General features: G+C 41.2%; 65 protein-coding genes and 1 rRNA gene (1 of these 66 cut by a window edge). 59 read left to right on the top strand and 7 right to left on the bottom strand.

Features of this window, described 5'->3' with window-relative positions; translation table 11 throughout:
* The first annotated feature begins 16 nt into the window (after positions 1-16).
* The 49 genes from rplL (at position 17) to A6754_RS00190 (ending at position 40,386) form a co-directional block, all read left to right on the top strand.
* Positions 17-382 carry a 50S ribosomal protein L7/L12 gene (gene rplL, locus A6754_RS00430; protein WP_066441601.1) on the top strand — a complete coding sequence of 122 codons (366 nt, stop codon included), beginning with the start codon at positions 17-19 and terminating at the stop codon, positions 380-382.
* A 141-nt stretch (positions 383-523) separates the two neighbouring features.
* Positions 524-1,126, top strand: coding sequence for a class I SAM-dependent methyltransferase (locus tag A6754_RS00425; protein WP_066441598.1), 603 nt, complete (start codon positions 524-526; stop codon positions 1,124-1,126).
* Between the two features lie 413 nt (positions 1,127-1,539).
* Positions 1,540-5,100 carry a DNA-directed RNA polymerase subunit beta gene (gene rpoB, locus A6754_RS00420; RefSeq protein ID WP_066441595.1) on the top strand — a complete coding sequence of 1,187 codons (3,561 nt, stop codon included), beginning with the start codon at positions 1,540-1,542 and terminating at the stop codon, positions 5,098-5,100.
* 97 nt (positions 5,101-5,197) lie between these two features.
* Entirely contained in the window at positions 5,198-8,797 is a 3,600-nt protein-coding gene (gene rpoC / locus A6754_RS00415; protein ID WP_066441592.1) for a DNA-directed RNA polymerase subunit beta', read from the top strand.
* A gap of 153 nt (positions 8,798-8,950) precedes the next feature.
* Complete coding sequence (locus tag A6754_RS00410) at positions 8,951-9,199, top strand: 50S ribosomal protein L7ae-like protein (RefSeq protein ID WP_066451217.1); 249 nt, start codon at positions 8,951-8,953, stop codon at positions 9,197-9,199.
* A gap of 104 nt (positions 9,200-9,303) precedes the next feature.
* Complete coding sequence (gene rpsL, locus A6754_RS00405) at positions 9,304-9,726, top strand: 30S ribosomal protein S12 (RefSeq protein ID WP_066441591.1); 423 nt, start codon at positions 9,304-9,306, stop codon at positions 9,724-9,726.
* A 49-nt stretch (positions 9,727-9,775) separates the two neighbouring features.
* Positions 9,776-10,246, top strand: coding sequence for a 30S ribosomal protein S7 (gene rpsG, locus A6754_RS00400; protein ID WP_066441590.1), 471 nt, complete (start codon positions 9,776-9,778; stop codon positions 10,244-10,246).
* 51 nt (positions 10,247-10,297) lie between these two features.
* Positions 10,298-12,376 (top strand): elongation factor G, encoded by a 2,079-nt coding sequence (fusA, locus tag A6754_RS00395; protein WP_066441588.1) that lies wholly within the window; start codon positions 10,298-10,300, stop codon positions 12,374-12,376.
* A 120-nt stretch (positions 12,377-12,496) separates the two neighbouring features.
* Positions 12,497-13,684 (top strand): elongation factor Tu, encoded by a 1,188-nt coding sequence (gene tuf, locus A6754_RS00390; RefSeq protein ID WP_066441586.1) that lies wholly within the window; start codon positions 12,497-12,499, stop codon positions 13,682-13,684.
* 704 nt (positions 13,685-14,388) lie between these two features.
* On the top strand, positions 14,389-14,697 hold the full coding sequence (gene rpsJ / locus A6754_RS00385; RefSeq protein ID WP_009791329.1) for a 30S ribosomal protein S10: 309 nt from the start codon (positions 14,389-14,391) through the stop codon (positions 14,695-14,697).
* Positions 14,698-14,737: 40 nt separating this feature from the next.
* Positions 14,738-15,367 carry a 50S ribosomal protein L3 gene (gene rplC / locus A6754_RS00380; RefSeq protein ID WP_066441583.1) on the top strand — a complete coding sequence of 210 codons (630 nt, stop codon included), beginning with the start codon at positions 14,738-14,740 and terminating at the stop codon, positions 15,365-15,367.
* A gap of 25 nt (positions 15,368-15,392) precedes the next feature.
* A complete protein-coding gene (gene rplD / locus A6754_RS00375) occupies positions 15,393-16,016 on the top strand; it encodes a 50S ribosomal protein L4 (protein WP_066441580.1) in 624 nt (207 codons plus the stop codon).
* Positions 16,016-16,300 carry a 50S ribosomal protein L23 gene (gene rplW / locus A6754_RS00370; RefSeq protein ID WP_066441577.1) on the top strand — a complete coding sequence of 95 codons (285 nt, stop codon included), beginning with the start codon at positions 16,016-16,018 and terminating at the stop codon, positions 16,298-16,300. The genes rplD and rplW overlap by 1 nt, the downstream gene beginning before the upstream one ends.
* 35 nt (positions 16,301-16,335) lie before the next feature.
* Complete coding sequence (gene rplB, locus A6754_RS00365; protein ID WP_066441571.1) at positions 16,336-17,166, top strand: 50S ribosomal protein L2; 831 nt, start codon at positions 16,336-16,338, stop codon at positions 17,164-17,166.
* Between the two features lie 60 nt (positions 17,167-17,226).
* Complete coding sequence (gene rpsS, locus A6754_RS00360) at positions 17,227-17,505, top strand: 30S ribosomal protein S19 (protein ID WP_066441566.1); 279 nt, start codon at positions 17,227-17,229, stop codon at positions 17,503-17,505.
* Positions 17,506-17,523: 18 nt separating this feature from the next.
* Positions 17,524-17,865 carry a 50S ribosomal protein L22 gene (gene rplV / locus A6754_RS00355; protein WP_066441564.1) on the top strand — a complete coding sequence of 114 codons (342 nt, stop codon included), beginning with the start codon at positions 17,524-17,526 and terminating at the stop codon, positions 17,863-17,865.
* A 3-nt stretch (positions 17,866-17,868) separates the two neighbouring features.
* A complete protein-coding gene (gene rpsC / locus A6754_RS00350; protein WP_066441563.1) occupies positions 17,869-18,525 on the top strand; it encodes a 30S ribosomal protein S3 in 657 nt (218 codons plus the stop codon).
* 1 nt (position 18,526) lies between these two features.
* Positions 18,527-18,961, top strand: coding sequence for a 50S ribosomal protein L16 (rplP, locus tag A6754_RS00345; protein ID WP_066441560.1), 435 nt, complete (start codon positions 18,527-18,529; stop codon positions 18,959-18,961).
* Positions 18,951-19,151 (top strand): 50S ribosomal protein L29, encoded by a 201-nt coding sequence (rpmC, locus tag A6754_RS00340; protein ID WP_009336588.1) that lies wholly within the window; start codon positions 18,951-18,953, stop codon positions 19,149-19,151. The genes rplP and rpmC overlap by 11 nt, the downstream gene beginning before the upstream one ends.
* Before the next feature lie 21 nt (positions 19,152-19,172).
* Positions 19,173-19,436 carry a 30S ribosomal protein S17 gene (rpsQ, locus tag A6754_RS00335; RefSeq protein ID WP_066441558.1) on the top strand — a complete coding sequence of 88 codons (264 nt, stop codon included), beginning with the start codon at positions 19,173-19,175 and terminating at the stop codon, positions 19,434-19,436.
* Positions 19,437-19,477: 41 nt separating this feature from the next.
* A complete protein-coding gene (rplN, locus tag A6754_RS00330) occupies positions 19,478-19,846 on the top strand; it encodes a 50S ribosomal protein L14 (RefSeq protein WP_066441555.1) in 369 nt (122 codons plus the stop codon).
* A gap of 36 nt (positions 19,847-19,882) precedes the next feature.
* Complete coding sequence (gene rplX, locus A6754_RS00325) at positions 19,883-20,194, top strand: 50S ribosomal protein L24 (RefSeq protein ID WP_066441552.1); 312 nt, start codon at positions 19,883-19,885, stop codon at positions 20,192-20,194.
* A 26-nt stretch (positions 20,195-20,220) separates the two neighbouring features.
* Positions 20,221-20,760 carry a 50S ribosomal protein L5 gene (gene rplE, locus A6754_RS00320; protein WP_066441549.1) on the top strand — a complete coding sequence of 180 codons (540 nt, stop codon included), beginning with the start codon at positions 20,221-20,223 and terminating at the stop codon, positions 20,758-20,760.
* A 25-nt stretch (positions 20,761-20,785) separates the two neighbouring features.
* On the top strand, positions 20,786-20,971 hold the full coding sequence (rpsN, locus tag A6754_RS00315) for a 30S ribosomal protein S14 (RefSeq protein WP_009499044.1): 186 nt from the start codon (positions 20,786-20,788) through the stop codon (positions 20,969-20,971).
* 29 nt (positions 20,972-21,000) lie between these two features.
* Positions 21,001-21,399 carry a 30S ribosomal protein S8 gene (gene rpsH, locus A6754_RS00310; RefSeq protein WP_066441538.1) on the top strand — a complete coding sequence of 133 codons (399 nt, stop codon included), beginning with the start codon at positions 21,001-21,003 and terminating at the stop codon, positions 21,397-21,399.
* Between the two features lie 31 nt (positions 21,400-21,430).
* Positions 21,431-21,967: a 50S ribosomal protein L6 gene (gene rplF / locus A6754_RS00305; protein ID WP_066441537.1), complete on the top strand. Its 537-nt coding sequence runs from the start codon at positions 21,431-21,433 to the stop codon at positions 21,965-21,967.
* Positions 21,968-21,999: 32 nt separating this feature from the next.
* Positions 22,000-22,362, top strand: coding sequence for a 50S ribosomal protein L18 (gene rplR, locus A6754_RS00300; RefSeq protein WP_066441536.1), 363 nt, complete (start codon positions 22,000-22,002; stop codon positions 22,360-22,362).
* 24 nt (positions 22,363-22,386) lie between these two features.
* On the top strand, positions 22,387-22,887 hold the full coding sequence (gene rpsE, locus A6754_RS00295; RefSeq protein ID WP_066441535.1) for a 30S ribosomal protein S5: 501 nt from the start codon (positions 22,387-22,389) through the stop codon (positions 22,885-22,887).
* 13 nt (positions 22,888-22,900) lie between these two features.
* The gene (rpmD, locus tag A6754_RS00290) at positions 22,901-23,083 is read left to right on the top strand and encodes a 50S ribosomal protein L30 (protein WP_066441532.1); all 183 of its coding nucleotides are present in this window, start codon (positions 22,901-22,903) and stop codon (positions 23,081-23,083) included.
* 34 nt (positions 23,084-23,117) lie between these two features.
* A complete protein-coding gene (gene rplO / locus A6754_RS00285; protein WP_066441530.1) occupies positions 23,118-23,558 on the top strand; it encodes a 50S ribosomal protein L15 in 441 nt (146 codons plus the stop codon).
* Positions 23,558-24,853 carry a preprotein translocase subunit SecY gene (gene secY / locus A6754_RS00280; protein ID WP_066441528.1) on the top strand — a complete coding sequence of 432 codons (1,296 nt, stop codon included), beginning with the start codon at positions 23,558-23,560 and terminating at the stop codon, positions 24,851-24,853. The genes rplO and secY overlap by 1 nt, the downstream gene beginning before the upstream one ends.
* 58 nt (positions 24,854-24,911) lie before the next feature.
* Positions 24,912-25,565 carry an adenylate kinase gene (locus tag A6754_RS00275; protein WP_066441526.1) on the top strand — a complete coding sequence of 218 codons (654 nt, stop codon included), beginning with the start codon at positions 24,912-24,914 and terminating at the stop codon, positions 25,563-25,565.
* Positions 25,562-26,308, top strand: coding sequence for a type I methionyl aminopeptidase (gene map, locus A6754_RS00270; RefSeq protein ID WP_066441523.1), 747 nt, complete (start codon positions 25,562-25,564; stop codon positions 26,306-26,308). Before A6754_RS00275 ends, map begins: the two co-directional genes overlap by 4 nt.
* 283 nt (positions 26,309-26,591) lie before the next feature.
* Positions 26,592-26,810: a translation initiation factor IF-1 gene (gene infA / locus A6754_RS00265; RefSeq protein ID WP_009336604.1), complete on the top strand. Its 219-nt coding sequence runs from the start codon at positions 26,592-26,594 to the stop codon at positions 26,808-26,810.
* A 35-nt stretch (positions 26,811-26,845) separates the two neighbouring features.
* On the top strand, positions 26,846-26,959 hold the full coding sequence (gene rpmJ / locus A6754_RS00260; protein WP_000868344.1) for a 50S ribosomal protein L36: 114 nt from the start codon (positions 26,846-26,848) through the stop codon (positions 26,957-26,959).
* A gap of 22 nt (positions 26,960-26,981) precedes the next feature.
* On the top strand, positions 26,982-27,347 hold the full coding sequence (gene rpsM, locus A6754_RS00255; RefSeq protein ID WP_066441520.1) for a 30S ribosomal protein S13: 366 nt from the start codon (positions 26,982-26,984) through the stop codon (positions 27,345-27,347).
* A 21-nt stretch (positions 27,348-27,368) separates the two neighbouring features.
* Positions 27,369-27,758: a 30S ribosomal protein S11 gene (gene rpsK, locus A6754_RS00250; RefSeq protein ID WP_066441517.1), complete on the top strand. Its 390-nt coding sequence runs from the start codon at positions 27,369-27,371 to the stop codon at positions 27,756-27,758.
* A 172-nt stretch (positions 27,759-27,930) separates the two neighbouring features.
* Complete coding sequence (locus A6754_RS00245; RefSeq protein ID WP_066441514.1) at positions 27,931-28,875, top strand: DNA-directed RNA polymerase subunit alpha; 945 nt, start codon at positions 27,931-27,933, stop codon at positions 28,873-28,875.
* A gap of 56 nt (positions 28,876-28,931) precedes the next feature.
* Positions 28,932-29,294 carry a 50S ribosomal protein L17 gene (gene rplQ, locus A6754_RS00240; protein WP_066441511.1) on the top strand — a complete coding sequence of 121 codons (363 nt, stop codon included), beginning with the start codon at positions 28,932-28,934 and terminating at the stop codon, positions 29,292-29,294.
* Between the two features lie 707 nt (positions 29,295-30,001).
* Positions 30,002-30,838: an energy-coupling factor ABC transporter ATP-binding protein gene (locus tag A6754_RS00235; RefSeq protein WP_066441509.1), complete on the top strand. Its 837-nt coding sequence runs from the start codon at positions 30,002-30,004 to the stop codon at positions 30,836-30,838.
* Positions 30,814-31,683 carry an energy-coupling factor ABC transporter ATP-binding protein gene (locus A6754_RS00230; RefSeq protein ID WP_066441506.1) on the top strand — a complete coding sequence of 290 codons (870 nt, stop codon included), beginning with the start codon at positions 30,814-30,816 and terminating at the stop codon, positions 31,681-31,683. Before A6754_RS00235 ends, A6754_RS00230 begins: the two co-directional genes overlap by 25 nt.
* Entirely contained in the window at positions 31,680-32,477 is a 798-nt protein-coding gene (locus tag A6754_RS00225; protein ID WP_066441503.1) for an energy-coupling factor transporter transmembrane component T family protein, read from the top strand. The genes A6754_RS00230 and A6754_RS00225 overlap by 4 nt, the downstream gene beginning before the upstream one ends.
* Positions 32,478-32,492: 15 nt before the next feature.
* Positions 32,493-33,245: a tRNA pseudouridine(38-40) synthase TruA gene (gene truA, locus A6754_RS00220; protein ID WP_066441501.1), complete on the top strand. Its 753-nt coding sequence runs from the start codon at positions 32,493-32,495 to the stop codon at positions 33,243-33,245.
* Between the two features lie 382 nt (positions 33,246-33,627).
* A complete protein-coding gene (gene rplM / locus A6754_RS00215; protein WP_066441500.1) occupies positions 33,628-34,065 on the top strand; it encodes a 50S ribosomal protein L13 in 438 nt (145 codons plus the stop codon).
* A 22-nt stretch (positions 34,066-34,087) separates the two neighbouring features.
* Positions 34,088-34,480: a 30S ribosomal protein S9 gene (gene rpsI, locus A6754_RS00210; protein ID WP_066441499.1), complete on the top strand. Its 393-nt coding sequence runs from the start codon at positions 34,088-34,090 to the stop codon at positions 34,478-34,480.
* 267 nt (positions 34,481-34,747) lie between these two features.
* Positions 34,748-36,349, top strand: coding sequence for a DcuS/MalK family sensor histidine kinase (gene dcuS / locus A6754_RS00205; RefSeq protein ID WP_066441496.1), 1,602 nt, complete (start codon positions 34,748-34,750; stop codon positions 36,347-36,349).
* Entirely contained in the window at positions 36,346-37,053 is a 708-nt protein-coding gene (locus tag A6754_RS00200; protein ID WP_066441493.1) for a response regulator, read from the top strand. The genes dcuS and A6754_RS00200 overlap by 4 nt, the downstream gene beginning before the upstream one ends.
* A 122-nt stretch (positions 37,054-37,175) precedes the next feature.
* Positions 37,176-38,519, top strand: a complete 1,344-nt coding sequence (locus tag A6754_RS00195; protein ID WP_066441490.1) for a 2-hydroxycarboxylate transporter family protein — start codon at positions 37,176-37,178, stop codon at positions 38,517-38,519.
* Between the two features lie 163 nt (positions 38,520-38,682).
* The gene (locus tag A6754_RS00190) at positions 38,683-40,386 is read left to right on the top strand and encodes an NAD-dependent malic enzyme (protein ID WP_066441487.1); all 1,704 of its coding nucleotides are present in this window, start codon (positions 38,683-38,685) and stop codon (positions 40,384-40,386) included.
* Positions 40,387-40,460: 74 nt separating this feature from the next.
* Here A6754_RS00190 and A6754_RS00185 read toward each other — a convergent pair whose 3' ends face one another.
* Both A6754_RS00185 and A6754_RS00180 read right to left on the bottom strand, forming a co-directional pair.
* Complete coding sequence (locus A6754_RS00185) at positions 40,461-41,366, bottom strand: ABC transporter ATP-binding protein (protein WP_066441483.1); 906 nt, start codon at positions 41,364-41,366, stop codon at positions 40,461-40,463.
* The gene (locus tag A6754_RS00180) at positions 41,366-42,055 is read right to left on the bottom strand and encodes an ABC transporter permease subunit (RefSeq protein WP_066441480.1); all 690 of its coding nucleotides are present in this window, start codon (positions 42,053-42,055) and stop codon (positions 41,366-41,368) included. Before A6754_RS00180 ends, A6754_RS00185 begins: the two co-directional genes overlap by 1 nt.
* Positions 42,056-42,214: 159 nt before the next feature.
* On the opposite strand from A6754_RS00180, the gene A6754_RS00175 reads away from it, so the two are divergent.
* The 4 genes from A6754_RS00175 to A6754_RS00160 all read left to right on the top strand — a co-directional run bounded on the left by A6754_RS00175 (position 42,215) and on the right by A6754_RS00160 (position 46,512).
* Positions 42,215-42,925: a response regulator transcription factor gene (locus A6754_RS00175; protein WP_066441478.1), complete on the top strand. Its 711-nt coding sequence runs from the start codon at positions 42,215-42,217 to the stop codon at positions 42,923-42,925.
* Entirely contained in the window at positions 42,912-44,660 is a 1,749-nt protein-coding gene (locus tag A6754_RS00170; RefSeq protein WP_066441476.1) for a sensor histidine kinase, read from the top strand. The genes A6754_RS00175 and A6754_RS00170 overlap by 14 nt, the downstream gene beginning before the upstream one ends.
* A 231-nt stretch (positions 44,661-44,891) precedes the next feature.
* Positions 44,892-45,857: a sugar kinase gene (locus A6754_RS00165; protein WP_066441471.1), complete on the top strand. Its 966-nt coding sequence runs from the start codon at positions 44,892-44,894 to the stop codon at positions 45,855-45,857.
* Positions 45,858-45,876: 19 nt separating this feature from the next.
* Entirely contained in the window at positions 45,877-46,512 is a 636-nt protein-coding gene (locus tag A6754_RS00160; RefSeq protein ID WP_066441466.1) for a bifunctional 2-keto-4-hydroxyglutarate aldolase/2-keto-3-deoxy-6-phosphogluconate aldolase, read from the top strand.
* A gap of 163 nt (positions 46,513-46,675) precedes the next feature.
* Here the strand turns inward: A6754_RS00160 and A6754_RS00155 are convergent, their stop codons facing one another.
* On the bottom strand, positions 46,676-47,353 hold the full coding sequence (locus A6754_RS00155; protein WP_180320180.1) for an NAD(P)H-dependent oxidoreductase: 678 nt from the start codon (positions 47,351-47,353) through the stop codon (positions 46,676-46,678).
* Between the two features lie 156 nt (positions 47,354-47,509).
* A complete protein-coding gene (locus A6754_RS00150; protein WP_066441463.1) occupies positions 47,510-48,100 on the bottom strand; it encodes a DedA family protein in 591 nt (196 codons plus the stop codon).
* Positions 48,101-48,302: 202 nt separating this feature from the next.
* Between A6754_RS00150 and A6754_RS00145 the strand changes: the two genes are divergently transcribed.
* The 3 genes from A6754_RS00145 to salA all read left to right on the top strand — a co-directional run bounded on the left by A6754_RS00145 (position 48,303) and on the right by salA (position 50,828).
* Positions 48,303-48,746 carry a YbaK family protein gene (locus tag A6754_RS00145; protein WP_066441459.1) on the top strand — a complete coding sequence of 148 codons (444 nt, stop codon included), beginning with the start codon at positions 48,303-48,305 and terminating at the stop codon, positions 48,744-48,746.
* 87 nt (positions 48,747-48,833) lie between these two features.
* Complete coding sequence (cwlD, locus tag A6754_RS00140) at positions 48,834-49,553, top strand: N-acetylmuramoyl-L-alanine amidase CwlD (RefSeq protein WP_066441457.1); 720 nt, start codon at positions 48,834-48,836, stop codon at positions 49,551-49,553.
* A 219-nt stretch (positions 49,554-49,772) separates the two neighbouring features.
* The gene (salA, locus tag A6754_RS00135) at positions 49,773-50,828 is read left to right on the top strand and encodes an iron-sulfur carrier protein/transcriptional regulator SalA (protein ID WP_066441454.1); all 1,056 of its coding nucleotides are present in this window, start codon (positions 49,773-49,775) and stop codon (positions 50,826-50,828) included.
* A 262-nt stretch (positions 50,829-51,090) separates the two neighbouring features.
* Here salA and A6754_RS00130 read toward each other — a convergent pair whose 3' ends face one another.
* Together A6754_RS00130 and gerD are read right to left on the bottom strand one after the other, a co-directional pair.
* Entirely contained in the window at positions 51,091-52,449 is a 1,359-nt protein-coding gene (locus A6754_RS00130; protein ID WP_066441451.1) for an IS1182 family transposase, read from the bottom strand.
* Positions 52,450-52,588: 139 nt separating this feature from the next.
* The gene (gene gerD / locus A6754_RS00125; protein WP_066441448.1) at positions 52,589-53,242 is read right to left on the bottom strand and encodes a spore germination lipoprotein GerD; all 654 of its coding nucleotides are present in this window, start codon (positions 53,240-53,242) and stop codon (positions 52,589-52,591) included.
* Positions 53,243-53,388: 146 nt separating this feature from the next.
* On the opposite strand from gerD, the gene A6754_RS00120 reads away from it, so the two are divergent.
* Complete coding sequence (locus A6754_RS00120; protein ID WP_066441445.1) at positions 53,389-54,039, top strand: KinB-signaling pathway activation protein; 651 nt, start codon at positions 53,389-53,391, stop codon at positions 54,037-54,039.
* A 51-nt stretch (positions 54,040-54,090) separates the two neighbouring features.
* On the opposite strand, the gene pdaB is transcribed toward A6754_RS00120, so the two are convergent.
* The gene (gene pdaB / locus A6754_RS00115; protein WP_066441442.1) at positions 54,091-54,843 is read right to left on the bottom strand and encodes a polysaccharide deacetylase family sporulation protein PdaB; all 753 of its coding nucleotides are present in this window, start codon (positions 54,841-54,843) and stop codon (positions 54,091-54,093) included.
* 135 nt (positions 54,844-54,978) lie between these two features.
* On the opposite strand from pdaB, the gene A6754_RS00110 reads away from it, so the two are divergent.
* Together A6754_RS00110 and A6754_RS00105 are read left to right on the top strand one after the other, a co-directional pair.
* The gene (locus A6754_RS00110; protein ID WP_066441440.1) at positions 54,979-55,203 is read left to right on the top strand and encodes a hypothetical protein; all 225 of its coding nucleotides are present in this window, start codon (positions 54,979-54,981) and stop codon (positions 55,201-55,203) included.
* Positions 55,204-55,496: 293 nt separating this feature from the next.
* Positions 55,497-56,938: ribosomal RNA gene (locus tag A6754_RS00105) — 16S ribosomal RNA — on the top strand (it continues 108 nt past the right edge of the window).

Below are 56,938 nucleotides of genomic sequence, written 5' to 3'. Positions count from 1 at the left end.
AGGAGGAAACATACTCATGACTAAAGAACAAATCATTGAAGCAGTTAAAAATATGACTGTTTTAGAACTTAACGACTTAGTAAAAGCAATCGAAGAAGAATTTGGTGTAACTGCTGCTGCTCCTGTAGCAATGGTTGGCGGAGCTGCTGCTGGCGGTGCTGCTGAAGAGAAAACTGAATTTGATGTAGTTCTTGCTTCTGCAGGCGATCAAAAAATCAAAGTTATCAAAGTTGTTCGTGAAATCACAGGCCTAGGTCTTAAAGAAGCGAAAGAACTTGTTGATAACACTCCTAAAGCTCTTAAAGAAGGCGTTTCTAAAGAAGAAGCTGAAGAAATCAAAGCTAAGCTTGACGAAGTTGGAGCTGGCGTAGAAGTTAAGTAATAATGTTTAAGAAGCCCGCTTTTATAGCGGGTTTTTTCTACTTTTCATTTATTTTCTTCTATAATATATGAGCAATCATGAATTTCTCCGTCCTAGATTGTATAATCATTCTTCATTTTATTCCCCGCCGGAGGTGATATTGTGTCTGAGCATTACTATTCCCAAACTCAAAAGGTAGAAAGTCAGCCGAAAACATGGCGTTATACATTGAATGGAAGGTCTTTTGTTTTTAAAACAGACAATGGTGTCTTTTCGAAAGCTGAAGTTGATTTTGGATCTAAGCTGCTGATCGAAACATTTACCGAGCCTCAAATAGAGGGCAACATTCTTGATGTTGGCTGTGGATATGGACCAATTGGTTTGTCGGTAGCTCAAAAGCTGAGTGATCGTACAGTCCACATGGTTGATGTGAATGCAAGAGCTCTTGGCCTTGCTAAGGAAAATGCTGAGTTAAACCACATTGAAAACGTCAATGTGTATGAAAGTGACCGCCTTGAAAAGGTAAAAGGCAATAAGTTTGCTGCTATTTTAACAAACCCGCCCATTCGTGCAGGAAAGAAAGTAGTACATGATATTTTTGAACAGAGTTTTGAAGTGTTACTTCCAGGAGGAGAGCTCTGGATTGTCATCCAGAAAAAGCAGGGAGCACCTTCAGCGATTGAAAAATTAAGCGAGCTTTTCCCTGAAGTAGAGACAATTGAGAAGAAGAAAGGCTATTTTATTATTAAAGCAAAAAAAGATTGACTTGACATTTTCGCTATGATAGTATTGTAAAATGCCAACATATTATATTTCTGATATAAACTAAATTAATCAACTCTTGTATAAATTTGGTTTTATTGGAAATGCTAATAAAATAATAGTCGTATTGTGGAACTGTGGTTTTATGACTAAAACCCTTTTTCTTTTTGTCTTATGAGTATCGGCTTGCTTGCGGTTCAAAAGGTGTTTTATGTATACTAAAGCATATTTTACAGCAAGTGTTTATGTATTTGAAGAATAAGTATGAACCTGATTAGTGCTTTTGTGCCTCGGTTTTCTGAAACTAAGATCCAGCGTGTAATACATAATATCGCTGGATATCATTATGTGTTTGGAGCCAATGCGGGTACCTGCGCTTTTCTAAATAAATTAGCTTGATTTGAGGGGTGAATCAGTTGACAGGTCAACTAGTTCAGTATGGACGACACCGCCAACGTAGAAGTTACGCGCGAATCAGTGAAGTTTTAGAATTACCAAATCTAATCGAAATCCAAACCTCTTCTTATCAATGGTTTCTTGATGAGGGTTTACGTGAAATGTTTCATGACATTTCTCCGATTGAAGACTTTACTGGTAATTTGTCGCTTGAATTTATTGATTACAGCCTTGGCGAACCAAAATATTCCGTTGAGGAATCGAAAGAACGAGATGTTACATACTCTGCACCACTGCGTGTAAAAGTGCGTCTTGTAAACAAAGAAACAGGCGAAGTGAAAGACCAGGATGTCTTTATGGGTGATTTCCCGTTAATGACAGAGACAGGTACGTTCGTAATTAATGGAGCGGAACGTGTCATCGTTTCCCAGCTTGTGCGTTCTCCTAGCGTATATTACAGCGGGAAGCTTGATAAAAATGGAAAGAAAGGTTTTACTGCGACAGTAATTCCGAACCGCGGCGCTTGGCTTGAGTATGAAACAGATGCCAAAGATGTCGTATACGTTAGAATAGATCGTACTCGGAAACTGCCCGTTACGGTTCTTTTGCGTGCACTTGGGTTCGGCTCTGATCAAGAGATCATTGATTTAATTGGGGATAATGAATATATCCGCAATACGCTTGAAAAAGATAACACGGAAGGTATCGATAAAGCGCTATTAGAAATTTATGAGCGTCTCCGTCCGGGTGAACCGCCAACTGTGGAAAATGCTAAAAGTCTTCTATTGTCAAGATTCTTTGATCCAAAGAGATATGATTTGGCAAATGTTGGGCGTTACAAGATTAATAAAAAGCTTCATATTAAAAATAGATTATTTGGTCAGAGATTGGCAGAAACACTTGTTGATCCAGAAACAGGCGAAATTATCGCGGAAAAAGGTGCGACTTTAGACCGTCGTACATTAGACCGTATTTTGCCTAACCTTGAAAAGAATATCGGTTTCAAATCTGTAAATCTTTTAGGCGGAGTTATTTCAGATGATGTAGAACTTCAGTCTATTAAAATTTATGCACCTAATGAAGACGGGGAAAAAGCGATTAACGTTATTGGAAATGCGTACGTTGAGGAAGCAGTGAAGAACATTTCACCTTCTGATATTATTGCGTCCATCAGTTACTTCTTTAACCTGCTGCATGGTGTAGGTGATACAGATGATATCGATCACTTAGGAAACAGACGTCTGCGTTCTGTTGGAGAATTGCTTCAAAACCAATTCCGTATTGGTTTATCCAGAATGGAACGTGTGGTTCGTGAAAGAATGTCAATCCAGGATACAAATACGATTACTCCACAGCAGTTAATCAATATTCGTCCTGTTATTGCATCTATTAAAGAGTTCTTCGGAAGCTCTCAGCTTTCTCAGTTCATGGATCAGACAAACCCATTAGCAGAATTAACACATAAACGCCGTTTATCTGCCTTAGGGCCAGGTGGTTTGACGCGTGAGCGTGCAGGCTTTGAGGTTCGTGACGTTCACTACTCTCACTACGGCCGCATGTGTCCAATTGAGACACCAGAGGGTCCGAACATCGGTTTGATCAACTCTCTTTCATCTTTTGCAAAAGTGAATCGTTTCGGCTTTATTGAAACACCTTACCGCCGTATCGATCCTGATACAGGTAAAGTGACATCCCGAATCGACTATTTAACAGCTGATGAAGAGGATAACTATGTTGTTGCACAGGCAAACGCTGTTTTAGGCGAAGATGGCTCTTTCCTTGATGAAGAAGTTGTTTCTCGTTTTAAAGGTGAGAACACAGTTGTAAGCAGAGATCGCATCGATTACATGGATGTATCTCCTAAGCAGGTTGTTTCTGCCGCAACAGCTTGTATTCCGTTCCTTGAAAACGATGACTCTAACCGTGCTCTTATGGGAGCGAACATGCAACGTCAAGCGGTTCCTCTTATGCAGCCGGAAGCTCCTCGCGTAGGAACAGGAATGGAGTATGTATCAGGGAAAGACTCTGGTGCTGCTGTGATCTGTAAGCATGAAGGTATTGTTGAGCATGTGGAAGCACGCGAAGTTTGGGTGCGCCGCATTAATGTAGTAGATGGCCAAGAAGTAAAAGGCGATCTTGATAAGTATAGAATGTTAAAATTCATCCGTTCCAACCAAGGAACTTGCTATAACCAGCGTCCAATCGTTGCTGTAGGAAACCGTGTAACAAAAGGGGAAATCCTTGCTGACGGTCCATCTATGGAACTTGGGGAATTAGCATTAGGACGAAATGTTCTAGTAGCGTTTATGACTTGGGATGGATATAACTACGAGGATGCGATCATTATGAGTGAGCGCCTTGTAAAAGATGATGTATATACTTCTATTCATATTGAAGAATATGAATCAGAATCTCGTGATACAAAGCTTGGACCTGAAGAGATTACAAGAGATATCCCTAACGTTGGGGAAGATGCTCTTCGCAACCTCGATGAACGCGGAATTATCCGTACAGGTGCAGAAGTAAAAGATGGTGATCTTCTTGTTGGGAAAGTAACTCCTAAAGGGGTAACAGAACTAACGGCAGAAGAAAGATTATTACATGCGATCTTTGGTGAGAAGGCTCGTGAAGTCCGTGATACTTCTCTTCGTGTGCCACATGGCGGCGGCGGAATTGTATTGGATGTAAAAGTATTTAATCGTGAAGATGGAGACGAATTGCCTCCAGGTGTAAACCAGCTCGTTCGCGTCTATATTGTTCAGAAGCGTAAGATTTCTGAAGGAGATAAAATGGCCGGACGTCACGGAAACAAAGGGGTTATATCCAGAATCTTACCAGAAGAGGATATGCCTTACCTTCCAGACGGAACACCTGTTGACATCATGTTAAACCCACTTGGGGTTCCATCTCGTATGAACATTGGTCAGGTGCTTGAGCTTCATCTTGGTATGGCTGCAAGAGCATTAGGCATCCACGTTGCTTCTCCAGTATTTGATGGAGCAAACGAGGAAGATGTTTGGGAAACAATTGAAGAAGCTGGTATGGCAAGAGATGCTAAAACGGTTCTTTACGATGGCCGTTCAGGTGAGCCTTTTGACAACCGTGTATCTGTAGGTGTCATGTACATGATTAAACTTGCACACATGGTTGATGACAAGCTCCATGCCCGTTCAACAGGACCTTACTCTCTAGTTACGCAGCAGCCGTTGGGCGGTAAAGCTCAATTTGGCGGACAGCGTTTCGGTGAGATGGAGGTTTGGGCACTTGAAGCTTACGGTGCAGCCTATACACTTCAGGAGATCTTAACGGTTAAATCTGATGATGTTGTAGGACGTGTTAAAACATACGAATCAATTGTTAAAGGTGAAAATGTCCCTGAGCCAGGTGTACCTGAATCGTTTAAAGTATTAATCAAAGAACTTCAAAGCTTAGGTATGGACGTGAAAATCCTATCTGGCGATGAAGAAGAAATTGAAATGAGAGACCTTGAGGACGAAGAAGAGATTCAGCAAGCTGAATCCCTTACAATTGCTCCAGATACAGCAAACGAAGAATCTGAAAAGGTTGCAGCAAAAGAATAATTAAGTATAAGGAGTGAGGGCGATCACGTCCTCCTCCATTCCATAATAATTTAGGCAAAATGGGTAAAATCCGGAGATCAAAAGGGAGGTAGGCCCCTTGCTAGATGTAAATAATTTTGAGTATATGAAAATAGGTCTAGCTTCACCTGACAAGATTCGTTCTTGGTCACATGGTGAGGTAAAAAAACCTGAAACGATTAACTATCGTACATTAAAGCCAGAAAAGGACGGTTTGTTCTGTGAACGCATTTTTGGTCCTACAAAAGACTGGGAATGTCATTGCGGAAAATACAAACGAGTTCGTTACAAAGGTGTAGTTTGTGACCGATGCGGCGTTGAAGTAACACGTGCAAAAGTCCGTCGTGAAAGAATGGGTCATATTGAGCTTGCGGCTCCTGTTTCTCATATTTGGTACTTCAAAGGGATCCCTAGCCGTATGGGGCTTGTTTTAGATATGTCACCGCGTGCATTGGAAGAGGTTATTTACTTCGCATCCTATGTAGTGACAGATTCTGGTGATACAGCGCTAGAGAAAAAGCAGCTGTTATCCGAAAAGGAATACCGTGCATACCGTGAAAAATACGGAACAAAGTTCCAAGCATCAATGGGTGCTGAATCCATCAAAAAACTTCTTTCAGATATCGACCTAAATAAAGAGGCTGATAGCCTTAAAGAAGAACTGCGTACTGCTCAAGGGCAGCGTCGTACACGTGCAATTAAAAGATTAGAAGTAATTGAAGCATTCCGTGGTTCTGGCAATGAACCTTCTTGGATGATTCTTGATGTTCTTCCTGTTATTCCTCCAGAGCTTCGCCCAATGGTACAGTTAGATGGCGGACGTTTCGCTACTTCTGACTTAAACGACCTTTACCGTCGTGTTATCAACCGTAATAATCGTTTAAAACGTTTATTAGACCTTGGTGCTCCAAGCATCATTGTTCAAAACGAAAAACGTATGCTTCAAGAAGCTGTTGATGCATTAATCGATAATGGCCGTCGCGGCAGACCAGTCACTGGACCAGGTAACCGTCCATTAAAATCATTGTCACATATGCTAAAAGGTAAGCAAGGACGTTTCCGTCAAAACCTTCTGGGTAAACGTGTTGACTACTCAGGCCGTTCCGTTATCGTTGTAGGACCGAACCTGAAAATGTATCAGTGCGGATTACCAAAAGAAATGGCATTAGAGCTATTTAAGCCTTTTGTTATGAAGGAATTGGTTGAAAAAGGTCTTGCTCATAATATTAAATCTGCAAAACGCAAAATTGAAAGAGTACAGCCGGAAGTTTGGGATGTGCTAGAAAGTGTTATTAAAGAACATCCAGTTCTTCTTAACCGTGCCCCTACTCTGCATAGACTTGGAATTCAGGCATTTGAGCCTACACTTGTAGAAGGCCGTGCAATCCGTCTGCATCCGCTCGTATGTACAGCTTATAACGCTGACTTTGACGGAGACCAAATGGCTGTTCACGTTCCGCTTTCTTCAGAAGCTCAAGCTGAGGCAAGACTTCTAATGCTAGCGGCACAAAACATCTTGAACCCGAAAGATGGAAAACCAGTTGTAACACCTTCTCAGGATATGGTACTAGGTAACTACTACTTAACTCTTGAAAGAGAAGGAGCAGTTGGAGAAGGAATGATCTTTAATGATACGAGTGAAGCGCTATTAGCATACCAAAATGGATATGTTCATCTTCACACGAGAGTAGCAGTTAATGCTTCTTCATTAAACAATCAAACCTTTACAGAAGAGCAAAACAACCAGCTATTAATTACGACAGTTGGAAAACTGATCTTTAACGAGATTTTACCTGAGACATTCCCATTCATTAATGAGCCTACAAAAACAAACTTAGAAGAAGAAACACCTAAGAAGTACTTTGTAGATCCTGGTACAGACGTACCTGCAGCAATCAAGGAAATGCCGCTTGTAGATCCGTTCAAGAAGAAAATTCTAGGTAATATTATTGCGGAAGTATTTAAACGCTTTAAGATTACGGAAACATCTAAAATGCTTGACCGCATGAAAAATCTTGGATTCCGCTACTCTACAAAAGCCGGTATTACTGTTGGTGTATCCGACATCGTAGTATTAGGTGATAAAGAGCAGATCATCCAAGAAGCACAAAACAAGGTTGATAATGTTACAAAGCAATTCAGACGTGGTTTAATTACAGAAGATGAGCGTTATGACAGAGTTATTTCCATCTGGAGTGCTGCGAAGGATGATATCCAATCAAGATTGATGAAATCCCTTGATAAATCGAACCCGATATTCATGATGAGTGATTCCGGAGCCCGTGGTAACGCGTCTAACTTTACACAGCTTGCTGGTATGCGCGGACTAATGGCCAACCCGGCTGGACGTATCATTGAACTTCCGATTAAATCAAGTTTCCGTGAAGGTCTAACAGTATTGGAATACTTCATCTCCACTCACGGTGCGCGTAAAGGTCTTGCCGATACAGCTCTTAAGACAGCTGACTCAGGTTACTTAACACGCCGTCTTGTTGATGTTGCTCAAGATGTTATCGTTCGTGATGATGATTGTGGTACTGACCGCGGTCTTGAAATTTCAGCCTTAAAGGATGGCACAGAAGTAATCGAAGCTCTTGACGAACGTTTAATTGGACGTTATGCAAGAAGAACGGTGAAGCATCCTGAAACAAAAGAAGTTATCGTCGCTGAGAATGATCTAATTACAGAAGACATCGCTGTTCAAATTATTGATGCAGGCATTGAGACTGTATGGATCCGTTCAGCATTTACTTGTAATACTCGCCACGGTGTATGTAAGAAGTGTTATGGCCGCAACCTTGCAACAGGTCAAGAGGTTGAGGTTGGGGAAGCAGTTGGTATCATTGCTGCTCAATCCATCGGTGAGCCAGGTACACAGTTAACAATGCGTACATTCCATACAGGCGGGGTTGCGGGAGACGATATCACACAAGGTCTACCGCGTATCCAGGAAATCTTTGAAGCGCGTAATCCTAAAGGTCAGGCAGTCATTTCTGAAATTGATGGTGTGATCGTAGGCATTAATGAAGGCCGCGACCGCCAGCATGAAATCGTCGTTCAAGGCGAAGTTGAATCACGCACATATAATGCGCCATATACAGCGCGTTTAAAAGTTGCTGTCAACGACCGAGTTGAACGCGGACAGGAATTAACTGAAGGTTCAATTGACCCGAAAGAGTTAATCAAAGTCAAAGATGTTACAGCAGTTCAAGAATACTTACTGCGTGAGGTACAGAAAGTTTACCGTATGCAAGGGGTTGAAATTGGGGATAAGCATATCGAAGTAATGGTACGCCAAATGCTTCGTAAAGTTCGTGTCATTGATGCGGCTGAAACAGATGTGCTTCCAGGTACATTGCTTGATATCCACCAGTTCACTGATGCAAACGAAAAAGCTCTTCTTGCAGGGAAAATTCCTGCAACCGGCCGCCCAGTATTACTTGGAATCACAAAAGCTTCACTCGAAACGGATTCATTCTTATCTGCTGCATCCTTCCAAGAAACAACAAGAGTTCTTACGGATGCTGCAATTAAAGGAAAACGTGATGAGCTGCTTGGCTTGAAGGAAAATGTTATCATCGGTAAGCTTGTACCTGCCGGAACAGGCATGCAGCGTTACCGGACAGCAGAACCTTATACTGCCAACGAAGCTGCTGAAGATGCAGTAACAGTTGAATAAATAATAGAAATGCGGTATTTGCTTTCTCGAGCAAATACCGCATTTAAATGATATTTATCTGCCCAGTTTGAAATCTTTGTTGACATTAAGTTTTAAAGATGCTAATATAGCAAAGGTGCTCCTATTAACTGGATACTTTGGAGGATATGAATGATGTCTTATGAAAAAGTATTGCAGGCAAAAAACTTTGTAGTAGGAACAAAGCAAACAGTAAAGGCTCTAAAAACAGGAACAGTCCAAGAAGTTATATTGGCTGCTGATGCTGATCGACATGTACTGGCAAAAGTAGAGAATACAGCGAAGGAATTACTTGTTCCGATTCAATATGCAGATTCGATGAAAAAGCTCGGAAAAGCATGCGGGATACAAGTTGGAGCAACTGCTGTTGCGATAATTAATTAAAAACTGTTTTTGCGGAAGACTTCTGCAAGAACTTTGTTTTTGCTTCAAAATGAACCACCTGGATGTGTGGGCTTACACGAAAAGATGAAGGGAGGAAAACAATCATGCCTACTATTAACCAATTAGTGCGCAAGCCTCGTAAAACTAAAGAGGAGAAGTCAAATTCACCTGCGCTTAACAAAGGTTACAACAGCTTCAAAAAAGTACAAACAAATGTTTCTTCACCACAAAAACGCGGTGTATGTACACGTGTTGGTACAATGACTCCAAAGAAACCGAACTCGGCGTTACGTAAATATGCACGTGTTCGTTTAACAAACGGAATTGAGGTTAACGCTTATATTCCTGGTATCGGCCACAACCTTCAAGAACACAGCGTTGTTCTTATCCGTGGAGGACGTGTAAAAGACTTACCGGGTGTACGTTACCATATCGTACGCGGTGCTTTAGATACAGCTGGTGTTAACAATCGTATGCAAGGCCGTTCTAAATACGGTGCTAAGCGTCCGAAAGCAGCTAAGAAATAATAAAACAAACAACTTAAAATACAACCCTTTCTGAAAGGAGGAAAATTAAATGCCACGTAAAGGTCCTGTAGCAAAGAGAGACGTATTGCCAGATCCGATTTACAACTCAAAGCTTATCAGCCGTTTAATCAACAAAATGATGATCGATGGTAAGAGAGGGAAAGCGCAAGCGATCCTATATTCTGCATTTGATACTATTCAAGAACGCACTGGCAAAGAGCCAATGGAAGTTTTTGATCAAGCGTTAAAAAACATCATGCCTGTACTTGAAGTTAGAGCACGCCGTGTTGGTGGAGCTAACTACCAAGTACCAGTTGAGGTGCGTCCTGACCGCCGTACGACTTTAGGTCTTCGCTGGTTAGTGAACTACTCACGACTTCGCGGTGAAAAAACAATGGAAGAGCGTTTAGCTAACGAAATCCTTGATGCAGCTAACAACACTGGTGCATCTGTTAAGAAACGTGAAGATATGCATAAAATGGCGGAAGCAAACAAAGCGTTTGCTCACTATCGCTGGTAAGATAACCTTATTAAATAAAATAACCCTTATACTAGGAAGGAGAAAGACCCAATGGCAAGAGAGTTCTCCTTAGAAAATACTCGTAATATTGGTATCATGGCTCACATTGATGCTGGTAAAACAACAACAACTGAACGTGTACTTTACTACACTGGCCGTATTCACAAAATCGGTGAAACACATGAAGGTGCTTCACAGATGGACTGGATGGAACAAGAGCAGGAGCGCGGAATTACAATTACTTCCGCTGCTACTACTGCTCAATGGAAAGGTCACCGTGTAAACATTATCGATACACCGGGACACGTAGACTTCACTGTTGAAGTTGAACGTTCACTTCGTGTACTTGATGGTGCTGTAGCAGTACTTGATGCTCAATCTGGTGTTGAGCCTCAAACTGAAACAGTTTGGCGTCAAGCAACAACATATGGTGTACCACGTGTTGTTTTCGTAAACAAAATGGATAAGCTTGGAGCTGACTTCTTATACTCTCTAGGCACATTGCATGACCGTCTGCAAGCAAATGCTGCAGCGATTCAATTACCGATTGGTGCTGAAGATCAATTCGAAGGTATCATCGACCTAATTGAAATGAAAGCTACGTTCTACGGTAATGACCTTGGTACAGATATCGAAGATCGTGAAATTCCTGCTGAATACATGGATCAAGCTGAAGAATATCGTGAAAAGTTAATTGAAGCGGTAGCTGAGCTTGATGAAGAATTAATGGAGAAATACCTTGGTGGAGAAGAAATCTCTAACGAAGAGCTAAAAGCGGTAATTCGTAAAGGTACAGTAAACGTTGAATTCTATCCTGTAATCTGTGGATCAGCTTTCAAAAACAAAGGTGTTCAAAAAATGCTTGATGCAGTAATTGATTACCTGCCATCTCCAGTAGATGTACCAGCAATCAAAGGAACTCTTCCTGATACAGATGAAGAGGTAACTCGTCCTTCTAGTGACGATGCGCCATTTGCTGCACTTGCATTTAAAGTTATGACTGACCCTTATGTTGGTAAGTTAACATTCTTCCGTGTGTATTCTGGAACACTTAATTCTGGTTCATACGTACAGAACTCTACAAAAGGTAAGCGTGAGCGCGTAGGACGTATCCTGCAAATGCACGCAAACTCTCGTGAAGAGATCTCAATCGTACATGCTGGAGATATCGCAGCAGCTGTAGGTCTAAAAGATACTACAACTGGGGATACTCTATGTGATGAAAAAGAATTAGTAATCCTTGAATCTATGGAATTCCCAGAGCCAGTTATTCAGCTTTCTATCGAGCCTAAATCTAAGGCCGACCAAGATAAGATGACAACTGCTCTACAAAAACTACAAGAAGAAGATCCAACATTCCGTGCGCATACTGACCAGGAAACTGGACAAGTTATTATCGCGGGTATGGGTGAGCTTCACTTGGATATCCTAGTTGACCGTATGCGTCGTGAATTTAAAGTGGAAGCAAACGTTGGTGCACCTCAGGTTGCATACCGTGAAACTTTCCGTACTTCTGCTCAAGTAGAAGGTAAATTCGCACGTCAATCTGGTGGACGCGGACAATTCGGACACGTTTGGATTGAATTCTCTCCAAACGAAGAAGGAAAAGGCTTTGAATTCGAAAACGGCATTGTTGGTGGGGTTGTTCCTCGTGAATACATCCCGGCAGTTCAAGCTGGACTAGAAGACTCTCTAGATAGAGGGGTTCTTGCTGGATATCCTCTTGTTGATATTAAAGCTAGATTATTCGATGGATCTTACCATGATGTTGACTCATCTGAAATGGCGTTTAAAATTGCTGCATCAATGGCACTTAAGAATGCTGCTTCAAAATGTAACCCAGTAATTCTTGAGCCGATTATGAGAATAGAAGTAATCATCCCTGAAGAATACCTTGGAGACATTATGGGTAACGTTACATCACGTCGCGGACGTGTTGAAGGTATGGATGCTCGTGGAAACGCACAAGTAGTTCGTGCAATGGTTCCACTTTCAGAAATGTTTGGTTACGCAACTTCATTGCGTTCTAGCACGCAAGGTCGCGGTGTGTTCTCAATGCACTTTGATCACTATGAAGAAGTACCAAAATCAATTTCTGAAGAAATCATCAAAAAAAATAAAGGTGAATAATTGATTTTACCTTTTCAATCAAGTATAACTACTATTGTAGGCTATTAGACTGCCGGGAGTTATCTTCCGGCCGTCATTAAAAAATACTTAACTTTTACAATCCGAAGGAGGACTTTTAAAATGGCAAAAGCTAAATTTGACCGTTCAAAACCCCATGTTAACATCGGTACTATCGGACACGTTGACCATGGTAAAACTACTTTAACAGCTGCTATCACTACTGTTCTTTCAAAAGCAGGCGGCGGTGAAGCACGCGGATATGATCAAATCGACGCAGCTCCAGAAGAGCGCGAGCGTGGAATCACAATCTCAACTGCACACGTTGAGTACGAAACTCCAAACCGTCACTATGCACACGTTGACTGCCCAGGACATGCTGACTATGTTAAAAACATGATCACTGGTGCTGCACAAATGGACGGCGGAATCCTAGTTGTTTCTGCTGCTGACGGCCCAATGCCACAAACTCGTGAGCACATTCTTCTTTCTCGTCAAGTAGGTGTACCTTACCTTGTTGTATTCATGAACAAATGTGACATGGTAGATGACGAAGAGCTTCTTGAGTTAGTAGAAATGGAAGTTCGTGACCTTCTTTCTGAATATGAGTTCCCTGGCGATGACATCCCAGTTATCAAAGGTTCTGCTCTAAGAGCTCTTGAAGGAGATGCTCAATGGGAAGAGAAAATCAACGAGCTTATGGCTGCTGTTGATGAGTATATCCCAACACCAACTCGTGACACTGACAAGCCATTCATGATGCCAGTTGAGGATGTATTCTCTATTACTGGACGTGGAACAGTTGCTACTGGACGTGTTGAGCGTGGAGTAGTTAAAGTTGGAGACGTTATCGATATCACTGGTTTCACTGAAGAGCCAAAATCAACAACTGTAACAGGTGTTGAAATGTTCCGTAAGCTTCTTGATTATGCTGAAGCTGGTGACAACATTGGTGCACTTCTACGTGGTGTTGCACGTGAAGATATCCAACGTGGACAAGTACTTGCTAAGCCAGGTACTATCAAGCCACACACAAAGTTCAAAGCAGAAGTTTACGTATTATCTAAAGAAGAGGGTGGACGTCACACTCCATTCTTCACAAACTACCGTCCTCAGTTCTACTTCCGTACAACTGATGTAACTGGTATTTGTAACCTTCCTGAAGGCGTAGAAATGGTTATGCCTGGGGATAACATCGAAATGCACGTTGAGCTAATCGCTCCAATCGCTATCGAAGAAGGTACTAAGTTCTCTATCCGTGAGGGTGGACGTACTGTAGGTGCTGGAGTAGTAGCTACAATCGTTGAATAATTAAACTAAGAGCCGGGAGAAATTCTCCTGGCTCTTTTTTTATAAAAAAAATTCATTATTCTTTTAGCTGCAGTCCCTGTACAGGAGCTGCAGCTTTTTTGTGCTTTATATGTAATCAAGCTATAGGCTAACAAACTCTATCAAATAATACTTAAGTACAACAACTATTCGATGACTTAACTATAGAAAAGTTAAAAGGATATTATCTATAAGCCAAACCCATAGAGTCACTTTTACATTTGAATGTTATGTGCAAATATCTAAAGAGAAAAATAAACAAGCACATCTCAATTCTATTCTGAATAAAAATTCCTTAATGCATCTATAACTTATATTAATAAAAGGGCAAACCCTCTTTGAAGAAGGATCTCGATCAAAGGGATATAAAGTTATGGTATTTATGCAACTATTATATAGAAGAAACACATCAATAATCTGATGTTAAAATAGAAATTGCTGTTAGTTAAAAGAACTACTTGAAATAAGGATCATAAGTAGATATAATTAAAAAAGTGCGCGAAACAGAAATGAATCAATATTTATGTTGCATTTCATTTATAGTTTCTGTATAATAGACAATGTTGGTCTTTGACTGCGATGAAGTGAAAGGTTGCTGACACACCCGGCCGCTTTGCCATGGCGAGTGTGTGGGAAATTTTCACGGAGAATGTCTATATTAAAATAGGCGAAAAGGAGGGAAAATAATGGCAAAACAAAAAATTCGTATTCGTTTAAAAGCGTATGATCACAGAATCCTTGATCAATCTGCTGAGAAAATTGTAGAAACTGCAAAACGCTCTGGTGCGGCTGTATCTGGTCCAATCCCATTGCCAACTGAAAAGTCAATCTACACAATTCTTCGTGCGGTGCATAAGTATAAAGATTCTCGTGAGCAATTCGAAATGCGTACGCATAAACGTCTAATCGACATCATTAACCCAACACCACAAACGGTTGATTCTCTAATGCGTTTAGATCTGCCATCTGGTGTGGATATCGAAATTAAGCTTTAATTTAATAAATAACTAACATATTGTAGGAGGTGTGACTGATATGACCAAAGGAATCTTAGGAAGAAAGATTGGTATGACTCAAGTATTTGCTGAAAACGGTGATCTAATCCCGGTAACAGTTGTTGAAACTGCTGGAAACGTTGTTCTTCAAAAGAAATCTGCTGAAACAGACGGATACGAAGCGATCCAAATCGGTTTCGAAGACAAACGCGAAAAGCTTTCAAACAAACCTGAAAAAGGTCACGTTGCAAAAGCAAACACTGCTCCTAAGCGCTTCGTTCGTGAATTCCGCGACGTAAACTTAGCTGAGTATGAAGTTGGTCAAGAAGTCAAAGTAGAAATTTTCGCTGAGGGCGAAACTGTTGATGTAACAGGAATCTCAAAGGGTAAAGGTTTCCAGGGTGCTATCAAACGCCACGGACAATCTCGCGGGCCAATGGCACACGGTTCACGTTACCACCGTCGTCCTGGTTCAATGGGTCCTGTAGCTCCAAACCGTGTATTCAAAGGTAAATTATTACCAGGACGCATGGGCGGCGAGCAAATCACAGTTCAAAACCTTGAAATCGTTAAAGTGGATGCAGAACGCAACCTTCTTTTAATTAAAGGAAATGTGCCAGGTCCTAGAAAAGCACTTCTTAAAATTAAAAGCGCGGTAAAAGCGAAGTAATTACACTGGAAAGGAGGAAACATAAATGCCTAAAGTAGCATTATATAACCAAAGCGGTTCTAAAGTTGGTGATATCGAACTTAACGAATCAATCTTTGGTATTGAGCCTAATAACCACGTAATGTTCGAAGCAGTAGTTATGCAAAGAGCATCATTACGTCAAGGAACTCATAAAACAAAAATTCGTTCTGAAGTAGCGGGCGGTGGACGTAAGCCATGGCGCCAAAAAGGTACTGGTCGTGCTCGTCAAGGATCTATCAGATCTCCACAATGGCGCGGAGGCGGTACTGTATTCGGTCCTGTACCACGCAGCTACAGCTATAAATTACCTAAAAAAGTTCGCCGTTTAGCAATTAAATCTGCACTTTCTTCTAAAGTATTAGATGAAAATGTACTTGTATTAGAAGGTTTAGCTTTTGAAGCTCCAAAAACAAAGGATTTCAAAGGTCTTCTAAAAGGTCTATCAGTTGATTCTAAAGCACTTATCGTAACAGCTGACCTTGATGAAAACGTAGCATTATCTGCACGTAACATTCCTGGTGTAACTGTTGTAACTGCTGCTGGAATTAGTGTGTTAGATGTTTTAAATCATGATAAATTAATCATGACGAAACAAGCGGTTGAAAAAGTAGAGGAGGTGCTTGCATAATGGATGCACGCGATATCATTAAGCGCCCCGTTATCACAGAACGTTCTACTGACATCATGGCTGAGAAAAAGTACACTTTCGAAGTTGATGTAAGAGCTAACAAAACACAAGTTAAAGACGCTGTTGAAGAAATCTTTGACGTGAAAGTTGAAAAAGTCAACATCATGAACTACAAAGGTAAATTCAAGCGTATGGGCAAATTTGGCGGATACACAAACAAACGCCGTAAAGCGATTGTTAAACTAACTGCCGACAGCAAAGAAATCGAGATTTTCGAAGCATAATATTATTGATCTAACTAGAAGAGGAGGGAAACGAAATGGCGATTAAAAAGTATAAACCTACCTCTAATGGTCGTCGCGGCATGACGGTTTCTGATTTCGCTGAAATCACAACAAATAAACCGGAAAAATCTTTACTTGCTCCTATTAAGCGTAAAGGTGGTCGTAACAACCAAGGTAAGTTGACAGTTCGTCATCAAGGTGGCGGTCATAAGCGTCAATATCGTCTAATCGATTTTAAACGCAACAAAGATGGCATTCCAGGCCGCGTTGCTACAATCGAGTATGATCCAAACCGTTCAGCAAACATTGCATTAATTAACTATGTTGATGGAGAAAAGCGTTACATCCTAGCTCCTAAGAATTTAGAAGTGGGTATGGAAGTAATGTCTGGTCCTGAAGCAGATATCAAGGTGGGTAATGCATTACCACTTTCAAATATTCCTGTGGGTTCTGTAATCCACAATATCGAATTAAAACCTGGTAAAGGCGGACAATTAGTACGTTCTGCTGGAACAAGTGCACAAGTACTTGGTAAAGAAGGCAAATACGTATTAGTACGTTTAAACTCTGGTGAGGTTCGTATGATTCTTGCTACTTGCCGTGCAACAATCGGTCAAGTTGGTAATGAGCAGCATGAGCTTATTAACATTGGTAAAGCAGGTCGTTCACGTTGGTTAGGCAAACGTCCTACAGTTCGTGGATCTGTAATGAACCCTAACGATCACCCACACGGTGGTGGTGAAGGTCGTGCGCCAATCGGACGTAAGTCTCCAATGACTCCTTGGGGCAAACCGACTCTTGGATTCAAAACTCGTAAGAAAAACAACAAATCAGATAAATTTATCGTGCGTCGCCGTAAAAAATAACGGGATTGAGCTACGGTTCCAGAACAGGGCCGTAGAACAATCACGAAGGGAGGTTCAATCATGGGTCGCAGCTTAAAAAAAGGACCTTTTGTTGACGAACATTTAATGACAAAGATCGAAAAGCTTAACGAAACCGAAAGCAAGTCTGTTACAAAAACTTGGTCTCGTCGTTCTACGATCTTCCCGCAATTCATCGGACATACTATTGCAGTATATGATGGTCGTAAACATGTGCCTGTATATATCACAGAAGACATGGTAGGACACAAGCTTGGAGAATTCGCTCCAACTCGTGCATACAAAGGCCATGGCAATGATGATAAGAAAACAAGACGTTAATGAGAGGAGGGCATTCAAATGCAAGCTAAAGCTGTTGCAAGAACAGTTCGTATTGCTCCTCGTAAAGCTCGTTTAGTCGTAGATTTAATTCGAGGAAAGCAAGTTGGTGAAGCGGTAGCGATTCTTAATCTGACTCCAAAAGCAGCTTCTCCAATCGTAGAAAAAGTATTAAAATCTGCATTGGCAAACGCTGAGCACAACTACGAAATGGACGTAAACAATTTAGTAGTAGCTCAAGCATTCGTTGACGAAGGACCAACTTTAAAACGTTTCCGTCCTCGTGCAATGGGTCGTGCAAGCGCAATTAACAAGCGCACTAGCCACATCACTATCGTTTTATCAGAAAAGAAGGAGGGATAATCAGTGGGTCAAAAAGTAAATCCAGTCGGTTTGCGTATCGGAGTTATTCGTGATTGGGAATCTAAATGGTATGCAGGCAAAGACTATGCTGATCTTTTACACGAAGACCTAAAAGTGCGTGAGTATATCACAAAGCGCTTAAAGGATGCTTCTGTTTCTAAAGTAGAAATCGAACGTGCTGCTAACCGCTTGAACATCACTGTCCACACTGCTAAGCCAGGTATGGTAATTGGTAAAGGTGGTACTGAAGTTGAAGCGCTTCGTAAGTCTCTTAACTCACTTACTGGCAAACGTGTTCACATTAACATTCTTGAAATCAAAAAAGCTGACATCGATGCGAAATTGGTTGCGGAAAACATTGCTCGTCAATTAGAAAACCGCGTATCATTCCGTCGTGCTCAAAAACAAACAATTCAACGTGCTATGCGCGCTGGCGCTAAAGGTATCAAAACAATGGTATCTGGTCGTCTTGGCGGTGCTGATATCGCTCGTTCTGAATCATACAGTGAAGGAACAGTTCCACTTCATACACTTCGTGCTGATATCGACTATGCTACAGCTGAAGCAGATACTACTTACGGTAAATTAGGCGTAAAAGTATGGATCTATCGTGGAGAGGTCCTTCCAGCAAAGAAGAAAACTGCGGAAGGAGGCAACTAATATGTTAGTACCAAAGCGCGTCAAATATCGTCGTGTACACCGTGGGAAAATGCGCGGTCAAGCAAAAGGCGGAACTGAAGTAACATTCGGTGAATATGGTCTACAAGCATTAGAAGCTTCTTGGATCACTAACCGTCAAATCGAATCTGCACGTATCGCAATGACTCGTTACATGAAACGTGGCGGTAAAGTTTGGATTAAAATCTTCCCACATAAGCCTTATACTGCAAAGCCTCTAGAAGTCCGAATGGGTTCTGGTAAAGGTGCTCCAGAAGGCTGGGTAGCAGTTGTTAAACCTGGGAAAATCATGTTTGAAATCGCTGGTGTTTCTGAAGAAATCGCTCGTGAAGCACTTCGCCTTGCATCACACAAACTTCCTGTAAAATGTAAGTTTGTAAAACGAGAAGAAATTGGTGGTGAATCAAGTGAAAGCTAATGAAATTCGTGACCTTACCACTGCAGAAATTGAACAAAAAGTGAAATCTTTAAAAGAAGAGCTTTTTAACCTTCGCTTTCAATTGGCGACTGGACAACTGGAAAATACAGCTCGCATTCGTGAAGTTCGCAAGGCGATCGCTCGTATGAAAACTGTTATCCGTGAAAGAGAAATTGGTTTTAGCAAGTGATATTGAGAGGAGGTTCGCACAATGAGTGAACGCAACCAACGCAAAGTTTACACAGGACGTGTGGTTTCTGACAAAATGGATAAGACTGTTACTGTTTTGGTTGAAACATACAAAAAGCATGCTCTATATGGTAAACGCGTTAAGTACTCTAAAAAGTTTAAAGCTCATGATGAGCAAAACGAAGCAAAAATTGGCGATATCGTTCGTATTATGGAAACTCGTCCACTATCTGCGACTAAACGCTTCCGTCTAGTAGAAGTTGTTGAGAAAGCAGTTATTATCTAATTGTTCGGTAGGGAGTCTGATCCCGAAGGGAGGTTACACACATGATTCAACAAGAATCACGTTTAAAAGTTGCTGACAACTCTGGTGCTCGTGAAGTACTAACTATCAAAGTTCTTGGCGGTTCAGGCCGTAAAACTGCAAACATTGGTGATGTCATCGTTTGTACAGTGAAACAAGCAACACCAGGTGGCGTTGTTAAAAAAGGTGACGTTGTTAAAGCTGTAGTTGTTAGAACAAAAAGCGGTGTTCGCCGTAATGACGGTACTTACATTCGTTTTGATGAAAACGCATGTGTGATTATTCGTGATGATAAAGGTCCTCGTGGTACTCGTATTTTCGGACCTGTTGCGCGTGAACTTCGTGACAACAACTTCATGAAAATTGTTTCATTAGCTCCAGAAGTATTATAAATCTAAATCAAATTGCCTTTAAGGAGGTGCGCACAGATGCATGTAAAAAAAGGTGATAAAGTTATGGTCATCTCTGGTAAGGATAAAGGCAAAACAGGTGTTATCCTAGCAGCTTTCCCTAAACAAAGCCGAGTGCTAGTTGAAGGAGTAAACGTTGTTAAGAAACACGCTAAGCCATCCCAAGTGAATCCGCAAGGCGGAATCATCAGCCAAGAGGCACCTGTTCATGTATCAAACGTTATGCCTGTTGACCCTAAGTCTGGTGAACCAACTCGTGTAGGCTACAAGACGGTTGATGGCAAAAAAGTACGTGTAGCAAAAAAATCCGGTGAAGTTCTAGATAAATAGTTAATAGAAGAAGGGAGGTACTATGAATGAACCGCCTAAAAGAAAAACACAGTAAAGAAATTACACCTGCTCTAGTGAGCAAGTTCAACTATAGTTCAGTAATGCAAGTTCCAAAGCTTGAAAAAATCGTTATCAACATGGGTGTCGGTGATGCAGTTTCAAACTCAAAAGCATTAGATAATGCTGTTGAAGAACTAGCACAAATCACTGGACAGAAACCACTTGTGACACGTGCGAAGAAATCAATCGCTGGCTTCCGTCTTCGTGAAGGCATGCCGATCGGTGCTAAAGTTACACTACGCGGTGAGCGTATGTACGAATTCTTTGATAAATTAGTATCGGTTTCTCTTCCACGTGTACGTGACTTCCGCGGTATTTCTAAAAAGTCTTTTGACGGCCGTGGAAACTACACACTTGGTGTGAAAGAACAATTAATCTTCCCTGAGATTGATTACGATAAAGTAAGCAAAGTTCGTGGTATGGATATCGTTATCGTAACTACAGCTAATACTGATGAAGAAGCTCGTGAACTTTTAACTCAATTTGGAATGCCATTCCAAAAGTAATCGCTAAATAGAGGGAGGCGAAAACGTGGCTAAAAAGTCAATGATTGCGAAGCAAAAACGCACGCCTAAATACAAGGTACAAGAATATACACGCTGCGAGCGTTGCGGCCGTCCACATTCTGTATACCGTAAATTTAAGCTTTGTCGTATTTGTTTCCGTGAATTAGCATATAAAGGTCAAATACCTGGTGTGAAAAAAGCTAGCTGGTAAAACCCAAAGTTGGGAAGGAGGTAAAAACAATGGTCATGACAGATCCAATTGCAGATTTGCTTACTCGCATCCGTAATGCGAATATGGTTCGTCACGAAAAATTAGAAGTTCCTGCTTCTAATATCAAGAAAGAAGTTGCTGAAATCCTTAAGCGTGAAGGATTCGTGCGTGATGTTGAGTTTATCGAAGACAATAAGCAAGGCATTATCCGCATTTTCTTAAAATACGGTGCAAACAACGAGCGCGTTATTACTGGTCTTAAGCGTATCAGTAAGCCTGGTCTTCGTGTATACGCAAAAGCTGATGAAGTACCTCGTGTACTTAACGGTTTAGGTATCGCACTAGTTTCTACTTCTCAAGGAGTTCTTACAGATAAAGAAGCTCGCGCTAAACAAGTTGGCGGAGAAGTACTAGCATACGTTTGGTAATAGAGTTTCTTAATGAATGGAGGTGCAATAAATGTCTCGTATAGGTAAAAAACCAATCGAAATTCCATCTGGTGTAACTATTACAATTGATGGAGCAGCAGTTACAGTTAAAGGTCCTAAAGGTGAACTTTCTCGTTCATTTAACCCTGATATCGAAGTGAAAGTGGAAGAGAACATCATTAACATTGTTCGTCCATCTGAATCTAAAGAGCACCGTGCTCTACACGGAACTACTCGTGCATTGATCGCTAACATGGTTGAGGGAGTTTCCAAAGGCTTTGAAAGAGGTTTAGAGCTTATCGGTGTCGGTTACCGTGCTCAAAAACAAGGGAAAAAGCTAGTGTTAAACGTTGGTTATTCTCACCCTGTAGAAATCGAGCCTGAAGAAGGTCTTGAAATCGAAGTACCATCTAATACAAAAGTTATCGTTAAAGGAACTAACAAAGAACGTGTTGGTGCTTTAGCAGCTAACATCCGTGACGTTCGTCCTCCAGAGCCTTACAAAGGTAAAGGGATCCGTTATGAAGGCGAATATGTGCGCCGTAAAGAAGGTAAAACAGGTAAGTAATGCCGCTTAGGTAAACGAAAGGAGTGACCGAAATGATTACGAAGGCTGATAAAAATGCAGTTCGTAAAAAAAGACATGCACGTGTTCGTGCAAAGCTTTCTGGAACTGCGGTTCGTCCTCGTTTAAATGTGTTCCGTTCAAACAAACACATTTACGCTCAATTAATTGATGATGTAAACAAAGTAACGATTGCAAGTGCGTCATCACTTGATAAAGATGTTAACCTTGATTCTACAAGCAATGTTGATGCAGCTGTTAAAGTTGGAGAACTAGTTGCAAAACGTGCTGTTGAAAAAGGAGTTAATTCTGTAGTATTCGACCGTGGAGGATACCTCTATCATGGCCGCGTAAAAGCATTAGCTGATGCTGCACGCGAAAACGGGTTGGAATTTTAATAGACAAAGGAGGGACACAAAAAGATGCGTCGTATTGATCCAAACAAACTTGAACTTGAAGAGCGCGTAGTTACGGTTAACCGTGTTGCGAAGGTTGTTAAAGGTGGACGTCGTTTTAGATTCTCTGCTCTTGTAGTAGTAGGTGACAAAAACGGTCACGTTGGCTTTGGAACTGGTAAAGCACAAGAGGTGCCGGAAGCTATCCGTAAAGCAATTGAAGATGCGAAGAAAAACCTAATCGAAGTACCTATGGTTGGAACTACAATTCCTCACCAAGTAATCGGTCATTTCGGTGCTGGCGAAATTCTTCTAAAACCTGCATATGAAGGTACTGGAGTTATCGCTGGTGGTCCTGTCCGTGCGGTTCTTGAGTTAGCTGGTGTTGGCGATATCCTTTCTAAATCTCTAGGAACAAACACACCAATTAACATGGTTCGCGCTACATTGGACGGACTGAACCAATTAAAACGTGCTGAAGACGTAGCAAAACTACGTGGTAAATCAGTAGAAGAACTGTTAGGATAAGGAGGGAAATCAGATGGCGAATAAACTAGAAGTGACCCTCACTCGCAGCGTGATTGGCCGCCCACAGGACCAACGCGAAACAGTTAAAGCCCTTGGCTTGCGTAAAATGCACCAAACAGTTGAGCACCAGGATAATGCAGCAATCCGCGGTATGATCAATAAGGTAGCTCACCTTGTTACGGTTAAAGAAAACTAATTATCACTCTTCTATAAAATAAGGAGGTGCCAACATGAAACTTCATGAATTAAAACCTGCAGAAGGTTCTCGTCAAGAACGTAAGCGTAAAGGTCGCGGAATCGGTTCTGGTAATGGTAAAACTGCTGGTAAAGGTCATAAAGGTCAAAACGCACGTTCAGGCGGCGGTGTACGTCCTGGTTTTGAGGGTGGTCAAACACCTTTATTCCAACGCTTGCCAAAACGCGGATTTACAAACATCAATCGTAAAGATTATGCTGTTGTAAACCTTGACGCCCTAAACCGCTTCGAAGACGGAACTGTGGTTTCACCAGAGCTTCTAATTGAAACTGGTGTAGTCAGCAAAGAAAGAGCAGGAATCAAAATTCTTGCTAAAGGCAAAGTTGAGAAAAAGCTTACAGTTAAAGCTCATAAATTCTCCTCTGCTGCAAAGGAAGCTATTGAAGCTGCCGGCGGTCAAACAGAGGTGATTTAATGTTTAAGACAATCTCCAATTTTATGCGCGTGGGTGATATAAGAAACAAGATTATATTCACCCTTTTAATGCTGATTGTTTTTCGCATCGGTACGTTCATACCTGTGCCAGGTGTGAATGCCGATGTACTGCAAGCACAGGATTCACTAAATGTATTTGGTGTGCTGAATACATTTGGCGGCGGTGCACTTCTTAACTTCTCTATTCTTGCTATGGGGATCATGCCGTATATCACAGCATCAATCATTGTGCAGCTTCTGCAAATGGATGTTGTGCCTAAATTTACGGAATGGTCTAAGCAAGGAGATGTTGGGCGCCGTAAGTTAGCACAGTTTACTCGCTATTTTACTATCGTGCTTGGATTTATCCAGGCTCTTGGTATGTCTTATGGGTTTAATAACCTGGCAGGCGGTATGCTAATTGAGAATACTGGTATAGGTTCATACCTGCTTATTGCAACAGTATTGACCGCTGGAACTGCATTTTTAATGTGGCTGGGCGAGCAAATTACTGAAAAGGGAGTAGGAAACGGAATTTCCATTATCATTTTTGCTGGGATCGTTGCTGGTATTCCAAATATCGTCAATCAGATCTATGCACAGCAATTTGAAAATGCGGGTGACCAGTTATTCCTTCGCATCATTACAATGGTGCTGATCCTTATTGCAGTTATTGCTATAATCGTTGGTACAATTTTCATCCAACAGGCTTTAAGGAAAATTCCTGTGCAATATGCAAAACGGGTATCTGCAGGCAATGCTTCTGCTGGTATGCAAAACACACATTTGCCATTGAAAGTTAACGCAGCTGGAGTTATTCCAGTAATCTTCGCTGTTTCATTTATTGTTACGCCAAGAACAATTGCGGGCTTCTTTGAGTCAAATAGTGTTACAGATTGGATAATCACTGTATTTGATTACACAGAGCCAATTGGTATGGTAATCTATAGTGCGCTGATTATTGCATTTACGTATTTCTATGCTTTCATTCAAGTTAACCCAGAGCAAGTCTCTGAAAACTTAAAGAAGCAGGGCGGTTATGTACCAGGGATCAGACCTGGTAAAAATACGCAGGAATACTTAACACGCGTTCTCTACCGTTTAACATTTGTTGGTGCATTATTCCTTACCGCGATTTCAATTGTGCCGATGTTTTTCATTAATATCGCAGGATTACCAGAATCAGCGCAAATTGGAGGAACAAGCTTACTAATTGTTGTCGGTGTTGCACTTGATACAATGAAGCAGCTTGAGTCACAGCTTGTTAAACGTCATTATAAAGGCTTTATAAAATAATCTGGTTAAAGGGGACGTGTGTTCCCTATAACCATTTTCAGACTAGGGGGTAATTCACTTGAATCTAGTATTAATGGGGCTCCCTGGTGCCGGAAAAGGTACACAAGCAGAGAAAATTGTCCAAAAATACGGCATCCCTCATATTTCCACAGGAGATATGTTCCGCGCAGCCATTAAAGGAGAAACGGAACTAGGCCTGCAAGCTAAATCGTTCATGGACAAAGGCGAACTCGTTCCTGATGAAGTTACGATCGGCATTGTACGCGAGCGTTTAAGCGAATCAGACTGTGAAAAAGGGTTTTTGCTTGATGGGTTTCCAAGAACGGTACCTCAAGCGGAAGCACTTGAAAACATCCTTTCTGAACTAAACAAAACAATGGACTATGTTATTAATATTGATGTAGATCAAGAGATCTTGATGGAGCGCCTCACTGGCCGCAGAATCTGCAAAAGCTGCGGAGCTACTTATCATCTTGTATTTAATCCTCCTGCTAAGGAAGGCGTATGCGACCGTTGTGGCGGAGAATTATATCAACGTGCAGATGATAATGAAGAAACTGTGAAAAATCGCCTTGATGTTAATATTAAACAAACAAAGCCATTACTTGGTTTTTATGAATCTAAAGGCTATTTACGCAATATTGATGGCCAGCAAGAGATCGGTAAAGTATTTTCTGATATTGATGTTCTACTCGGAGATTTGTCTAAATGATTATTTGCAAAACCGAGCGAGAAATTGCGATTATGCGTGAAGCCGGAAGAATTGTTGCACTGACGCACGAGGAACTGAAAAAGCATATTGCCCCTGGAATAACTACGAAAGAGCTTGATAGAATTGCTGAAAGCTTTATAAAAAAGCATGATGCATTTCCGTCATTTAAAGGCTATAACGGGTTTACAGGAAGTATATGTGCTTCAGTAAATGATGAACTTGTTCATGGTATTCCTGGTGATCGGGTCTTAAAAAATGGCGATATTATCAGCATCGATATTGGCGCCAAATATAACGGTTATCATGGTGATTCTGCCTGGACGTATGCTGTCGGCCGCATTGATGATGATACGAAACGCTTATTAGACGTAACGGAGCAGTCATTATATACAGGCCTTAAAGAAGCGATTCCAGGAGAACGGTTATCGAACATCTCTCATGCGATTCAAACATTTGCGGAATCAAATGGTTTTTCTATTGTACGTGAGTATGTCGGGCATGGGATAGGGCAAGACTTACATGAGGAGCCGCAAATTCCACATTATGGTCCCCCGAATAAAGGACCTCGTTTAAAACCGGGCATGGTACTTGCTGTCGAACCGATGGTAAACGCCGGAAGCCGCTATGTGAAAACGCTGGCTGACCAGTGGACCGTTGTTACGGTTGATGGATCTAGATGTGCTCATTTTGAGCATACAATAGCGATCACAGAAACAGGTTATGAAATTCTAACAGTCATTTAGACATAAGGTTTCATGAAAAAATTCTGGACAATTTGCGTTCAAAAAGAATTTTCTCTTTTTACAAGACGTAAACATAGTCAGTATGCTATAATTATAAGGTTGTTGATTGGTTGTACTGATTTTAATCGGCAGCCATAAGCAGGACAATAATTTAGTAACTCTTCAGGTTTGGAGCAGATCTTTTAGAAACCTGACCGCGTAGTTTAACAAAGAAAAGCTAATGTCTTAGGTTAATCTAAGCATTTAAGATTTCGTATTTTGATTAAGAAGGGAGACGCGTTCGATGGCAAAAGACGATGTAATCGAGATAGAAGGCACAGTAGTTGATACTTTGCCAAATGCAATGTTTAAGGTAGAATTAGAAAATGGTCATACAGTGTTAGCTCATGTGTCCGGTAAAATTCGTATGCACTTCATCCGTATCTTACCTGGAGATAAAGTAACTGTTGAGCTTTCTCCATATGATTTAACTCGTGGAAGAATCACATATCGCTTTAAGTAATCATTGCGCTCCGTACTATTAAGGAGGTTAGGATAATGAAAGTAAGACCATCAGTTAAGCCGATCTGCGAAAAGTGCAAAGTCATCCGCAGACGCGGCAAAGTAATGGTTATCTGTGAAAACCCTAAACACAAACAAAAACAAGGTTAATAACAAGGAGGTGCGCGTATAAATGGCACGTATTGCTGGTGTAGATGTACCACGTGAGAAACGTGTGGTTATCTCATTAACTTATATCTATGGTATTGGTAGAAATACTTCTTCAAAGATTCTTGCTGAAGCTGGTGTATCTGAAGACACTCGCGTTCGCGATCTAACAGAAGATGAATTAAACAAAATCCGTGAGCAAATCGACAAGTTAAAAGTTGAAGGTGATCTTCGTCGTGAAATTTCACTTAACATCAAACGTTTAATGGAAATCGGAAGCTACCGCGGTCTTCGTCACCGTCGTGGATTACCTGTTCGTGGACAAAACACGAAAAACAACGCACGTACACGCAAAGGTCCTCGTAAGACTGTAGCGAACAAGAAGAAATAATCTGTAAAGGAGGTACTTTAAATGGCTCGTAAAACTAACACACGTAAACGCCGTGTCAAAAAGAATATTGAAAATGGTATTGCACATATCCGTTCTACTTTCAATAACACAATCGTAACTATTACAGATGCACATGGAAATGCTCTTTCTTGGTCAAGTGCTGGGGCTTTAGGGTTCAGAGGTTCTCGTAAATCCACTCCTTTCGCAGCACAAATGGCAGCTGAAACAGCAGCTAAAACTTCCATGGAGCATGGTATGAAATCTTTAGAGGTAACTGTTAAAGGACCTGGTGCAGGTCGTGAAGCAGCTATTCGTGCTCTTCAAGCTGCAGGACTTGAAGTTACTGCAATTAGAGACGTAACTCCTGTTCCGCATAACGGATGTCGTCCACCAAAACGCCGCCGTGTATAATTTTACTGTATAGATTTTGTATCCTTGTCTATAATGGGATATGATACAATTTTCGTTTTTATACAGAATAATTATTCCAGTTGTTGTGCACAAAACGGGAACGTATACATGGGGGAATTTCGGTTAGAAAAACTAGCCGGGGTTTCGACGTTTTGAAGGAGGGTATATTTTGATGATCGAAATAGAAAAACCAAAAATCGAAACGGTTGAGATCAGCGATGATGCCAAGTACGGGAAGTTCGTCGTAGAGCCACTAGAGCGTGGATATGGTACAACTCTGGGTAACTCCTTACGTCGTATTCTTTTATCCTCACTCCCAGGTGCCGCTGTCACATCGATCCAAATTGATGGGGTACTTCATGAGTTCTCAACAATTGAAGGCGTCGTAGAAGATGTAACATCTATCATTTTAAACATTAAGAAGCTAGCACTGAAAATCTACTCCGATGAAGAAAAAACACTTGAAATTGATGTGCAAGGCGAGGGTGTTGTTACAGCAGCGGATGTCACGCATGACAGTGATGTAGAGATTCTGAATCCAGATCTTCATATCGCTACACTTGGTTCAAATGGCCATTTACACATGCGCTTGACTGCAAAACGCGGAAGAGGCTATACGCCTGCTGTCCAAAACAAACGCGAAGATCAGCCGATCGGTGTGATTCCGATTGATTCGATCTATACACCAGTTGCTCGTGTCTCCTATCAAGTAGAGAATACACGTGTAGGGCAAATGACTAACTATGATAAGTTAACATTCGATGTTTGGACTGACGGAAGTACAGGTCCTCAAGATGCGGTTGCACTTGGAGCGAAGATCTTAACTGAGCATTTAAATATCTTTGTCGGTTTAACTGATGAAGCACAAAATGCTGAAATCATGGTTGAAAAAGAAGAAGATCAAAAAGAAAAAGTACTTGAAATGACTATTGAAGAACTTGATCTTTCTGTTCGTTCTTATAACTGCCTAAAGCGTGCAGGCATCAACACTGTTCAGGAATTGGCTAACAAGACTGAAGAAGATATGATGAAGGTTCGTAACTTAGGAAGAAAATCACTTGAAGAAGTGAAACATAAATTAGAAGAGCTTGGTTTAGGCTTGCGTAAAGACGATTGATCATAAGCAAGTTTTTACAGCTCGGGGAATGACTTCAACAAAGGAGGGAAACTCTCATGGGATACAGAAAGTTAGGACGTACTAGTGCTCAGCGTAAAGCGATGCTACGTGACTTAGCAACAGACTTAATCATCAATGAGCGTATTGAAACAACAGAAGCTCGTGCAAAAGAACTTCGTTCAGTTGTTGAAAAAATGATCACTCTTGGTAAACGTGGTGACCTACACGCACGTCGTCAAGCTGCTGCTTTTATCCGTAATGAAGTTGCAAATGCTGAAGAGAACCAAGATGCTGTTCAAAAATTATTCAGCGATGTTGCTTCTCGTTACGAAGAGCGTCAAGGCGGATACACTCGTATTATGAAACTTGGACCTCGCCGCGGTGACGGTGCTCCAATGGTAATCATCGAGTTAGTATAATAAAACCTTAGCGAATGAACAGACTTAGTCTCTTGACTGAGCTGTTCGACGCACAACAACAAGTGGGGCGCTGGACAGTTTAAGTACAAACTTGTTCTTTGCCCCCTTTTTGTAAATGGGCTTGCTTCCTGTTATTGCTAAGCCCAGCAATAAGCCAATCTGAGTGTTATGATGAGCGTGTGTTTAGCTTACTTATGTAAGCTACTGTAAAAAATAATGAAAGCAGCAGGGCTTTATAAATAGCTCATAAAGTTAAACTTGGCATATCCCTCGTTTAATTCTTTCTTTCGCGACTCGTCTAGCTCGTTGCATCTCCTCCACATAGCTTTAGCGGACAAACAGGATGGCCTGTTTTGGAGGGGATGCAGGCTTTATTTTAATCAAATTGTAAGCAAAGATTTAAAGTAGCTGCATCATGAGCTTTAAATAGGGAGGCAGCATGATTCTACACGCTTAGAAATTCATGTAGATACTGTTACTATGTGAAGTACAAGCTTAAATATGCTATAGTCTTACTATTCAAGCTCGCCAAGTTGGCGGGTTTTTTGTTTTAATAAATTATATATTTGCAAATAAAGTTGTTTTTGTATACGGTAAACTACACATACGTACACAGCCATGGCGAGCTCTTATCAGAACTTGTCATGCAACAAGCGAGGATAGCTGAGAATAGAAGAGATTAGAAAGGCTGAGAGGAGCGTATTTGGATGAATGAACTTGTCCGTTTACAGGATATTTCTTTTCAATACGATGAGGAGGCAGATTATGCCTTAAAAGGAGTATCTTTTTCTATATATGAAGGAGAATGGCTTGCAATTGTTGGTCATAATGGTTCGGGTAAATCAACATTGGCCAAGCTGTTAAATGGGCTGCAATATGCACAGGAAGGAACGATTTCTGTAGATGGCATGCTGCTTTCAGAGGATACCGTTTGGGAAGTCCGCAAAAAAATTGGCATGGTTTTTCAAAATCCAGATAATCAGTTTGTAGGAACAACTGTGCAGGATGATGTGGCTTTTGGTTTAGAAAATCATGGAGTGGCACGAGAAGAGATGGTGGATCGAGTTAGACATTCACTAGAAAAGGTCAAAATGGACCAGTTTCTTGATCAAGAGCCGCACCATTTATCAGGCGGTCAGAAGCAGCGAGTAGCCATAGCGGGTGTCATAGCGCTGAGACCCAATCTGATCATTTTGGACGAAGCAACCTCCATGCTTGACCCTCGAGGCCGAGAGGAAGTTTTGGATACTGTCAGAGAACTTAAGCAGGATCATCAGATGACTGTTATTTCTATCACACATGATCTAGAGGAAGCTGCAAAAGCGGACCGGATCATTGTCATGAACAAAGGGAAACTGTACAGAGAAGGCTCGCCTGCTGAAATTTTTCAAATGGACGAAGAACTTGTACAGCTGGGGCTTGATATTCCTTTTCCAGTTAAGATGAGCAAGCTGTTTAAGGAAAAAGGAATACCGTTGACGAAGTATCATTTAACAGAAGAGGAGTTGGTGAATGAGTTATGGACATCACACTCCAAAATGTAGAATACCGTTATCAGGCAAATACACCGTTTGAACGGCTTGCGATTGAAGATGTTTCAATTGATTTGCCGGCAGGTACTTTTTTAGCGCTCATTGGTCATACAGGCTCAGGGAAATCTACCGTACTGCAGCACTTAAATGCGCTGATTAAACCAACAAAAGGTACTGTAAAGATTGGTGATACAACCATCACACCTAATAAAAAACAGAAGAACCTGAAGCATGTGCGTCAAAGGGTAGGCATTGTTTTTCAATTTCCAGAGCATCAGCTTTTTGAAGAAACCGTTGAAAAAGATATTTGCTTTGGTCCCATGAACTTTGGTGTATCCGAACAGGAGGCAAAGGCGAGAGCCCGCCGCGCAATCCAGCAGGTAGGACTGTCAGAAGAAATCTTATTAAAGTCGCCTTTTGAGCTTTCAGGCGGACAAATGCGGCGTGTCGCTATTGCCGGTGTACTGGCAATGGAGCCGGATGTAATTGTTCTTGATGAGCCAACTGCCGGTCTTGATCCAAGAGGAAGACAGGATATTATGAATATGTTTGCCTCCCTTCACCAGGAAAGAAACCTTTCTACTGTGCTTGTGACACATAGCATGGAGGATGCTTCCCGTTACGCCGATCAAATTGCCATTATGCATAATGGCAAGGTCGAAAGGAAGGGAACACCTGCAGAAATTTTCTCAAATCCTGAAAGGCTGCTGGAACTGGGACTCGATGTTCCTGAGGTTGTGAATCTGCAGCATAAGCTGGAGTCTGCATTTGGAAGAAAGTTTGCGAAGACGTGCTTATCTATGGAAGATCTCGCTGAAGAGGCAATGAAGCTTTTGAAGGGAGGAGATTCTTTATGATGGAAAAAATGATTTTTGGACGCTATGTGCCGGCACAATCTATTATCCATCGGATGGACCCCCGCTCAAAGCTGATTCTCATTTTTTTGTTTGTCTGTGTTGTCTTTATTGCTAATAATGTCTATACGTATGCTGCACTCATTATCTATACATTTGCTATGATCCTGTTATCAAAAGTGCCAGTGCGATTTATTATAGCAGGATTAAAACCGGTCTTTCTGCTTGTTATTTTTACGCTGATCCTGCATTTGTTTTTAACACGGGAAGGTGCCATCATTTTTGAGCTTGGACCGATTACCATTTATGAAGAGGGACTTAGACAAGGGATTTTCATCTCATTGCGTTTCTTTTTGTTAATCTTAATGACTTCAATTTTAACGTTAACGACCACGCCGATTGAAATAACGGACGGTCTTGAAACATTGTTAGGTCCTCTTAAGAAGGTGAAGTTTCCGGTTCATGAGCTGGCCTTAATGATGTCGATTTCTCTCCGCTTTATTCCGACCCTTATGGGAGAGACAGACAAAATCATGAAAGCACAAACCGCACGTGGTGTTGATTTTTCAGGCGGTCCAATCAAGGAGAGAGTAAAAGCAGTGATTCCTCTATTGATTCCCCTGTTCGTCAGCTCCTTTAAAAGAGCGGAGGAGCTTGCTACCGCTATGGAGGCACGAGGCTATCGCGGCGGTGAAGGAAGAACAAAATATAGACAGCTAAGCTGGAGAATAACGGACACAATGATGCTGCTTCTGCTGGCAGCTCTATCAGTCATTTTAATCCTGCTGAGAACATAATGGAGCTTGATATTCATGAAAAGAATGAAATGTACAGTTTCATATGATGGCACTAGTTTTGCCGGCTATCAGGTGCAGCCGGGCAAACGTACAGTGCAGCGGGTGATCGAAGAAGCACTGACAAAGCTTCATAAAGGTGCTGAAGTGAAAATAACAGCATCCGGCCGTACCGATGCTGGGGTACATGCAAAAGGGCAGGTCTTCCACTTTGATACGCCGCTGGAAATCCCGGAAGATAGATGGACGATTGCACTTAATGCGCTGCTGCCGGCTGATGTTGCCGTCACACGCACAGAATGGACGTCTGACACCTTTCATGCCCGTTTTGATACAAGTGGCAAGGAGTATCGCTATTTTGTCCAGAGAAGGGCACAGAGAGATCCGTTTCAGCGCAACTATGCATCGCTATATCCATATCAGCTGGATGTGTCAGCCATCAGGAAGGCGATCCCATATCTAATCGGTGAATTTGATTTTACAAGCTTTTGTTCTGCTAAAACAGAAGTGGAAGATAAAGTGCGCAGAATTACCTCGATTGACGTTAAGGAAGATGGAGATCTGCTGATCTTCAGTTTTAAAGGAAATGGCTTTTTATATAATATGGTCAGAATCTTAACGGGCACCTTGTTGGCGGTTGGGAATGGACAGCTGCCGGCAGATGAAATACCGGCAATTCTTGAGGCAAAAGATCGCACGAGAGCGGGGAAAACAGCACCTCCGCAAGGATTATATTTATGGAAAGTTTTTTATGAAAATGATGGGAAATAGTAGAAAGAACCGCTAGGCGGCGTTGTGATGGGACTTTTATATAAAGATAAGCAAGCATAAAATTTTTGGACTTAGAACAATGTCCAGCTCCAGCGCCTAGCCCCTCGAGGTCTTAAGCCAATCCAGTCAAAAGGTCAAAGAACGACCTTCTGCCTGGCTCGTCTTAAGCTTTTCGGGGCTGAGCAAGGCGCTTGCGCTTTTCTTGTAAAAAAGTTTTCTAAAACAACTAATCCAGGTGTAACATTTTCTTGACATTGTTCTCCCAAAGTTATATTATAGCATATGGTATTGTTATTAAACCCACGATAAGCCCCGGAACTTATTGTGTGATATATGAAACCAAAAAACGAATGAATAATGGAATTATTAGGAGGGAATATCGATGCGTACAACGTTTATGGCGAATTCAAATAATATCGAACGTAAATGGTACGTGATTGATGCTGAAGGACAAACTTTAGGTCGTCTTTCTAGTGAAGTTGCATCAATCCTACGTGGTAAACATAAACCAACTTTTACACCGCATGTTGACACAGGTGATCATGTAATTATTATCAATGCTTCAAAAATCCACTTAACTGGTAAAAAGCTAACTGACAAGATTTACTACCGTCACAGCATGCACCCAGGCGGATTAAAGTCTAGAACTGCTCTTGAAATGCGTACGAACTACCCTGAGAGAATGTTAGAGCTTGCAATCAAAGGCATGCTTCCAAAGAACTCTCTTGGCCGTCAAATTTTCAAGAAGTTAAATGTATATGCTGGTAGCGAGCATCCGCACCAAGCTCAACAACCTGAAGTTTACGAACTTCGTGGATAATTTTTAAAGGGAGGTTATTATCTTGGCACAGGTTCAATATATTGGTACTGGTCGTCGTAAAAGCTCCGTTGCACGTGTTCGTTTAGTTCCAGGCGACGGAAACATCATCATCAATGGTCGTGAAATCACTGACTACATCCCATTTGCAGCTCTTCGTGAAGTTGTAAAGCAGCCACTTGTTGCTACTGAAACAGTAAGCAGCTATGACATTCATGTAAATGTTAATGGTGGTGGGTACACTGGTCAAGCAGGTGCAATCCGTCACGGGATCTCTCGTGCATTGCTTCAAGCTGATCCAGAATTCCGTCCTACACTTAAGCGTGCTGGACTATTAACTCGTGACGCTCGTATGAAAGAACGTAAAAAATACGGTCTTAAAGGCGCTCGTCGTGCACCTCAGTTCTCAAAACGTTAATTTTACGTTTCAAAAGGCTCTCAACCATTTGGTTGGGGGTCTTTTTTTAATATAAGAGATTTCATTCAGCATAGGTCGCTGCTTTTTTTACTTACAAAAAGCTTTCCTTTGAACGGCAAATATTATAATAAAAGTTAGCATGTTTTTCTTTTGCGTTTATTTGGATTCACAAGAGGAGACTGCTTAAGCCCATTAAGCTTAGCAGTCTCCTCTCATTTAATCTGCCATTTTATCCATAATATAAATAATACTTGCCTGGAGGTTGTTATGAAAAAGCCTAAGATTAGTTTACAAGCGGCCATTATTCTATTTGTATGCATCGTTGTGGCGCTGTCACTTGGGATAACGGATTTGCTCATTAGCAGAGGGATTACCTCCAGTGTTGAAGATACACAGAAAGACAAGGCGCTAAATGTGGCAAGGATGGTGGCAATCAGTCCTCAAGTCATCGGTGCACTTGAAGAACCAACGAATCAGGGAAATGTTCAGCCATTTACCAGTGAAATCAAAGAACTGACAGAGGTTAACTTTGTTGTGGTAATGAATATGGAGGGAATCCGCCTTTCCCATCCTGATCCTAACGAAATTGGCAGGCATTTTAGGGGAGGAGATGAAGGGCCAGTTCTCCAGGGAAAAGAGTATGTGTCGACCGCAAAAGGTTCACTCGGTCCGTCGTTAAGGGCGTTTACTCCTATTAAAAATGCGCAGGGCATTCAAGTTGGGGCAGCAGCGGTTGGAATTTCATTAGATACCGTTACAAAGGCCGTACATAAAGGTCAAATGGTTATGGTGATCGGTACTCTAATTGGCATCTTGATCGGCATTATCGGTGCAGTAGGGCTGGCAAAGTATATTAAAAAAATCCTTTTAGGGCTTGAACCATCTGTGATTGCAAAGCTCCTGGAAGAGCGGAGTTCTATGCTCCAGTCAGTAAGAGAAGGGATTATCGCAATTGACCAGGAAGGGAGAATTACTTTAGTGAATCGAGCAGCCTCGAGGCTTTTTAAAAAAGCGGGCATTGAAGGAAACCCTATGGGCCAGCGTATTGAAAATTATCTGCCAGAGACTAGGTTGACGCGCATTATCAAATCGGGGGAAACGGAGCTGGACCAAGAGCAAAAGTTAAATGGAGTCACCATTCTCGTTAACAGAGTTCCAGTAGTTGTTGATAACCAGCCGGTAGGAGCAATCGCTACATTTCGGGATAAAACAGAGGTTCAGCTTCTTGCTGAACAGCTCACGGGTGTCCGTAATTATGCTGATGCTCTCCGTGCACAGGCACATGAATTTATGAATAAACTTCATGTTATTCTGGGGCTGGTCCGCACAGAGCAGTATGAGACACTCACTAATTATGTGAGTGAGACAGTCAGTCACCGAGAAACGGAAGTTGGTTTTGTTACGAAAATGGTTCTTGATCCTGTACTCGCGGGGTTCCTAATTGGAAAGCTTAGCTTTGCAAGAGAATCCGGTGCTTCCCTATCCATTGAATGTACGAATAAAATCCCGAAGCCAGCCACTTCGAAAACAACGAATGAACTCATCACTATTATAGGGAATCTAATCGATAACGCTTTAGAGGCAGTTGCAGATCGTCCCAATAAAAAAGTTGAACTAATGCTGGATTATGCAGAGGAGATTTTAACAGTCGAGGTTAAGGATACAGGAAAGGGCATGGAACAAGCCATTCAGGATCAGATTCTTGAAAAGGGGTTCTCGACAAAAGGTAAAAACCGCGGGCTCGGGCTCTATCTTCTGCAGCAGGCAATTGAAAGGCTGGAAGGAGATTTAATTGTCTCATCTAAAATAGGCAAGGGGACGAATTTTGCTGTATATATCCCGTACAAGGAAGAAGGTGAATCAGTATGATTTCAGTCATGATTGTGGAAGATGATCCGATGGTAGCGGAAATTAATAAGCAATATCTTTCAAAGATTGAAGGTTTTCGGTTAGCAGCAACCGCAGGCTCAGTCGATGAAGCGGTTCATTTGCTGGAGATCAATGACATTCAGCTGATTCTGTTAGATCTTTTTATGCCTGGGAAGGTAGGACTGGAACTGCTGACATATTTAAGAAAAAATGAGCTTGAAATAGACGTCATCATTATTTCTGCTGCATCGGATTTGGAACGTATTCAAAAAGCATTGCGGTATGGAGTGGCAGATTACTTAATTAAACCGTTTGAGTTTGAGAGATTCAATGCTGCACTTACAAGTTACCGGCAAAAAACACTGCTGGCTCATAAGCAGAAAGCAGTTAGTCAGCAGGAACTTGATCATTTACTTTTAAATAGAGAAGAAAGTGCCATAGCAGAAGAGCTCCCAAAGGGACTGACGAAAGATACATTAAAGCAAGTATGGGAATCGATTCAGGGTTTGAAGGATGAAGCTTTTTCTACTGATGAGGTGGCAAATCATGTAGGTATATCAAGAGTGTCAGCAAGAAAATATCTTAACTTTCTAAAGGAAATCGGCATTCTGGATGTAAAGGTGATTTACGGGACGATCGGCAGGCCTGTTTATCAGCATGAATACAACCGCTTTAAAGAGCATCTAATAAAAAACTTTTTGTAAGCAGTGCATTTTGCTGCTTACTTTTTTTATTTACAAAAAGAAAGAATTAACTTTCATAATCTTTGAAAACGGTTTACTAAATACTATGATGAACCAGTAACAAATCAAAGGGGGATTTATGTATGGCACAAACAGCTAAGAAATTGGAATCGCTTACTCCTATTCCTGGAGGTTCTGGTGCAAAAAGTAAATTTAATTTACTTCATATAAATATCGGAGTTATTCCATTACCGCTTTATCTTTGTATCGCTACAGTGGTTTATCTTGCTACAGTATACGAAGTATTGCCTACAGACATGATCGGCGGCTTCGCCATTATTATTACAATGGGGATTCTGCTGGGAGAAATCGGGATGAAAATTCCAGTCTTAAAGGATATTGGCGGACCTGCTATTATGGCTTTGCTCGTACCATCCATATTAGCGTATTTTAATCTTATTAATGAAACAGGCATGACAGCAGTAACTCAATTAATGAAATCATCGAACTTTCTATATCTTTATATCTCAATCCTTGTAGCCGGAAGTATTCTTGGCATGAACCGCAAAGTGCTTCTTCAAGGTTTCTCAAAAATGTTTGTACCGCTTGTTCTTGGTACGCTTGCTTCTGTTGGTGCAGGAGTTCTTGTTGGTATGCTGTTCGGCTATTCTGCGAAGCACACATTATTCTTTATCGTCGTACCAATTATCGGTGGAGGAATTGGTGAAGGGATACTGCCGCTCTCCATTGGCTATGGGCAGGTTTTAGGTGCTGATGCAGAAACATTTGTTGGACAGTTAATCCCGGCAGCGGTCATCGGCAATATCGCAGCCATCATATGTGCTGGTCTTCTTTCCCGCTTAGGAACCAAGAAACCGCACTTAACTGGTAATGGTACTCTCGTTAAATCAAAAGGCGGAGATGGCATTACAGAATCAACGACGATTAATAAACCAGTTGATTTTCCATTAATGGGTGCAGGTCTATTAGTTGCATGTACATTCTTTATTGTGGGTGGACTTGGCCATATGGTGCTGGGAATGCCTGGTCCTGTATTAATGATTGTTGCTGCTGCATTGGTTAAGAGCTTCAAACTTGTGCCGGCAAAAATCGAACAAGGTGCACACCATATGTATAAATTTGTGTCTTCAAGCTTAACGTGGCCATTAATGGTGGGTCTTGGTCTTTTGTACATTCCGTTAGAAGATGTTGTAAAGATTGTTACTCCTTCATACATTGTTGTCTGTGTGGCGGTCGTTGTTGCTATGGTTGCAACGGGTTACTTTGTCGGAAAGCTTATGAACATGCACCCAATTGATTCGGCTATTGTTACAGGCTGTCATAGCGGACTTGGCGGAACTGGAGATGTTGCGATTCTCTCTGCATCCAACCGTATGTCATTAATGCCTTTTGCACAAATTGCGACAAGGCTTGGCGGTGCAGCTACTGTCATTCTTGCGATCATGCTTTTAAAACTGGTAAGCTAATCTTAAAAAGACAAATGCAAAGCAGGCAGCATTCACACTGTCTGCTTTGTTTAGTCAAAAAACAATATAAATAAGTTAATTACCTATAAGTAGAATTCAAAGGTTATGAACATGTTAAAATAAGATAATAGACAACCTTATTATAAAGAAAGAAGGAAATTTCATGAGTGCTTCTAAGGATATTATTATCACACCATTAAAAGGTAAAGAAATTCTCTCTAATCCTTATTTGAATAAAGGGATTGCATTTACAAAAGAGGAAAGAGAAGATCTGGGTCTAAATGGACTGCTGCCATCACAGGTGCTTACATTAGAGGAACAAGTGAGCAGAGCTTATGAGCAATACTCCATGAGAACGACTAATTTATTCAAAAATGGACTGCTATATGATTTATATAACCGTAATGTTGTTTTATTCTATCGGCTTTTAAAAGAGCATTTAGCAGAAATGCTGCCGATTATCTATACTCCTACGGTCAGCGATGCGATTCAGTCGTATTCACATACTTACCGTCGCCCAGGCGGCTTATACCTTTCTATTGATGATCCAAAGGGAATTGAAGAAGCTTTTCAAAATCTTGGACAGCCTAAAGATGGAATCGATTTAATCGTTGTTACAGACTCCGAAAGTATACTTGGCATCGGAGACCAAGGGGTAGGCGGCATTAATATTGCAATCGGAAAACTTGCTGTTTATACAGCAGCTGCTGGAATTGACCCTAGCCGTGTTCTGCCGGTTGTCCTTGACGTAGGTACAAACAATCAGGAATTAATTGCTGATCCTCTATATGTTGGGAATAAATTTCCTCGTGTCCGCGGAGAGCGCTATGATGAATTTATTGACTTGTTTATCGAATCTGCCAGATCTCATTTTCCAGAAGTTCTTCTTCATTGGGAGGACTTTGGCAATGTAAATGCCCGTAAAATCTTAGATAAATATGGTGATAAAATTCTTACATTCAATGATGACATTCAAGGCACAGGTGCTGTTACACTTGCTGCAATTATGTCAGCGTTGAAAGTCACAGGAGTTTCTATGAAGGATCAGCGCGTTGTGGTCTTTGGACCAGGAGCTGCTGGAATTGGAAATGCTGATCAAATCGCTGATGCCATGATTCTTGATGGACTGACAAAAGAAGAGGCATATGGCCAGTTCTGGGCTATTGATTATAGAGGCTTGCTGACAGATGAAACACCAGATGTTTTTGACTTCCAAAAGCCTTATGTCAGATCAGCTGCAGAAGTAAAAGGCTGGGACCGTAATGAGGAAGGACTTATCACTTTAAAAGAAGTGGTGCAGAGAGTAAAGCCTACGATTTTAATTGGTACTTCTGGACAAGCGGGTGCGTTTACAGAAGAGATTATTAAAGAGATGGCAAAGCATGTGGAACGCCCAATCATCATGCCAATGTCTAATCCGACTTCTCTTGCAGAAGCTGTACCTGAAAACCTGATTAAATGGACAGATGGAAAAGCGCTCATTGCCACTGGCAGTCCGTTTAATAATGTAGAATATAATGGAATCTCATATGAAATTGGTCAGTCGAACAATGCATTTGTATTCCCTGGGCTGGGACTTGGAGCGATAGTGGCTAAAGCCGAAGTTATTTCAAAAGGGATGTTCGTTGCCGCTTCAAATGCCGTTGCCGAAATGTCTGACAGCAGTCAGCCTGGTGCATCTCTTCTTCCGTCTATTGAGCATTTGCATGAAGTATCGATTTATGTGGCAGTTCAAGTAGCAAAAGCAGCAATGGAAGAGGGAATTGCAAAAGCAGAAATAACAGATCCTGCTAAAGCTGTAAACGATGCCGTATGGGAACCAGAATATAAAGAAATCAGAAGTGTTGGAGTTTGGACGAGAATTTAATAACTACACTTCACCTTGATGCTGAAAAATTTAAAAGATCCCCTTAATGGGGATCTTTTAAATTTTGGCACCTTTTACTCTTCTAAAAATATCTCCTCAAGCGAAGGTTCATCAACACTGACACGGTACACATCGATTTTTTTCTGATTAAAAGCACGGATGACTTCTGCAATTTTTTTCTCGTGATCAAGGGTAAGTGTGACTTGTGAATCAGCAGCAGAAACATCTGTGCCAACTGATTGCAGCCATTCCATCATTGTATGCTGATCTCCTTTAGACATAGGAGAATGCTTAACCGTTACAGTCAGTGTGGAACGGTAAAAAGTCCGCAGCTCCTCCATCGTACCAATTTTGCCAACCTTTCCTTCTTTCATGATGGCAATTCGGGTGCACACTTTTTCTACCTCATCTAAATTGTGGGAGGTCATAAAAATAGTCTTTCCACGCTCTTTTAAATCACGAATCAGCTTATGAATATGAAGAACAGATTCTGCATCTAATCCAGACGTTGGTTCATCGAGAAAAATGAGCTCCGGGTCATGAATGATTGCCTGGGCAATACCGAGCTTCTTTTTCATGCCAAAAGAAAATTTAGAGGTTTTAACATGTGCATGCTCATCTAATCCGACAGACCGCAAGACCGCCATACAATGTTGTTTCCCAGTAGGTTTACCAGAAAGTGCAGACAGAAACTTTAAATGATCAAATGCCGTTAAAGATTCATAAAAAGTAGAGTAGTCAGGCATTACACCAACGCGTTTCTTTACTTTCTCAACAGAACCATGGACGCCAAGCAGCGAAAAGGTGCCGGATGTCGGCCGGATAATGCCTGTCAGCATATTAATGAAGGTTGATTTTCCGGCACCATTGCGGCCAAGAAAACCAAAAACCTCGCCCTTTTCTATAACCAGATCAATTCCCTTCACTACTTGATGTGCTCCATATGACTTTCTTAACTGATTCGTTTCAATCGCAATCATTAAAATTCCCTCCTTGTAAAAATGGCAGCTGAGATAAATAGCAGAAATGCCGCCAGCAGGTTAATAATCAAGAATAAATAGTTATCATGTTCTAAATAGTAAAATGGAGTGATATACTTAAGCCAGCTTACCCATTCATTTGACGTAAACGTAATCCACATCCCGAAAATCGGAAAAGCGATCCCAAGCAGAATACCAAGAAACATGGTTATGCCTGGTTTCGGAATGATTGTAGAAAGCAGAATCGTCAATGAAATCTGGTAAATTAAGAGGCTCATGACTTGAAAAAAGCTGAAAAAATCGAACTGCCTGGCAAAAATGCTGATGATCAAAAACGAAATGGTGACACAGACTGTCCAGAAGAGAACGATTCCCAAAAATTTTCCGAACAAAATAGACAATCTCGATGTTCTTGTTACTAAAAAACGCATCGTCCGCTCATGTGTTTCTCTATTGATGCAATCATGTGAAAGTCCTAATACAAATAACTGCCCAAACAATAGCAATAATGAAAGCAGTCCAATTGTATGAACATAATTCATTTCATCTGCAGTAAAATCTACGAGATTCGTTAATGCGTTTGAGAATTTGGATGAATAATAAGCAGTTGCCAATAAAATTGCGATGATAATAATGGATTTTATACTTTTAAATAAACTGAAAAACTCCCTTTTGCTGATTACAAACATAATTTTTTAATACTCCCTTCACAAATGTGTAATTGATATTCAGTATAAGGACTCAATCTTATGTAAGAAGAAACTTCACCTTAATTCAACCTTAATTCTTCCATCCGAAATCACATCTAATGGTAAGATGGGGATGTAAGTAAAAGAGGTGAAAAATGTATGCAAGAACATATATTAATTGTCGATGATGAAAAAGCCATTGTACAAATGCTAAAAATCATTTTAACAAAAGAATCCTTTAAACATATTGATACGGCAGGTACAGCAGAGGAAGCATTATCGCTTTGTAAGATGAAACGATACGATTTGATTCTGCTTGATGTAATGCTGCCGAATCGAAGCGGCTTCGAAATCTGTCCTTTAATTAGAGAAACGACGGATGCTCCGATTTTCTTTTTAACAGCAAAATCAACTGATTTAGATAAACTTTCAGGATTTGCTCTGGGAGCTGATGACTATATTACAAAACCGTTTAATCCATTGGAAGTTGTAGCGAGAGTGAAAGCTCACCTGCGCAGGAATACGTTAAGAACAATCCCTGCTCAAACAAACTATCAATTTGGATATTTGGCTGTAAATGCCTCGTCTGGAGAAGTAAAAGTAAAAGGGAAACAGGTTGAGTTGCCTGCACAAGTATATCAGCTGCTGCTATTCTTTTGTAAGCATCCGAACCAGCTGTTCAGCAAAAGCCAGCTCTATGAACGAGTGTGGGGCGAAGCGTTTCTAGGCGAGGATAATACGATTATGGTACATATTAGAAAGCTTCGTGAAAAGATTGAAGAGAACCCAAGTAAACCTAAGTACATTGTAACGGTCCGGGGACTCGGTTATAAATTTGTTCCGGACGGGGCTCGTCATGAACATTTATAGACGTTTTATTGTCCAGTTTTTATTTCAGATTATAATAGGCTTTATTCTGCTGCTTCTTTTATTCATAGCGATCTGGGGAATGATTGGCTTTTCGATTAGCAGCGCTGACATTGAGAAGGATTTGTCCAATGGTGATTCGTTTTATTTTTCAGAGGCCATCTCTATGAAAGATGGAAAGGCTGTGTTTAATGACAAGTTGAAGCAGCTGGTAAAAAATCAGGATATGGAACTAATCGTTTTCACAGCAGAAGGTCAAATTGCTGGTTCTTATCCTTCGTCAGAAACAGATCCTTCTCAGATAGAGCAAGGTGAATTAGCTTCACTAATTTTAGGAGAAACAGGGGAACATTCATTTATTGATCTGGTTGATTGGAAGGATATGGACCCCTACTATTTATTGGTCAGAAGAGGAACTGCATTACAAGATCTGCTAACAGAGACCAAAATGCTGGCAGAGTGGGATCAACAGAAACTAAACTTAACGGATCGTGCAATAGACAAATTGAATAAAGAACACAGCTGGGTTCAACTTATCAATCCAGCTGGCGAGGTCGTGGATGAATTTGCAGCAGAAGCACAGCCTAATCATTACAGTTTTGAGGAACTTTCTATCATCGCAGAACACGACAAAAATTCAGCGAGTGCTTACTTCCATGAAGAGACAGGACAAACGCTTATCGTAGGCATAGGTCACAATGACCCAGCAGCATCCATTGATGAGAGCTTCTATAAACATATCAGTCAAAGTTTTCTGATTGCCTTTGTGATTCTGTTTTTATTGCTTCTATTGGGAACGTTCTGGTATGCGCGCAAATTTGGCATTCCGCTGATTACAATGATGAAATGGATCAAAAATCTTGGTGATGGTATTTTTGAAGAACCACAGGATCTCCATCAGCAATCTGTCCTGATGAATAAAAAGGGAAAGCTAAAAAAGAAATACCGATTATATAAAGATTTTATTCTGGCTCTTCATCAGCTTACGAAAACGTTAAAAGATAATGAATCTGAGCGGCTGAAAATGACGAAGACAAGAGAAGAGTGGATCAGCGGGATATCACATGATTTAAAAACTCCGCTTGCGTCCATAGCAGGTTACTCTCAAATGCTTAAATCGCCAAATTATTCTTGGTCTGAAAAGGAAACAAAGGAGTTTGGAGAAATTATCACTGACAAGTCAGCTTATATGATGGAATTGCTTGAGGACCTGACACTGACTTACCGGCTGCGGAATCAGGCACTCCCTATTGTAAAAGAAGAAGTGGATCTAAATGAATTTATCCGCAGAACCATCATTTATTTTGTTAATGATCCAAACAACAAGGACCTGAACCTGCTATTTAATCCTTCTCCTAAGAGAATATCAGCTCATATTGACCCCAAGTGGTTTCAGCGGATCCTCGACAATTTAATTCAAAACGCCATTAAATATAACCCTGCTCATACATCTATTACTGTTTCAGTTTCTTTGATAGAACAGCATTTTATTGTGATTAAAGTTGAAGATGATGGAGTTGGCATGGATCAGGAAACACTTGATAAGCTATTTCAGCGGTACTACCGGGGCACTAATACAAGTGATACGAGTATGGGAACAGGGCTTGGCATGGCGATTGCCAAACAACTTGTACAACTGCATGATGGCACCATTCAAGTAAACAGTACGCCGAATAAAGGGACATTCATTCGGATCTTAATTCCGGCAATGGAGAATGCAAAAGAGTATAAGCCGTGAATACCAGCTTCTGATGGGGACATTGAATGACTGACGAAGAAAAATCAGCAGTCAAACAGTGTCTCTTTCATTTGCATAAGAAAATATCTGCAGCCTTTTTCTCATTGACCATTAAATAGAGGCAATGTATAATTAATTTACGGAACATTGTTCCATAATATGAAACGATGTGTATGTGAAAAAATAAATGCAATAAGAAGTATGGAGTTAAATCAGTGAGGTGGATATAAAATGGGGAAGAGGATCGTAACAATCGGCGAAGCAATGGGCTTGTTTGTTTCAGATGAATTTGGCCCGCTGGAAAAGGTGCAGAAATTTACGCGCTCGATTGCTGGAGCAGAGCTAAATGTAAGCGTTGGCATGGCGAGACTTGGCCATGAGGTGTATTATGCCACTCAAGTGGGAAATGATCCTTTAGGCAAATCGATTAAAAGATTTATTGAAAGTGAACATATAAGCAGTTCATTCGTTTTTGAGAGCAATGACTATGTTACAGGCTTGCAGATGAAAGAAAAGGTGACAGAAGGAGATCCTCATGTCGCCAGTTTCCGTAAAGGAAGTGCCGCTTCCAGAATTGGACTGGATCAATTTAAGGAGGTAGACTTCACTAAGTTTGATGTTGTGCATCTAACGGGTGTATTTTTGGCACTTTCCTCTGAGACAAAAGCTGTTTCTCACTTTTTTGCAGAAGAAGGCAGAAAAGCCGGGGCTACCATAACGTTTGATCCGAATCTGCGTCCAAATTTATGGAATAGTCAAGAAGAGATGGTTCGAAGCATTAATGACCTAGCTGCTAAATGCGATGTGGTTCTGCCAGGCATTTCAGAAGGAAAAATTTTAACAGGCTTTGATACACCAGAGGAAATCGCTGACTACTATCTTCATAAAGGTGTAAAGCTCGTTGTCATTAAGCTTGGGGAAAAAGGCGCCTATGCCAAAGGGCAGGATTATGAAGGAACGTATATTAAAGGCTTTAAAGTGGATGAAATTATTGACACTGTTGGAGCAGGAGATGGATTTGCAGCTGGAGTGATCAGCGGATTATCAGAAGGATTGTCTATTGAAGATAGTGTCATACGCGGTAATGCCATTGGTGCCATTCAGCTCAGCTCTCCTGGAGATAATGAAGGCCTGCCGACAAGAGAGAAGTTAGAGCATTTTATTCAATCCGCAGGTTCTATGAAAACAGCAAACTAATAGAAAGGAATGAAAGTAAATGAAAAAAATAAATACCTTGCAGCAGATTGCACAATCAAAAATCGTCGCTGTCATCCGCGCAGATTCTTCTGAAGAGGCTATACAGATTACAAAAGCCTGTATTGAAGGTGGAATCACGTGCGTGGAGCTGACATACACAATCCCTGGTGTAGAGGATGCTATTAAATCACTGGTCTCTGAATATAAAGATGACAGCAGAGTGGTTGTTGGGGCCGGCACCGTATTGGATGAGACAACAGCAAGATTAGCGATTATGGCAGGAAGTGAATTTGTTGTCAGTCCTGCTTTCAGCAAACAAGTTGCGAAGCTTTGTAACTTATATGGCATTCCGTATATGCCAGGATGCGTAACCATCACTGAAATGCAGGAAGCACTGACTTATGGGACAGATGTGATTAAGCTTTTCCCTGGCAGCTTGGTGGGACCGGATTATATTAAAGCAGTAAAAGCTCCATTGCCTCATGTAAATATTATGCCAACAGGCGGAGTAAGTCTGGATAATATTCAAGAGTGGCTTGATAATGGCTGTGTGGCTGTTGGAGTAGGAGGAAACCTAGTCAACGCAGCAAAAGCGGATGGAGATTATCAGAAAGTGACAGAATTGGCTCGCCAATATGTTGAAAAAATAAACTAGTGGATTCGTGTGCAAGCCGTACTTATAACCGGATTGCCTGGAAGTATAAGTAAGATCCCAAAGAGTTGCTGTACAGCTATTTGTTATTTTTTCGCTATTCTTCCATTTATTAAAGTAAAAGGCTCGTTGGTCATTAAATGTGACTAACGAGCCTTTCTTTATTTTATACCCAATGAATAATATCCTCTGCCTGCTGTCTGGATTTTGGGCGATGCGGATCTTGTGCGCGATAGCCGAATGCAACGAAGCAGGAGAGACCGAAGTCGTCGGTTAGGATGCCTTCTTCTTTTAAAATAACCTCTGCTTTTCCTTTATCAAAGCCCTCAATTGGACATGAGTCAACGCCAATCATGGCTGCGGCCGTCATCATATTTCCGAGAGCAATATACGATTGTCTTGATGCCCACTGAAAGAACAGTTCGTCAAAGGCATTAAGCTTAAATTCATTTTCGATAAAGTTGGAGTAGGCTCCACCAATCCCTTTAACAACTTCGGGCGGCATTTGATGGACGTCCTTCATGATATGCTGGATATAATCAGATTCTGGAGTAAGACTTTGTTTTACTCGGCTCAGAATAAGAACGAAGTGACTGGCTGTTGGAAGTGTTTTTTGTGCACCCCAGGAAACAGCTCGCAGCTTTTCTCTTATCTGTTCATTTTGCAGAACAACAAATTTCCAAGGTTCAAAGCCGAATGAGGATGGAGAGAGTCTTGCAGTTTCTAGAATGAATGCAAAATCCTCTTCTGTAATTTTTTGTGCCGGATTGAATTCCTTGCATGCATGGCGAAATTGGAACGCATTTAGGATGTCTTCTTTACGGATACTTGGTTTGTGTTGCATTTATTTCACTCCTTTTTGATGATTAACAAAAGTATAATACAGTGCACACATTTTATGTTGCAGGCAGTATTTTGCATAACTGTTTTCTAATCTGCATAAGTAAAATAAAAATAGCGGCAAATTAGCCGCTATTGTTGTTATTTAAGATAATAAACCTTAGATTTTTCTCTTCCGGAGTCTTGTAAACACGAACCAAATAAGGAATAGCGCAATCGGGATCAGAAGATAGTTCGCATACTGAGCAAAGATGGCTCCAGCTCTTTCCCATTGCGGCCCTAAAGCATAGCCTAAATAAACGTAAATGGCTGTGACAGGAAGCATGGCAACATATGTATAGATGATGAATTTCCAAATATTCATCTTAGCCATCCCGCATGGAATGGAAATAGCTGTGCGCACCCCAGGAATAAATCGTCCTAAAAAGGCAACTGCTCCCCCATACTTTGCAAAAAATTCATCCGCTTTATCAATATGCTCTTCTTTTACTAGAAAATACTTTCCAAATTTTAAAACAACCGGACGGCCGCCATATCGGCCTAATGCATATAATGTCAATGGACCGAGAACACCGCCGATGGAACCGGCAATAATCGCTCCATATAAATTCATGTCCCCTTCATATACCCAAAAGCCAGCTAGCGGCAGTACAAGCTCAGCTGGAACAAATTCAAATGTTAAGGCCAGCATGATGCCAAAGTAAGATAATCCTTTAAAAGCCTCAATCATTTCTAAGATCAGAGCTTCCAACCGGACACCTCCTCCAAATAGTCAATTTATTTATAACCAAGACATAAGTATATCATAAGTCCATCTTTCTCTATAGTATTTACCTATAACCCCATGCTTTTACATTGGAAAAGAATCGCAGAAAAATGGCAAACGAATCAATGCTGATTTCTGCATGGCTGTCTAAGAACAGTTAAAGAATATCTTCAAGGGGTGAATGCATTTGACTGTGATCACAACATTTACAGAAAAAAGACGAGAAAAGCAAGTCAAATACGAGAAATCGGTTCTGAAGGAACTGTCTATAAAGGAATTAAAAGAAAAGGTAAAACATTTTTTTGGATCATCCAGATTGGTATCAAATTTACTCATGAACGCAGGAATCGAAGAAGCTTGTTATGATGTAGCCATTGAAGCGTATTTACTTGGTGCTCAGTACAGCCGGTTTGGCATGCATGGAGAAACAAATGAACAAGTCATGGAACGCTGCAGTGAAGAACGGCTCCATTTTACTGATACGCTCTATCACTTCTTTCTATACTGGAGTCACGGGGAGGAAGGGGCAATGAGTGAATCCCTTTATTATTTGTGCGAGCAATATGTCAACAGCTGGTGGCATGAAGGGTTTAACAAAGGGCAGCGCAGACAGAAGCTTCGTCTGCATTAACTAGAAGCACTCTTGTTTTCATGTTCTAATTCCCCGCCTTGTCCCATATATTGAATGGAGGACAAGCGGGGAGTTGATGTGGCTTATATGAATAAAAAAATAAAAGCTGGCGCATTTATTATTGGTTTAACCATTTTGTTTTTTATTCTGCAATACGATTTCTCTGAGGATGACTCCTGGGAATCGTGGAACTTACCTTTAACAGGGAAGATTATCCTTTTAGATCCTGGTCATGGAGGTCCTGATGGCGGAGCTGGAGATGATGACGCTCTTGAAAAGGATATTGCTTTAGATGTCTCTTTAAAAATAAGAGATTATCTTCAAGAGCAAGGGGCGCTTGTACTTATGACGCGAGAAGAGGATCGGGACTTAGCTCCTGAAGGTACAAAAGGATACAGCAGAAGAAAAGTTGAGGATCTCAAAAAGAGGCTGGAGCTAATCAATGATTCTAATGCAGAATTCTATGTCAGCATTCATCTTAATTCCATCCCATCGCCGCGATGGAGCGGAGCACAGACCTTTTATTCAAATCACCTGATTGAAAATGGAAGATCAGCGAAGTTTATCCAAGATGAGCTGCGCAGAAACCTCGAGAATACAACGAGAAAAGCGAAACCAATCAATAATGTTTATATAGTAGAAAATGCTGAAAAGCCAGGTGCTCTTGTTGAAATCGGGTTTTTATCAAATCCTGAGGAAAAATCCCGTTTGAAAACAGAGGACTATCAGGATAAAGTCGCTGCTTCTATTTATAATGGAATTCTCCGCTACTTTACAAGCGAAGCAGAATTAGAAGAGGAAGAATAGTTTTCGTTAAGGTGCTCATGATCATGAGCGCCTTTTCGATGTTAATTTGGTTAAGTTTAATATAGCGTTTTCATTGAAGATGTCACCAGCTGCTGAATAATTCATACAAGTGTGATATTTGTTTACTATTTAATGGGGGTAAACATGTTATAGTAGAATTAATGTATGGATTTTACCCATGCTAATACTTAGAGTGATATTACATAAGGAGGGGCTACGATGTTAACAGAACAACGCATGAAAGACGCAATTAGCGGACTGAAAGAACCATTTTTACATAAAACATTAGGCGAGTTAAATGCAATTGAGGAAATAAAAATAAAAGAAGAAAAAGAACATGTAAGTGTGAAGATTTTAATTGCTAAAACGGGAACAGCCGAACAGATGCAGCTGCAGACAGAAATCGTCAATCGCTTAAAAGAGGCAGGAGCAGCAACTGTAGGCATTCGTTTCAGTGAACTTCCAGAAGAGATTCTTGCTCAATATAGACAAGCCAACGCAGACAGTGGAGCTGGCCTGCTATCTCCTGGAAACAAGACACAATTTATTGCGATCGCCAGCGGCAAGGGCGGCGTTGGGAAATCAACCGTTTCTGTTAACCTCGCCGTATCGTTAGCCCGCCTGGGGAAAAAAGTCGGATTGGTGGATGCCGATATATATGGATTCAGTGTACCGGATATGATGGGCATCACTAAACGCCCTGTTGTAAGAGGAGAGCAAATTATTCCGGTTGAAAGATTTGGCGTAAAAGTGATTTCAATGGGATTCTTTGTAGAAGATAACGCTCCTATTATCTGGAGAGGGCCAATGCTTGGCAAAATGCTGAATAGTTTCTTTAACGAGGTGGAATGGGGAGAACTTGATTACTTGCTGCTTGACCTGCCGCCAGGAACAGGTGATGTGGCACTTGATGTCCATACAATGCTGCCATCCTGTAAAGAAATTGTTGTTACAACACCGCATGCTACAGCAGCATTTGTAGCTGCCCGGGCAGGAGCAATGGCTTTAAGAACAGAGCATGAAATTTTAGGCGTGGTAGAGAATATGGCCTACTTTGAAAGCAAGCTAACGGGTGAAAAAGAGTATGTATTTGGCCAAGGGGGCGGACAGAAGCTTGCTGAAGAATTACGGACAGACGTTTTAGGACAGCTTCCATTAGCACAGCCGGATTATAATGAGGATGATTTTGCTCCTTCGGTATATGATCAAGACCATAAGCTTGGAAAGATTTATGGAGATATTGCTAAGAAAGTTGTAGAAGCAACTGAGAAATAATAAAAGCAATAAGGATATGAATATAAATAGCAAAAAAGCGTGGAGCTTGTTATAGCTTCGCGCCTTTTTATTAGCTTGGGTTTGATGTGGTGGATCTGATGTATGAAACACCTAAAGAGACAGCCTTTTCTCTAATTGAGAATAGGCTGTCACAGATTGTAGACAAAAGGGGTTCGGAATGGTCTCATTCCGAACCCCTTTTGAAGTTTTTTTCTATTTTTATTCCTTTAGAGGACAGAATGCAGCTATCCTATCCTAAGATTTATACTGTTTTTGGGTCCTGCCACGTCCAGTTGGCTATTTTCTTTAAATTCATGGACGCGAAAGTAAGCATCGCTTGCATCGACAATTTTTTAAGTCCCCTTAACGTTGTCCAACGCATTCCATGCTTTTCTTTTGCATCAGCGAAAACACGTTCAATCGTTTCCTTTCGCTTTGCGTATATTGGTTTTACATCTTTGTGATGGCGAAGATGTTCCACTTCCTCCACATATTCCTGCCAAATATGCCGGGTCACCACTTTTTGGTGATTCTTACTCTGTGTACATTGGTGCAATAATGAACAAGTGCCACAAGTCTGTTTCGATGATTTGTATTCACGGTAACCTTCCTTGGTGGTAGTTGAATAGTTCAAAATTTTGCCCGCTGGGCAAATATAACAATCAAAATGTTCATCATAAACATATTCGTGCTTTCGGAAGAATCCATCCTTTGTACGTGGTCTTGTATAAGGGAGTGCAGGTGTTATTTCATGTTCAATTAAGTACTTCGTGATGGCAGGTGTTTTATAAGCTGCGTCTGCGGCAACGGCTTCAGGTTTTCCAACTCTATCAATCACTCGTTCAACTAAAGGCTCAAGGATTCCACTATCATGAATGTTTCCTGGTGTAACTATATTTCCTAAGATAAATCCGTTGCGATCAGAGGCGGCATGAAACGAATAAGCAAACTGTTTAGTGCGTTCGTCTTTGACGTAGTAGCCACTTTCTGGGTCTGTGGTACTTTCTTTGATCTCTTTTGTTTCCTCTTTTTCAAATTTATCAGGTGGAAATGGCTTCTTCCCATGATCTTCACGGTCATCGTTGATTTCTGTCTGAAGCTGTTCTTGATATGCGCGTGTTTCCTTACGCACAACTTTCTTCGCAAATTTATGTTTATTCGCGCTTGCTTTTACGTGTGTCGAGTCAATAAAAACATGTTCAGCGCTAATTAATTTCTTTTCCGTGGCCGTTTTTAAGATTCGATAGAAGATCTGTTCAAATAGATCAGTATCTTTAAAACGACGCTCATAGTTTTTACCGAAGGTAGAGAAGTGAGGAACTTTATCATAAAATCCATATCCTAAAAACCAGCGATAAGCCATGTTTGTTTTTAGTTCCTCAATGGTTTGGCGCATGGACCGAATACCGAAGGTATATTGAATAAAAGTAAGCTTTATTAAAATTACCGGGTCAATACTTGGACGACCTACTTCTGAATATGTATCTTTCACTAAATCATAAATGAAGGAGAAGTCAATTGCAGCCTCCATTTTTCGTACTAAATGGTTTTCAGGTACCAGTTGATCTAACGTAACCATTTCAAGCTGATCACGTTGAATCGAATTATGTTTGGAAAGCATCTTTCATCACCTCTAACCTTATTCTCCTTTTATTCTAAAACAAAAAAGACTGTAGGCAAACTCGATTTTCATCGAGTTTGTCTACAGTCTGAGACAGCCTTTTCTCTAATTGAGAATAGGCTGTCAAACTTACGCTGCTTTAGCTGCCGCCACCGCCGCCACCGCCAGACTCTTCTTCTCCACCACTTTCTTCTCCGCCTTCCTCTGGCTGCTCTTCGCTGCCGCCGCCTCCTTGACCACCGCCACCCCCGCCGGCTTCTTCTGCAGCCTTAAGGAGAATGTCTTGCAGTTTTGCCTTAAACAGCGGACTTTCGAATGTTTCAGTTACGACTGTTTGTAAATGTTCTCGATATTCTTTGCTTTTTAGAACATTGGTCACTTCTTTTTGCAGCTCTGGATCTTTTAAAACTTCAATCATCATGCCGCGATATTCGGGATCCTTCATTAAATCCTTTAGTAACTGTTCGTTCCCGTCTTTCATGCTTTTTGCCATGCTTTCAGCAAACTTAGGATCTTCAAAAGAAGTTTTCCAAAACTCAGTGCCTTCTTTAGAAGTGAGAGTTGTTTGAATGGTTTCTGCTACAATTGCTTCATCCATAATAAGCGTTTGCTTAATTTTCTCATCCTCGAGCAGTTCTTGAACCGCCTTTTTGCCATCATCTGTTTTCAATATATCTACAACCATCTTTTTCGTTTGATCATAATCCATTTGTCCGCCGGATTCCTCCTGGCCGCAACCGGAGATTATGGCCAATAAAAGAAGAGGGAATAGTATTCGGGCTATTTTTAACATGTTGAAGACTCCTTTCACAATTATCCTTAACATTAGAATGAAGAAAAAGGACAAATATTATGCGTGAACTATGATGTACCTAGATTTTTCAATGTTTGGTTGGTACAATCATAATTAGGAATTTAATGCTATGGGGGAAAAATAAATTGACTAGCCGGCTTTGGGTAAAATTATTCTTATCAACCCTGTTACTTGGGGGAGTAGTAACGAGCATCACTGGATTTATTGTGCGTTGGGATGAATTCTCTTCAATCTTTATGCCCTTTGATTTTCTTGAGGTTCTTTCCGTACTATTTTGGCTTTTTGGCGTTGGACTGATTTTCAGTATTATTAGCCAGATGGGCTTTTTTGCATACTTAACGATTCACCGTTTTGGCCTTGGAATATTCAAGTCCCATAAATTATGGAACGGTGTACAGGTTGTCTTAATATTATTTGTTCTGTTTGACCTTGTATACTTTCGCTACAATGCATTTGCAGAACAAGGAGAAAGCTTGCTTCCATATATAGGATTAGCGGCTATGCTGCTGGCAGCAGGGTTAATAACTGCTTTTTTGAAGGTGAGAATCTCAACAAAAGAAACATTTATACCAGCTTTATTTTTCATGATTGTTGTCACAACGATTGAATGGGTGCCGATTTTGAGAGTAAATGAGTATAGCTGGGTATGGCTGATGATTTTCCCACTAATTATTTGCAATGCGTACCAGCTATTGATATTGCAGAAAATTAATGAACAATCTCGGATGTACCGACAGCAGCTTGATCAGAAAAAGAATATTCCATTAAAAAAATAAACTGTTCTCCAGCTGCAGAAATATAGTGCGGCTGGAGAACAGTTTTTTTAATTATTTTATCTCATTGGTTTTCGCATCAGCATTGGCAATCATTTCTGATACAGATACCAGTTTATGTCCTTTATTATTAAGGTTTTTGATTACATCGGGCAAGGCAGCAGCTGTCTGTTTAGCTGAATCAGAAGCATGGAGCAGAATAATGTCTCCTTTTTTGGCCTTCCCGGTATTTTTAATAATCACTTCTGAGCCGGGATTCGTCCAATCTTTAGAATCAATACTCCAATGAACAACCGTATAGCCTAATCCTTCTGCTGTTTTTAATGTGTTTTGGTCAAAATGTCCTGTTGGCGCACGCAGCAGTTTTATATTTTTAACATTTAATTTGCCAAAAGCTGTTTGAGCTTTTGCGATGTCCTGCCTGACTTTTTCAGGCTCGATTTCAGTATAGTCCTTATATTCATAACCTAGCATGCCTATTTCATATCCTTCTTTTACGATTCTCTCCACAATATCAGGGTGGCTCTCTGCCCAAGCTCCAGATAGAAAGAAAGTAGCAGCCTTTACATTTTCTTTTTTCAGGACATCGAGAATTGGCTCCGCTTTTTCATCGCCCCAGCCAATATTAAAGGTGAGTGCCACGTTTTTTTCTCCTTTATAGATGGCTTTCGGTCCATCCTTAACGGAGAATGCCGGCATATGAATTAGGTTCTGAAAGTAAAAAATCCAAGCGGTAAAAAAAGCGGCAGTCATGATTATAATCATTTGTTTTACACGTTTTCCATTTAGTACAAAGAAAAAATTCATTTAACTATCACCTCGTCCATTCCGTTGCTTGCTACATATGTATGCTGTGCTTGTCTAGAAAATGCAAAAAATACTTATAATAAAAGTACTTGTGGAAAATACTACTAGAACTTAAAAAGAGCTGGAGGAAGATATATGATCGGATTTCTAATCAATCAAAAAGAAGTGCAAGAGATGGAGTATTTAATCAAAAGGGAGCTTGATGAAATCTTATTTGATTTGAAGGATGAAAGAATTGATTCTATGGTGAAAAGAGCAATGAACGAGAGGTATAAAATATTATTTAAGTTGTTTACCCGGATTGCTTCCCCTAAAGAATGTTTGAAGTACACGCGCAGCAGCAGTATTTATAAGCAGTAATATTCGTCATACATAATCTATTTTATTTTTTTTTATAAAAATTATTGACTTCATCATAGTAAGTTGGTATATTAATAAACGTCGCTGCTGACACACAACTTGATTGTTAAAAAAAACATGAAAAAAGTTGTTGACAGAAACGACAGCACATGTTAAATTAATAAAGTCGCTTTTGGGCGGCGGAGTTAATAAAATTGCTCTTTGAAAACTGAACGAACAATAAAACGTCAACGTTTAAAAAGATTCTTCGGAATCAACAATGTACATTATGTACACAAGAGCTAATCAACTCTTTCTTGGAGAGTTTGATCCTGGCTCAGGACGAACGCTGGCGGCGTGCCTAATACATGCAAGTCGAGCGGACAGATGGGAGCTTGCTCCCTGAAGTCAGCGGCGGACGGGTGAGTAACACGTGGGCAACCTGCCTGTAAGACTGGGATAACTTCGGGAAACCGGAGCTAATACCGGATAATGCTTTTGGACTCATGTCCTTAAGCTGAAAGATGGTTTCGGCTATCACTTACAGATGGGCCCGCGGCGCATTAGCTAGTTGGTGAGGTAACGGCTCACCAAGGCAACGATGCGTAGCCGACCTGAGAGGGTGATCGGCCACACTGGGACTGAGACACGGCCCAGACTCCTACGGGAGGCAGCAGTAGGGAATCTTCCGCAATGGACGAAAGTCTGACGGAGCAACGCCGCGTGAGTGATGAAGGTTTTCGGATCGTAAAACTCTGTTGTTAGGGAAGAACAAGTACCGGAGTAACTGCCGGTACCTTGACGGTACCTAACCAGAAAGCCACGGCTAACTACGTGCCAGCAGCCGCGGTAATACGTAGGTGGCAAGCGTTGTCCGGAATTATTGGGCGTAAAGCGCGCGCAGGCGGTCCTTTAAGTCTGATGTGAAAGCCCACGGCTCAACCGTGGAGGGTCATTGGAAACTGGGGGACTTGAGTGCAGAAGAGGAGAGTGGAATTCCACGTGTAGCGGTGAAATGCGTAGAGATGTGGAGGAACACCAGTGGCGAAGGCGACTCTCTGGTCTGTAACTGACGCTGAGGCGCGAAAGCGTGGGGAGCGAACAGGATTAGATACCCTGGTAGTCCACGCCGTAAACGATGAGTGCTAAGTGTTAGAGGGTTTCCGCCCTTTAGTGCTGCAGCAAACGCATTAAGCACTCCGCCTGGGGAGTACGGCCGCAAGGCTGAAACTCAAAGGAATTGACGGGGGCCCGCACAAGCGGTGGAGCATGTGGTTTAATTCGAAGCAACGCGAAGAACCTTACCAGGTCTTGACATCCTCTGACACTCCTAGAGATAGGACGTTCCCCTTCGGGGGACAGAGTGACAGGTGGTGCATGGTTGTCGTCAGCTCGTGTCGTGAGATGTTGGGTTAAGTCCCGCAACGAGCGCAACCCTTGATCTTAGTTGCCAGCATTCAGTTGGGCACTCTAAGGTGACTGCCGGTGACAAACCGGAGGAAGGTGGGGATGACGTCAAATCATCATGCCCCTTATGACCTGGGCTACACACGTGCTACAATGGATGGTACAAAGGGCTGCAAGACCGCGAGGTTTAGCCAATCCCATAAAACCATTCTCAGTTCGGATTGCAGGCTGCAACTCGCCTGCATGAAGCCGGAATCGCTAGTAATCGCGGATCAGCATGCCGCGGTGAATACGTTCCCGGGCCTTGTACACACCGCCCGTCACACCACGAGAGTTTGTAACACCCGAA

This window comes from Cytobacillus gottheilii, from assembly GCF_001636345.1.
Classification (GTDB): domain Bacteria; phylum Bacillota; class Bacilli; order Bacillales; family Cytobacillaceae; genus Cytobacillus; species Cytobacillus gottheilii.
This window is presented reverse-complemented; position numbering and strand designations above follow the sequence as displayed.

Bases quoted from the DNA above. Each gene is read 5' to 3' on its own strand.
- rplD (WP_066441580.1), top strand. From the start codon at position 15,393: ATGCCTAAAGTAGCATTATATAACCAAAGCGGTTCTAAAGTTGGTGAT.
- A6754_RS00175 (WP_066441478.1), top strand. From the start codon at position 42,215: ATGCAAGAACATATATTAATTGTCGATGATGAAAAAGCCATTGTACAA.
- salA (WP_066441454.1), top strand. From the start codon at position 49,773: ATGTTAACAGAACAACGCATGAAAGACGCAATTAGCGGACTGAAAGAA.
- A6754_RS00235 (WP_066441509.1), top strand. From the start codon at position 30,002: ATGAATGAACTTGTCCGTTTACAGGATATTTCTTTTCAATACGATGAG.
- rpmD (WP_066441532.1), top strand. From the start codon at position 22,901: ATGGCGAATAAACTAGAAGTGACCCTCACTCGCAGCGTGATTGGCCGC.
- rpsE (WP_066441535.1), top strand. From the start codon at position 22,387: ATGCGTCGTATTGATCCAAACAAACTTGAACTTGAAGAGCGCGTAGTT.
- rpsG (WP_066441590.1), top strand. From the start codon at position 9,776: ATGCCACGTAAAGGTCCTGTAGCAAAGAGAGACGTATTGCCAGATCCG.
- A6754_RS00195 (WP_066441490.1), top strand. From the start codon at position 37,176: ATGGCACAAACAGCTAAGAAATTGGAATCGCTTACTCCTATTCCTGGA.
- rpsM (WP_066441520.1), top strand. From the start codon at position 26,982: ATGGCACGTATTGCTGGTGTAGATGTACCACGTGAGAAACGTGTGGTT.
- rplP (WP_066441560.1), top strand. From the start codon at position 18,527: ATGTTAGTACCAAAGCGCGTCAAATATCGTCGTGTACACCGTGGGAAA.
- infA (WP_009336604.1), top strand. From the start codon at position 26,592: ATGGCAAAAGACGATGTAATCGAGATAGAAGGCACAGTAGTTGATACT.
- rpsS (WP_066441566.1), top strand. From the start codon at position 17,227: ATGGGTCGCAGCTTAAAAAAAGGACCTTTTGTTGACGAACATTTAATG.
- rplF (WP_066441537.1), top strand. From the start codon at position 21,431: ATGTCTCGTATAGGTAAAAAACCAATCGAAATTCCATCTGGTGTAACT.
- A6754_RS00245 (WP_066441514.1), top strand. From the start codon at position 27,931: ATGATCGAAATAGAAAAACCAAAAATCGAAACGGTTGAGATCAGCGAT.
- A6754_RS00410 (WP_066451217.1), top strand. From the start codon at position 8,951: ATGTCTTATGAAAAAGTATTGCAGGCAAAAAACTTTGTAGTAGGAACA.
- rplR (WP_066441536.1), top strand. From the start codon at position 22,000: ATGATTACGAAGGCTGATAAAAATGCAGTTCGTAAAAAAAGACATGCA.
- rplC (WP_066441583.1), top strand. From the start codon at position 14,738: ATGACCAAAGGAATCTTAGGAAGAAAGATTGGTATGACTCAAGTATTT.
- rplV (WP_066441564.1), top strand. From the start codon at position 17,524: ATGCAAGCTAAAGCTGTTGCAAGAACAGTTCGTATTGCTCCTCGTAAA.
- tuf (WP_066441586.1), top strand. From the start codon at position 12,497: ATGGCAAAAGCTAAATTTGACCGTTCAAAACCCCATGTTAACATCGGT.
- rplX (WP_066441552.1), top strand. From the start codon at position 19,883: ATGCATGTAAAAAAAGGTGATAAAGTTATGGTCATCTCTGGTAAGGAT.
- A6754_RS00110 (WP_066441440.1), top strand. From the start codon at position 54,979: ATGATCGGATTTCTAATCAATCAAAAAGAAGTGCAAGAGATGGAGTAT.
- A6754_RS00180 (WP_066441480.1), bottom strand. From the start codon at position 42,055: ATGTTTGTAATCAGCAAAAGGGAGTTTTTCAGTTTATTTAAAAGTATA.
- A6754_RS00230 (WP_066441506.1), top strand. From the start codon at position 30,814: ATGGACATCACACTCCAAAATGTAGAATACCGTTATCAGGCAAATACA.
- rplN (WP_066441555.1), top strand. From the start codon at position 19,478: ATGATTCAACAAGAATCACGTTTAAAAGTTGCTGACAACTCTGGTGCT.
- rpsH (WP_066441538.1), top strand. From the start codon at position 21,001: ATGGTCATGACAGATCCAATTGCAGATTTGCTTACTCGCATCCGTAAT.
- rplQ (WP_066441511.1), top strand. From the start codon at position 28,932: ATGGGATACAGAAAGTTAGGACGTACTAGTGCTCAGCGTAAAGCGATG.
- rplB (WP_066441571.1), top strand. From the start codon at position 16,336: ATGGCGATTAAAAAGTATAAACCTACCTCTAATGGTCGTCGCGGCATG.
- rplE (WP_066441549.1), top strand. From the start codon at position 20,221: ATGAACCGCCTAAAAGAAAAACACAGTAAAGAAATTACACCTGCTCTA.
- A6754_RS00190 (WP_066441487.1), top strand. From the start codon at position 38,683: ATGAGTGCTTCTAAGGATATTATTATCACACCATTAAAAGGTAAAGAA.
- rplO (WP_066441530.1), top strand. From the start codon at position 23,118: ATGAAACTTCATGAATTAAAACCTGCAGAAGGTTCTCGTCAAGAACGT.
- map (WP_066441523.1), top strand. From the start codon at position 25,562: ATGATTATTTGCAAAACCGAGCGAGAAATTGCGATTATGCGTGAAGCC.
- secY (WP_066441528.1), top strand. From the start codon at position 23,558: ATGTTTAAGACAATCTCCAATTTTATGCGCGTGGGTGATATAAGAAAC.
- A6754_RS00165 (WP_066441471.1), top strand. From the start codon at position 44,892: ATGGGGAAGAGGATCGTAACAATCGGCGAAGCAATGGGCTTGTTTGTT.
- rplM (WP_066441500.1), top strand. From the start codon at position 33,628: ATGCGTACAACGTTTATGGCGAATTCAAATAATATCGAACGTAAATGG.
- rplW (WP_066441577.1), top strand. From the start codon at position 16,016: ATGGATGCACGCGATATCATTAAGCGCCCCGTTATCACAGAACGTTCT.
- cwlD (WP_066441457.1), top strand. From the start codon at position 48,834: ATGAATAAAAAAATAAAAGCTGGCGCATTTATTATTGGTTTAACCATT.
- gerD (WP_066441448.1), bottom strand. From the start codon at position 53,242: ATGTTAAAAATAGCCCGAATACTATTCCCTCTTCTTTTATTGGCCATA.
- fusA (WP_066441588.1), top strand. From the start codon at position 10,298: ATGGCAAGAGAGTTCTCCTTAGAAAATACTCGTAATATTGGTATCATG.
- A6754_RS00185 (WP_066441483.1), bottom strand. From the start codon at position 41,366: ATGATTGCGATTGAAACGAATCAGTTAAGAAAGTCATATGGAGCACAT.
- rpsQ (WP_066441558.1), top strand. From the start codon at position 19,173: ATGAGTGAACGCAACCAACGCAAAGTTTACACAGGACGTGTGGTTTCT.
- A6754_RS00130 (WP_066441451.1), bottom strand. From the start codon at position 52,449: ATGCTTTCCAAACATAATTCGATTCAACGTGATCAGCTTGAAATGGTT.
- dcuS (WP_066441496.1), top strand. From the start codon at position 34,748: ATGAAAAAGCCTAAGATTAGTTTACAAGCGGCCATTATTCTATTTGTA.
- A6754_RS00225 (WP_066441503.1), top strand. From the start codon at position 31,680: ATGATGGAAAAAATGATTTTTGGACGCTATGTGCCGGCACAATCTATT.
- truA (WP_066441501.1), top strand. From the start codon at position 32,493: ATGAAAAGAATGAAATGTACAGTTTCATATGATGGCACTAGTTTTGCC.
- rpsL (WP_066441591.1), top strand. From the start codon at position 9,304: ATGCCTACTATTAACCAATTAGTGCGCAAGCCTCGTAAAACTAAAGAG.
- A6754_RS00155 (WP_180320180.1), bottom strand. From the start codon at position 47,353: ATGCAACACAAACCAAGTATCCGTAAAGAAGACATCCTAAATGCGTTC.
- A6754_RS00200 (WP_066441493.1), top strand. From the start codon at position 36,346: ATGATTTCAGTCATGATTGTGGAAGATGATCCGATGGTAGCGGAAATT.
- A6754_RS00160 (WP_066441466.1), top strand. From the start codon at position 45,877: ATGAAAAAAATAAATACCTTGCAGCAGATTGCACAATCAAAAATCGTC.
- rpmJ (WP_000868344.1), top strand. From the start codon at position 26,846: ATGAAAGTAAGACCATCAGTTAAGCCGATCTGCGAAAAGTGCAAAGTC.
- rplL (WP_066441601.1), top strand. From the start codon at position 17: ATGACTAAAGAACAAATCATTGAAGCAGTTAAAAATATGACTGTTTTA.
- rpsK (WP_066441517.1), top strand. From the start codon at position 27,369: ATGGCTCGTAAAACTAACACACGTAAACGCCGTGTCAAAAAGAATATT.
- pdaB (WP_066441442.1), bottom strand. From the start codon at position 54,843: ATGAATTTTTTCTTTGTACTAAATGGAAAACGTGTAAAACAAATGATT.
- rpsJ (WP_009791329.1), top strand. From the start codon at position 14,389: ATGGCAAAACAAAAAATTCGTATTCGTTTAAAAGCGTATGATCACAGA.
- A6754_RS00170 (WP_066441476.1), top strand. From the start codon at position 42,912: ATGAACATTTATAGACGTTTTATTGTCCAGTTTTTATTTCAGATTATA.